The following is a 44,056-nucleotide window of genomic DNA, read 5'->3' as shown; positions in this document are numbered from 1 at the left end:
CCTTGATCTTCTCCACCACCTCCGGCGCGGTTGTCTGGGGATGCGACTTGTGGATCGGCGGCAGGTCCTTCAGCCCGTCGAAGCCCTGAGTCTGGAACCGGCGCTTCCACTCGTAGAAACTGGCCCGGTCCATCCCGCGCTGCCGGCAGGCTTCGGCGACATTGCCAAGCTCCCTGGCCAGTTCCAGCACGCTCATCCGCTGCTGCGCGACCTTGCTCGCGGCATCACGCGGCGGTCCCCTCTTCACTGTCGATGACTGTCCCATCGGCTGTTCCTCCTTCCCGAAAATAGCACGGAAAGAAGGTTAAGTGGACAGATAAGTCTTCATAATTTGGGATCTTGCTGCGATGCAACCGATCTGCGAAGGCTCATAAAGCGCTTGCAGACTCGATAAACGGAAAACGGTGTAAGCGACGTGAGGCAGGCCATCCCGCGGTGACATTGCTCTGCCATCGCGATGTAGCAGGGGCCGCAGGTCATGTCGCGCCGCAGTGCCACCGCCGACGGGCCAAGCGGTCCCCATTCCTCGGATGATACAAGCGCGGAATGGACGGCGACCGTTGGGACGCCAAGGCCCGAGGCGATATGGCTCGGTCCACTGTTGTTGCCGACGAACAGGACGCTTTCGGCCATGATCCGGGGAACTTCGGAGAGCTTCGACCGGCCGACCAGGTTGAAAACCCGATCCTGCCGCTGGACCTTGTCCAGAACGCGGGACGCTATCTCGCGCTCGTCGGGGCCGCCGATCAACGCGATGCGCATGTCATCCTGATCTGCCAGCAGATCGATCAGCCTCGCGAAAAAGGCCGTTGACCATTGCCGCAGAGGAGTGCCTGCGGCCGGGTGGATCACGACATAGTCGTTTGCAAACAGTTCGTTGAACTCAGTGCGCAATGCTTCGGATATCTCGGGCAGATGGTCGTGGGGCGTCGCGATGGTGCGTCGATCCGGGGTGAAAGCCGTTCCAAGGGTCTCGACAAGGTTCAAGAGGTCGGTCGTGACGTGATTGCGCTTGTTCGTCTGAAGGGGATCGCGTTCCCATTCCAGAGCGATGTCGAGCCAAGGGAACTCCAGCGAGGCGTCGTAACCTGCAGTCAGCGGCGCGCCGCTATGCTGCAGAATATGGCGGGTATCGCCCATCTTGCGCAGATCCACGGCCAGATCAAAGCGCCGGGCGGTCAGATCAGCCTCTAGCGCGGCGTAATCCGTCTTGGACAGCTTCTTGCGGCCAAGTCCCGAGCGGGCATCGAAGAATTCGAACGGGATCAGTTCGTCGATGGCACTCTCCATTCCCGCGATGCCCATGGCCGAACGGCCGACAAGCGCGGTCAGATGGGCGTGCGGGAACAGTTCCTTGATGCGACGGAAGGCCGGCAGTGCCGTGACCAGATCGCCGATATGATCGAGCTTGACGGCGAGGATGCGCTTGATTCCCTCGCGCGAGCCAAGAGGATGGCCTGCATAGACCTCGCGGATGGGTTCTTCCTCGGGCGCGAAGTCGTCGGCGTCGCTGCTGATCGCGGGATTGAGATAGGGGTCCCCGGCAAGGCACAGGTCGCCCCATGTCTCAAGAAAACCACTGCGGTCGAAATTGTCCTTGAGATTGGCGCGGCTGGCCAGTTCGTAATGGATCAGGTTCGTATGTGGCGTGTAGATGACGGCGAGACCCGCCCGGTGCAGCCGCAGGCAGAAGTCGATGTCATTGTTCACGACGCTATGAGCTTCGTCGAAACCGTCGACGGCCTCGAAAACCTCGCGGCGCAGCATCATGCAGGCCCCGGTGACGCAAAGCACGTTTCGCTGGCTCAGCGCGAGACCGAAGTAGCAGGGGTCGTCGGCCGCGGCAAAGCGGAAGGCGTGACGCGCGCTGCCGGGCGTGGTGCGGGACAGGAACATGCCCGCATGCTGCACCTTGCCGTCGGGATACAGAAGCTGCGGCCCGACCACGCCGACCTCAGGACGCTCGGCTTCGGCCATCATCACCGTGAGCCAGTCGGGTGTGAGGACTTCGACATCGTCATTGAGGAAGAGCAGATAGTCTCCGGTGGCTGCCGCCGCACCCAGATTGTTCAGTCGTGACCAGTTGAAGGGCTCATCGACCTCGACCACCAAGTCGGCATGGGTGCGGAACCATTTTTTCCATGCGCGCCCTTCGGCAGTGATCCGGCGGCGCCGGATATTGTCGACGACCACGATCTCGACCTCGGTGTCCTGGGTCTGTGCGCGGATGCTGTCTAGACAGCGCAGGATATGATCCTTGGCCCCGATCGAGGGGATGATGATCGAGACCTTGCCCCTGCGAATCGGCTGACGCTCGAGCCTGTGGAGAAAGGGGGCGGCGCCCGCCCGGACCTTTGCGACGTCTCCGATCGCGCGAAGATGGGACTGCAACGCACGGCGCTCGGCGGCAGGGCTTTCGCCGCGACCCGTGGCCTCCAGCATCAGACCCGGAACATGGCGGATTGCGCTCGAGGCAGTTCCGGTCAGGCGAAGCACATTGGCATAATCCCCGGTCCGTGCGATAGCGGCGGGGTCCATGCCGCTTTGCGAGAGCAGCGCGCGCGACGCAAGCCACGCCCGGCCCAGATAGTTCTGCGATAGAAGTAGGTCGGGTGACCAAGCCGGTTTGAAATAGGACGCGACCCTACCCGGCGTCAGAACATCCGCCCGGCGATCGTCGCCATAGAGCAACTGGTCCCCGGGCTCGGCGGCCAGCAAAGGCTCCAGCAACCCGTCCACTGCGAGCCGATCCCCCGCATTCAGTACCATGACGAAGCCCTCTCCGCCAAGCGCCGGCAGCGCGTCGATAAGGTCTATGCGCGCCGTCTGATCCGGCATCGCGGCCGTCACGTCGTCCAGCGCCTCAAGCACTTTCGTGCCGTTACCGTCAGGCACCAACCACACCCGCCAATGCGGCCAGACCTGCCGCGAGATGCTCTGAAGACTAGCCAACAGCCGCTTGGAGAGATCGCGTTTTCCGTCCGTCCGGATCAGGATGTCGCAGACAGGCGCAGGCCCTCGCGCCGCCATGATATCAAGCCCGGTCATCGCTTCGGCAAAGGGCATCTTCTGGCGCAGCCCGTCGTTTCCCGCATCCTTGGTGACATCGATGGTGAAACGCGATTCCAGCGTCTTGTCGTTCCGGTCGGTGATGACGATCCGAATTTCGGACCGTCCGTTCGTCAGCAGCCGTACCGGAACGGACAGGGCAAAGCCGGACAGCAGAGTCTCGGGGAAATCGAAGAAAATCTCGGCAAGTTCTTCGCGCCGGATCCCGATATAGGCAAGACCCAGCGAGGCACCGTCGAGAAACACCTCGATCTGGCTGACGCCTGCGCGGGCGACGGCCCAGCCGCTGAGCCGGAACGCGCCCGTCACCGGTTTGGTGGCATGACCTGCGGCAAGCTGGAACGTATCGAGGCCAAGCACGATGTCGTCATAATGCGAAACCCGCGCCGATGGCGGTACGATCACGGCGGCGATTTCGAACAGGCGCTCGGTCCCATCCTTGAGCGCGGCCGTCACGACAAGGCTTGCGGGACCTTCCGGGAATCCAGCCGCGTGATTCAAATCAAAGCTGAAGCCGGAATTGGTACCGCTGGGCAGGTTCGGATAGGCGCGGGCGACATCGGGCCGGGGCAAGCCTAGCCGCGCTTGCCCGATGATCGCGCCGCCATAATGCAAGGTCAGGCTGTCGAGCCCTGCCAGTGCCGCGCTCCAGCCCGAAATGCTGCAATTACCGGTTGTGTCGACATCGACGACATCCGGGAAGAACCAGCAATCTTCCGAGGCCGGGGGTTTCTTCTCGGGCTCGGGCCGGGGTGGCGCGATTGCGGCTGACGGTATCGGCGCGGACGGTGCGGGCGCCGTGCTGATCTGGCGCACGCGTTGGGGCGTCGTGACCACGCGGCGCAGCGATCCGTCCCGTGCCAGGATTTCGATCGTGATGACGCCTGATGTACCACGCCCGCGCTCGGGCAAGTTGGTCGCGACAAAAAAGCCCGCGCGATCGGCATGGGGATATTGTGGGAACATCTTTCCCACGTCGGGGCGAGACAGACCGGGCAATGTGCCCGCGATCTTTCGCCCTTCGCCAAAGAGTTGGATCGAGATGATGGGGGTCTGTGCCACCGCCCAGCCCGTGACATGCAAAAGGCCCGCGGCGTCGATTTCGCATTTCTCGATATGGGTGCGCATCGAGACATTGGGGCTTTCCGACCCGCCATCGGTGCCGCCCAGAGGATGGCGCTTGACGAAGACCTTGCCCGAGGTCGAGACCGCCATCAGGATCACCTGACATGGACCTTCCGGTAGGTCCCCTTGGGTCAGGACCGCTTCGAAGCCGGTATATTCGGCATGCGGCAGGTCGGGATAAAGCTGTGCGATATCAGGTCTGTAACGTCCAACCTTGGCGCGAGCGACCCTTGTGTTCCCGATGATGACCTCAATCGTGACAAAAGGGTCGGGGCCGATCGCCCATCCGGAAATGACGCCTGCCCGGATTTTGCGCGTGCCATCGGGGGCGGTCTCGATACGCGTCACCTGCGCGGTGTCGATCCATAGCTTCCCAGCAAATCCGGCATTCTCAGAGGTGGGCGTTTTGTTTGAGTGCGGCGTGTTCATGATATCGGATCTGTCACTATCGGAAGGGAAAAGGACGGGTTCGGAACGCGGCCTCGGATCAGGGGTTGATGTAGGAGAGCAGCGCGTCGACCTGCGGCTGGAAGACCGTCGGCCGCCGGGTCGCCACCGCGCAGAATTCTACCGAAGGGCCGGGCGAGGTCTGAACCTCTTCGAATCCTGCCGCCAGCATGCGCCGCGCCAGCGATGCCTGGGTGAACCCGGTCCGATGCGCCATATAGTGGTTGCCGTCGCGGATCGAGCGGCGGTGGCCATAGATCACGTCAAGCGCGGCGATCGGACCCGAGGGAGAATGATAGAGCGTCTTCTCTAGCTCTCCCTCGTCAAAGCTTCGCACCACCGCGGACAGGTCTGGAAGGCGCAGCAGCGCCGCCCCATCGGGATGCAGGATGCGGGCGATTTCGGCGAGAACGACGGGCACGTCATGATCGAAAAAATGCTCGACCACATGCGAGCAGAAAATCATTCCCGCTGCGCCATCCGCGATCACCTGCCGCAGATCCGTCAGATCTGCGACGATGTCGGGGTTGCAGTTCTTGTCGATATCGACCCGCACCTCGCTCCAGCCGGAAAAGGCCGAGCGATCTGGAAGTTGGCTGAACAGGCTGCGGGGGCCGGAGCCAAGATTATAGAGAATGCGGGGGGCTGACATTTATGGACTCGGGATCAGAAACAGGGATCAGGCCCAGCGGGGCTGCGTTGCAGCCTGCCAGCGCCCGGCGCGGCGGGGGCGGGGATCGCGATGCTCCAGCGCAAGGGCGCGATAGGGCAGGCTGTCCGGGGCGAAAAGCGGATGGTATTGCGGATCGTTCATTACGATCCCGCGCCAGATTGCCCGCAGATTGGCGAGTTCACGTTGCAGGCGGTGGCCGGCGGGGGTGCCCTTTTCGCGACCGCGGCTGACCGATTCGTAATGGCGGATGCGCGCATGGGGCGAAAAGACGATGCGATAGCCGGCCTCGCGAAGCCGCAGGCAGTAATCGACATCGTTGAAATTGACGGCAAAGCGCGTGGTATCAAACCCGCCCAGCTCTTCGAAAAGCCGACGACGCGTCAGAAGAAAGGCACCGGTCAGCGCCGCAGGCTCTGAGGCTGCGCAAAGCAGTTCGCCGTAACCCGGATCCCCCAGCATGCGGTCCTCGAAGGCATGGACCGCGCCATGCCAAGGGCCCAGCACGACGCCGCCATGTTGAATGATATCCGAGGCGCGCAGCATCAGCGGGCCTGCCGCGCCGACCTCCGGATCAGCCAGCCTGCCGCATAATTCCCGAAGCACGCCGGGCCAGGGAAAGGCGACATCATTGTTCATGAAACAAAGCTGCGCGTGCCGGGCATGTTCACAGGCCAGATTGTTCATCAGCGAGAAGTTGAAGCCGTCGCTGAATTCGAGGATTCGTGCGCCGCCATCCTCCAGCCGGTTCAACATCTCGAGGCTTTCGGCCTCGTCCGAGCCGTTGTCGACGATGATAATGTCCAGATCGAAACCCGGATTTGCCGCGATCAGGCTGGTCACAGCATCATGCAGCATCGGGCCCTGATTGCGCGTCGGGACAATGACGCTGACGGCGCGATCCCTGGCCGGGCGCTGCAGATGAAGCGCGGGGAAAACTGCGCCTGCACGGATTGGGGCGGGCGAGATCCTGCTGCCCTCCGGCAGGCGTCCCGGCTGGGAAAGCGCAGTCTCGAGGGTCCGGCCACGCGTTTTGCAAGAGGCTGCAAGCTCCGATTCTTCGCTCCAGCCGCCGGGATGGGGCAGATGCCAAAGCCCGGTCAATTCGGGCATTCCTCCGCCTGGGGCGAGCCAATCCAGAAGCAGAGCTACAAGCGAGCGTGCCCCGCTTTGCGCGACCGCCGCTTCGGGCAGAGCAAAGCACAATGCGGCATGGCCCTGTTCCAGCAATCGCTCGGTGTCGAAGGCGGGCATCAGCAGGGGCCAGAACACGCCATCCGTTTGCCGCAAGGCCAGATCGCAAAACGCGACTCTGGCCCCTTCCATCATCGGCAAAGCCGCCGCGAGCCGGTCGGCAAAGCTCGCCAGAGGCCGGACATCTTGATGACAACAAATCACCCAGCCGGTCGTGCCCAGCCGGAACCACGCCCCGTCCTCGCCGATCCGGCCATCCGGGATGGGCGCGGGGGCAGCCTGTTCCAGTTCGGGATAGATCGCGGAATAGGCCGAAAGGGGCATGCCCAGCCCCAGGAGCCGGTCGAGCGCTGTCTCGATCTTGCGGGCATGGCTGGGCGAGCCGCCTGATGCCGGGTTCCGCAAGCCCTCGCTCAGGCGGTTTGGCCAGGCGAGGATGTCCACGGGGCTGCCCTCGAGAACGATGCCGGTCGAGGTTTCGACATGCAGCCGATGCATCTGCCCATCGGCCAGATCGGGGGAAAGATGCAGGTCGAACGCCGCTGTCCGACCCAGCGGATCCTGGGGATTGCCTACATGTTCCCAGCGATTGATCTGGCAACGCCCGACAAGCCTTTCGCCTTCCATGGCGAAAATCTCATAGGCAGGCAGTTCGGTGACGCCGTTTTCGACCGTGCCGCTCAGCATGAGGCCGCGATGCCGCGAGATCCTTGCCACTCCCGGGCCGGCCGGGCTGGGCTGGAGCCGCAAATCCGAAACACGGCGCTCGGCGATGACATGGCCCTGATTGAGGACCTCGACACGGAGGAGATCGGTCTCCTGCAAGGCCGCCGGATTGAGGCTGAACTGAAACCCGTGATCGTCGATGGTCCCGTCGCGCGCCTCGTCCATCGAATCGTCCGGCAGATCGGCGAGCGTCGCGCCCAAGAGATGGTCATTCACGAAAAGCCCGACATGCCATTGCCGCGCAGGCTGGCTTTTCCGATAGACATGTCCGCGCAAGAGGCCGGGTGCAGTAAAGGCAAGATCAGACAGGAATGGCATAATGCCCTCTCGTTTCAGCCCTTTCGGCGAGAATGTCGAGAAGCGCCGTCCTGAAATCGATAAAATCGGCCAGATTGACACCCGCCCCGCAATGCATGCTCAGCAGGCAAGCAGGTTCTGTTCCGGACCAGACCCGAAGCAAGGCGGTGGTCGGATCGACGATGCCCCAAAGATCATGCCCGGGATCGAGCGTCAGGCCGCAGCGCTGCAGGGTGTCCTGCGGGACAAGCCGCAGATGGCGGCGCAACTGACCAGAGACCCCGTCCTGCAAGCCTCGCGGCAGGTTGCCCCGCATCGGCAGGATGAGAGGCCCGCGTGGCGGCAGGGGCAGGCTCGCCCGCGCCCTGCCGGGATGCGCGATCATGTCATTCACCGGCTCGGCGGTGAAATATTCCGATGCCGCCGCAAGCAGCCCTTCGCGCGCAGGTTTCACGGGATCAAGCGCGGCGAAGGCCTTGTATCGGCGGGAATATTCGGGAAAGCGCTGCAGCAGATGGCGATGGTTCACGGCCGCGAGACGCTGTTTCTCGCGCCCATAGGTGACCGAACCGACATGGCCCACGAAGCAATCCACCGCCGCCACATGCCGCCATCCGCGCAGGCCGGCGCGCAGGCAGAAATCGACCTCTTCATAATAGCCACTGTCGTATAGTCCCGAAAGCGGTCCGATGGCGCGCAGGCAGGGCTCTGAAATCAGCATGGCGAAACCATTGCCGCTGGGCAGGTCGATCGCGACGCCCCGGTTTACCCTATAGGCCGTCTCGGCGAGCCGCTCGCAGATCTGCGGCGGGGGAATACGGGCCGGGCGGCCGGGTCCGAGCAGGGAAACCGAGCCTGCATTGTTCGACAGGGGCGTCACCGTTCCGATCTCGGGATCTTTCAGGTGCTCGAGCATGCGCCGCAGGGTCTGCGCCGGCAGCCAGGTATCCGAATTCAGCAGCAGGACGGGGCCTCGACCGATCTGGCACAAACCGTGATTGACCGCACCGGTAAAGCCCAGCGATCCCGATGTCCGGGTGACCGTGACGCCCGGCCGATGGGCAAGTCCCGCCAGCAAGGCCTTGGTGCGGGGGTGTTCAGAGCCGTCATCGACCAGAACCAGCCGCGCCTCGGGAAAACATGCGAGGTTTTGCATCACCGATTGCAAACAGGCCTCGAGCACAGGGCCGCCATCCTTGAGCGGCAGGATGATCCAGAGGCCCGCCGATTCCTGATTGTCCGGCAGCCGCAACGCCTGTGGCTCTTTTGGGGCCTCGATCTCGATCCGCGTCACTCGCGATCCGCGGCGCAACTCGATCTGGCGCGCCTGGCTGGCGTCGCGTGCGATGTGGCAATCCAGCGCGATGACCCGGTTCCGTTCGGATTGGGCGAGCGGTTCGACCCTGTCCTGCGGCCCGGTTCCAGAAAGCGCGATATTCTCACCCCGTTCCTGGACCAGCGTAAGCCGGACAGTCGCCGGCCGGTCCTGGCGCAGGGTGAGGGGCAGGGATGAGGCGTCCAGCGCTGAGACGGCGCGTCGCCGCTCGGCCGCCGTGGCAAAGGGGCTGCGCAAAAGCGCGACGGCAACGGCATGGGTTTCGGATGCGGCGCTTCGGCCCGGGGCAAGCCCACAATAGAAGGCCATGGCTTGCGGGTCCGCCGGATCAAGGCGGCAGGCATGAGCGGCATCAGCAAGCGCCGCCTCTGAATGCCCGAGGCGATGCAGCAAGGCCGCGCGTTCGAGAAAAGCCGAAGCCGCGACGGAGTCATGCATCCTGGTCTGAAGGGAGATCAGCCGTTCCACGATGTCGAAAGCATCCTGTATTTCTGCTTTCGGAATCATTTGCCGTGGGACCGTGCTGCGCGAAATCGCTTTCGAAGAAACGATCGCCCGGCAAAACCGGGCGATCGAAATGTCAGATTTAAAGGTCGATATCGTTGTCGTCGTTGAAGTCGATGCGCTCGACCCCTGCGACCGTCACGAAAGTCCCGTCGGCGAAGGTGATGACAGTGGTGCCGCTGTTGGTTTCGATGCTGACATCATCGAAGTTCGCGTCGATGACCACGGTGTCGTCGCCCGCGCCGCCATAGACGGTATCACCGGCACCGGCATAGATCGTGTCATTGCCGCCGGCGCCATTGAGGACGTCATTGCCCTGGCCGCCGTCAAGAACGTCATTGCCGCCGCCGCCATAGAGCGTGTCGTCGCCCGCATCGCCGAACAGCGTGTCATGGCCCGTGTCGCCCTGCAGAACGTCATTGCCGCGCCCGCCGCTCAGCGTGTCATTGCCGTCGCCGCCATAAAGCATGTCGTCGTCGCCATTGCCGCTGAGAAGGTCGTCGCCCGCGCCGCCATAAAGCGTGTCGAACGCATCGCCGCCCGCAAGGGTGTCGTTGCCGTCTCCGCCCAAGAGCAAGTCGTTGCCGCGGCCGCCATTGATCTGGTCGTCGCCCGCGCCACCATCCAGCACGTCATGGCCGCCGCTGCCGAGCAGCACGTCATTGCCGTCGCCGGCATCGACGCTGTCGCCGCCTTGGCCGCCATTGACCTGATCGCTGCCGCTGCCGCTGGTCAGCGTATCCGAGCCCTTGCCGGCATGGGCCGAGTTGTCACCCTCGCCAAGCTCCAGAGCGTCGTTGCCGATCCCCGTGGTGACTTTGTCGCCGCCCGAGGTGCCCAGGACGGTGCGATCGTCGCTGCCCGGGATTTCGATCTGGATCGTCCCGTCATTGTTCTGGCGGACGACCAGAGTCGCATCGGGATTGACCGGATCATCCTGACCCAGAACCACGACGTTCAGTGCCCCTTCTTGGGGCAACTTGTCGAGGATGTTGTTGATCGTTGAGGTGCTGAGCCCGGTATCATCGAGCCCGTCGCGCACATCATCAAGGGAGTTGTATTCCGATAGAGGCATTAGGCCATTCTCTCCAATAATGAACAAGTGACGATGCCCGACCGTCGGCTCTGCGGAACAGTTAGACGCTTCGGGCGGATAAAATCGGTAAGTCGAACATGGTTAAGTCGATAACAGTCCAATTTTAATGAAACAAGCACTGTTTGGGGTCGTCGGCCCGCAAATTTGCTTTTAGGCAATGTTGTGCATCGATTTGATAATGCGCAATTCCTCTGCAAGAAAATTGTTCGCATCTGCAGCATTATCCAAGCATTGCTGCCTGCTTCGCGGGCCTGCGTTAACCTTTTCGGAAAATCCGGATACGGTCGTTCCGCTTGGGCATTCCCGTGCCCGCGTTGCCTCCTTGCATCTGCTCGAGGGTAATATTCAGACGCAACAAACGATCGTCATATTCGCGGCCATGCAGGCTCACCATCGTCCCGGCGGCCTGGACGCGACCGGCCTTTTCGAATTCCGCCTCGACGGCAAGGCGCGTGCTGCCATCCGGCTCGTCGATCCACATGCGCAATTCGCTCAGTGGACGAAAACCGCCCCGGCTGCCCAAAAAATCGCCTGGTTGGGCAATCTGGCCGGTTACCGGATCTTGCAAAACGATGCGCGGGCGCCCGGTGCGGGGACGGATCAACAGCCCGGCGACGGCATGTTCGGGCGAATCGGCCCCCGTGCTGGTGCCGAAACGCCCGGGCCGGTCACCGTGCCCCGCCAGATGCAGGATATAGTCGACCGCCGCATTCTGGTCCGCTTTCGGGTCCGGCCCACGCCGGGAAAGGTAGTTCAGCTCGATCCCCCCGCGCGGCTGTGCCCCGGCTGCGCCCGCGGTGATCTCGATCCCCATCACCGCCGGAGAACCGCAGCGGATCACGCAGAATTCTCCGGGCGACAGAAGCGCGCCACTGACATTGCCGGCCTCGAACATCAGGGTCACGGCATGGCGCGAGGCCGGGGGCACGACGGGTCGGATCACGGCATCTGCCGCGCCCTCGGCCGGGGCCACGAAGGTCAGCGTCAAAATACCTGGGGTCAGCTTGACGGTCTCATACATCGTCGGATTCCTTTCGCGACGGCAAATGCCTGCTCATTCCTCGCGCATCGCGCTTTGCAGCCGCCGCATGAGCGGCCCGACGAGATAGTTCAACGCGGTGCGTTCCCCCGTCGGAAGGATCACGGTCGCCGACATTCCCGCGACCAGACGGGCGCGCTGCGCTTCGGGCAGGGTGGTTTCGTCCAGCCGGACACGCGCCTCGTAATATTCGTCCCGCGTATAGGGATCGACGATGCGGTCGCGCGAGAGGCTCAGCAATTCGCCATCGGCAGGCGAGAGGTCCAGCGACTGAAAGGCCGGAAAGTTGATCATGGCCGCGGCGCCCGGCAGGATACCGTCGATGTCATTCGGAACGACGCGGGCTGCAAGGACATATTCGTCTTCGGAAGGTGCGATCTTCAGAATGGTCTCGCCACCGCGGATCACCGCGCCCACCGTGCCGAGGACGCTTTCCTGAACCGTGCCATCGACCGGAGCCCGGATATCCACGCGTTTCAACGAGTCGTTGGTGATGATGAGATCGCGCTCCAAGGCCCGGATCTCGCGGGAAACTTCCTCGAGCTGCTCGGCCGCGCGACGCCGATATTCCTGCTCGTGCTGAGCGACCTGCAGCTTGAAGCCCGCGATGGCCTGTCCGATGCGGGCGATCTCGATGTCGGATTGCGAAATCTTTTCCTCGAGTGACAGGCTCTGCTGTTCCAGCTGCGTGACACGCGCCTGACTCGTCAGGCCCTTCTTGAGCAGGGTATGCTGGTCCTCGAGATCCGACCGGACGAGTTCAGTCTCGCGCTCGGCAATGCCGCGGCGCACCTTGTTGGCCTCGATCTCGGCATCCGCCTGGGCCATATTGGTCTGAAGCAGATCGCGCGATTGCTCCAGTTCCTTGCGCTGGAGATCGAAATGGCGCTGCTCGTCTTCGGCGACATGGATGGCCGAGGGGTTGGACGCGAGCTGCGCCTGCAGCGCCTCGGAAAAGACAAGCTCGGGTGCCATCGAGATCTCGGCTTCGAGCCGTTCCTGCCGTGCCCGGTTGCCCAGCAATTGCCGCGAAAGCAGTTCCGCCGAGGCGGTGCTCTGGGTCGAATCGAGCCGCAGGAGCAGGTCGCCTTTTTTGACCTTCTCGCCGTTGCGGAAAAAGAATTCGCGCACGATGCCGCCTTCGAGATGTTGGATCTGGCGGGTCGTGTTTGCATTTTCCAGGACGGCCTGAGCGACCACCGCGCTGTCAAGACGCGCGACGGCGAGCCAGCCTCCGATCACGCCGAAGCAAAGAATGATCGTCAGACTTGCCGCCCGCATCGAACGGCGCAGCATCCGCTCACAGGTGGCAAGGGCGGGTGAATGCGGGTCGGTTTGTGTCGTCATGCCTGTTTCACCACGCGCGGCGGTGCCTGGTCCTCGTCCGGATTTGTCGGCAGCAAGGGGTTACCTGCGGCATTCAGCCGTCCCAGCATGTCGTCGCGGGTGCTGAAGGAATGCATGTATCCGTCCATGATAACAAGAATATAGTCGCAAAGGCTGAGCATGTTCGCCTTATGCGTGCTGAAGAAAATCGTCGAGCCCGAGCGTTTCAGATCGGCAAGGCTATAGGCGAGGTTCTTTTCCCCCTCGGCATCCAGCGCTGAATTCGGCTCGTCCAGGACAACCACCCGCGGCATGCCGTAAAAGGCGCGCGCCAGACCGATGCGCTGCCGCTGCCCGCCCGAAAGGGGCGCACCGCCGTCCAGCAGACGGAAATCCAGGCCGCGCCCGCGATTTTGCACAATCTCGAGCGCGCCCGCCATCCGCAGCGCCTCGGTGACCGCTCCGGTCAGCGCGGGGTCATATGCCGCAAAGCGCGTGACGTTCTGCCAGATCGTGCCGGGCAGCAGGTCGACGGCCTGCGGCAGATAGCCGGTCGCGGGACCATGCTGCGCCGCGGGCCAGACCGCCAAGGGAAAGCCATCGATCTTGACGCTGCCCGAGGAGGGTTGTGCCGCGCCGGCAAGCAATCGCAGGAGTGTCGATTTCCCCGCGCCACTGGGTCCGACGACACCGACGATCGACCCAGCCGGAACGGCAAAGCGGATGCCGGACAGCACCGCCTTGCCATCGCTTCCGGCAAGGGACAGGTTCTCGCAGGCGACATGGCCCTCCATGTCGGGAAGCGGCGTTTTGGGCTCGTCCGGCTCGTCGGCCAATACGATGTCGAGACGGGCGGCCGCCATGCGCAATTCGTGCAGCATCGACCAGTTGCGTGCCACCGAGATGACCGGGCCGACGCCACGCATCATCACGATGAAGGCCGCCATCCCCGCCGTGGCCGTGACCTCTTCGAGCAGGTAGAGTACGGCTCCCGTGCCGATCAGAATGACAAGCTGGCCCTGCTGCAGGACGCCTAGCGCGCTGTCCAGAATCCCCGCCCGCTCATGTCCCTTGAGCAGAACCTCGGAGGCCTGATCTTCGAGCCCCGCCCATTCGCGCCGCACACCCGGAAGGATATTCATGGCGCGGATGGTCTCGCGCTTTGCGGCGGTGGCCATGCCGAAGGCCAGCGCCTTGTCCTCATGTTCGCGGGACTGCGCGCGGACGGCCTTCCAGATCGACCGGGCCCTGGCGCTGAGCAGGGCGATGACGGCGATATAGGCAATGGCGACCAGCCCGAAAACCGGGTGCAGGACGAAAAGCACCGCGATGAACAGCGGCGAAAGCGTGGCGTCCATCAGCGATTCGACGAGCGGACCGGTCAGTCCCTGTCGCAGAGTGGCGATGTCGGTATAGGCCCGAAAGGCTTCCGGGCGGTTGCCGCGATGGACGGCGTCAAACACGCCCTGCCGCAATTCATGGTCGATCCCATGGCCCACCGCCTGCAGCGCATTGGCCCGAAAATGGTCCAGGACGCCCCAGATCAGCAACAGGAAGACGATGAGAGCCGTGATGAAGCCCAATGTCTCCCAGCTGTGGCTGGTATAGACGCGCTCGCTCACCTGCATCATGTAGAGAAAGGGCGTCAGCGCGAGCAAAGCGATGAAGATGCTGTGCAGCCAGATCCGCGCATAGCTGCCGCGGGCGTTCTGTAATACAGAAGAGATCGTAATCATAAGCGTCCCGGAATCAATACGGGGTCAGGGACCACAGTTGGAAGCCGGAAACAAGCATGTACAGCATTTTTGATCGCTGGGAGGAAGCGACCGAATCAGCGTTGCGCATATACGATCCATTCGCCTACAGGCCTGCACTTTACGAGCGCATCGTGCCGGTCTGCCTCTCCGAGAGCCTGCGCCTGGCCGAGCGCTGGCCGGTCCTGTGGCGGCGCGATGACCACGGAGACCCGGAACTGGTCGTGCTGCGCGGCCTCGTTCCCCGCGCCGAACTGCCCGGGGCCCGGACCCAGAGCCGGACTTCGCTACCCTTGCTGCTGCAGGCCTTTCCCTTTCGCTACCATGATACGGCGCGCGGCGATGAGATAGGCCTTGATCGCGCCTCGCCCATGCATGAGCGCGACGCCGGTTCCTACATCCTCGACGAGCGCGGCAATCTTTCCCCCGGCGCCGAACTCAAGATCCGCGCGCTCGAAGCCTGGGGGGCTGAAATCGAAACCCGCGCCCTGCTAACAAACACAGTTTTTCGCCATGGTCTGGTCGAGCCGGTGCTGCTGCCCGACGGAATGAACGAGAAATTCGCCCTGCCGGACCTGTTCGCGGTTCTGCCCGCCCCCGATGACACGCTGATCTTTGGCGCGCTGCCGCGAGAGCAATGGCTGCTTGTGGCGCGTTTTCTCGCCGCGCAGCGCCTGTCGCTCTATACCATGGCGCGGCTCATTGCCCAGGTGGGGGAAGTCGCATGAGACATTGGTTCGAGGACCTGCCCGGCGTGACCGGATTTCGCCCGGTCGAGCCGGCGCTGCTGGCGGCATGGCCTGACAGGGCGATGGAGGCCCGGCTGCAGCATCTGCGCTATTGCCCGGTGCTGCCTCAGGAGCTTTATCAGGTGGCGCGCCAGCTTCCGCTTGTCGTGGTGGCGCAGCCGACCGGCCCGATGCTCATGGCAGAGCTTGCCTCCGAAGGTCTGCGCCAGCCCGCTTTCGATGCCGAAGGTCGCTTCCTGCGCAGTTACCGGCCGCTGGTGAGCCGCCTATTGCCTTTCTGCGCCATGCCGGGCGGCGAGACCTTGCGCCTGACCGATGAGACGGCCCCCCCCGGACCAGAGCGCGCCGAGGATCTGCAACGCCAGATCGTCCAGATGCTGCGCGGTCAGGCGGCCGGTCTGTCACGCCTGTCCGAGGCGGCCTCGCTCCTCATCGACGAAGGGTTGTTGGCGGAGGCTCCGGGCAATGGGATGCGCGACGGCGACCCCGCGCGGGTGCGGGCCTGGCATCCTGCTCCGGCGGATCTCGATGCTGAAACCGCCGCCGCGGCGGCCAATCTTGCGGCCATGCCGGTTTCGTTCCTGGCGCTTCGGATGTTGGGGGCTATTGAATTCTCGGCGTTGCATCGCCGCGAAGCGCCCGTTCGGCGATCGGATGCCGACAGCCTGCGCGAGCTGCTTGGCCGCAACGAGGCCCTGCGGCGTCAGACCTTCCTGACGCGGGATGAGATGCTCGATTTTTCGGGTCTGGTTTCCCCGGCACCCGCCGAAGCGCAAGAGACCTTGACCGAAGATTAGGTCACGCCATCCCGGCCCCGGCAGGGCTGCTTCAGTCCTGCCGTTCCTGCCGCAGATGCTGGCGATATCGCGTCTGGCTGTTTTTCAGATGCGCCGCCATGGCAAGACGCGCGGCCTCGGGATCCGCGTTCTGGATCGCGGCCAGAATGGCGCCATGTTCCTGTTCCAGCATGCGCAGATACTCTGGCGCGGCGGGGACATCGCGCTCGCGGTTCAGCGCAAGGCGCGGGATCATCGCGCTGCCGATCAGCATCAGCATCTCGGGAAAGCGCGGGTTGTTGGTCGCCCGGGCAATCGAAAGGTGAAAGGCGAAATCCGCCTCGGCAGTCGGGCGGTTTTGACGCGCAAGCTCATTGAGGCGTTGGAAAGCGTCAAGGATGTCCTCTTCCTGCAGCGGAGAATGGCGCGTCGCCGCCAATGCGGCCGCGTCGCATTCAAGCGCCATGCGCAGTTCGAGGATCTCGATGATGGAAGAAACCCGGTCCGGATCGACATCCCGAAAGGCGGGCAAGGTCTCGTTCGGAGGCAGAACGAACACACCTGCGCCCTGCTTGGGCTCGACGATGCCATCCGCCCGCAAGGCCGCGATGGCCTCGCGCACCACGGTGCGGCTGACGCCGAAATCGCGGGTCAGGCGCGATTCCGAGGGCAGGCGGTCCCCGGCCTTGTATTCGCCCGACTGGATTTGGCGGCGCAAGGCGTCGCGCACCGTCACCACCAGGGTCGGCGCGGGTTGGTTGCTGCCTTCGTCCATGCTCATTCTGACTCTCATCGTTGTTTCGCCCGGGTCAAAGCCTCGGCGGCGCACATCAACTATCGTCTTTCTGATAGATTGGATAGGTCGTGAAGATCCCGCCCTGATAGACCATCACCGGATCGTCGGCAGGGGGGCGGGGGACGGTGGCGTCGATCTTGGCCCGAAACGTCTCGGCATTGTCCTGCGCCTGCCACAGATCGGCAATATGGCTGTTGTCCCACCATCCGGCATCGTTCTTGGACGCGCCCCAGATCACCGGGCAGCCCAGTGTACGAGCCTCGAACACCACGCGGATCAGGGACAGGAAATCATCATGCGAGAACCAGCTTCCCAGCATCCGGTGGTTTTCCGGCTCGGGCGTGCAGGAGCCGATGCGGACAAGAGCGGTTTCCTGCCCGAACTTGTCGAAATAGAGCCGGGCCACGGCCTCGCCGAAAATCTTGGATACGCCGTAGAGGCCGTCGGGACGGAAGGTGCAATCCGGACCCAGCCGTTCGCTTTGCAGATGATAGCCCACCGTATGGTTCGAGCTGGCAAAGATGATCCGGGGCTGCCCATGCAGGCGCGCGGCTTCGTAAAGATTGTAGAGGCCGATGATATTGCCCGCGAGGATCGGCTCGAAGGGACGTTCGACCGAGATCCCCCCAAGATGCAGGATGCCGTCGCAGCCTTGGACCATGGCGGTGACGGCCGCCATGTCGGCAAGATCGCACTGTACGACCTCGTCACCCGGCAGCGTGTCCGGCACGGGGACGATATCGGCCAGCCGCAGCGTCTCGGCGATCTCGCGCAGGCGCGGCGTCAAAGCGCGTCCCAGCCCGCCGGCGGCCCCGGTGATCAAAAGTCGCTTCAGCATTGCTTTCCTCCCGAAGAAATTCGCAGGCCACCGCGGCAAAAGCCTGTCCGGTGCCGTTTCCTCGGCAGGACATCCGTCTTGCCGTCAGATGGTCCATGCTGTAATCAACATGTAATATAAGGCGTGTCAACCTATATGACATAAACCAGTATGGAGGAATTGGATGCTGACTGTCGAGACCCGTCATGCGGTTCACCCCGAGCAGGCGAAATCCATGGATACCGAGGCGCTGCGCCGCCATTTCCTGGCCTCGGAGATGTTCCGCGAGGGCGAGATTCGCCTGATCTATACGCATTATGACCGCTTTGTCATGGGGGCCGCGGTCCCGGCGGGCGGCAATCTCGTGCTGGATCAGGTCGCAGAGACGAAAACCCCGTCTTTCCTTGATCGCCGCGAGATGGGCATCGTCAATGTCGGCGACACCGGGACGGTCGCCGCAGGCGGTGAAAGCTGGACGCTCGAACGCGGTGACGTGCTGTATCTGGGCATGGGCGCGGGCGCTGTGAGCTTCGGCGGCGAGGGGCGCTTCTACATCACCTCCTGCCCGGCGCATCATACCTATCCGAACAAGCTGATTCGCCTGTCCGACAGCAAGGAAGTGAAACTCGGCGCATCCGAGACCTCGAACAAGCGCACGATCAACCAGTTCATCCACCCGCTGGTCATGGAAAGCTGCCAGCTCGTGCTGGGCTATACCCGCCTCGAGGACGGCTCGGTCTGGAACACCATCCCAAGCCATATCCATGACCGCCGCATGGAGGCCTACCTTTATTTCGGCATGGAGCCGCAGGCCCGCGTCCTGCATCTGATGGGCGAGCCGCAAGAAACCCGCCACCTGTTCATCGGCAATGAAGAGGGCGCGATCTCGCCGCCTTGGTCGATCCATTCCGGCGCGGGCATCGGCTCCTATACCTTCATCTGGGCCATGGCCGGCGACAATGTCGATTACACCGATATGGACTTCATCCAGCCGGAGGATCTGCGTTGAGCCCGTTCTCGCTGGAAGGCCGCAAGGCCTTGGTGACCGGGGCCAATACCGGTCTGGGGCAGGCGATCGCCTTGGGTCTGGCGCAAGCCGGGGCCGAGGTCACCTGCGCCGCCCGTCGCAGCACCGAGGAAACCCTGTCGCAGATCGCTGCGGCAGGGGGCGTGGGGCGCGAATTGCTGATCGATTTTGCCGATCCGATGGCGGGGAAGGATATTTTCGCGGGGCAGGGCTATGACATCCTGATCAACAATGCCGGGATCATTCGCCGCGCCGATGCCGTCGAGTTCAGCGAAGCCGATTGGGATGACGTGATGGACGTCAACCTGAAGGCGCTGTTCTTCACCTGTCAGGCCTTCGCCAAGGAATTGATGGCGCAGGAAAAGCCCGGCAGCATCGTCAACATCGCCTCGCTCCTGAGCTTTCAGGGCGGAATCCGCGTGCCCTCTTATACCGCCAGCAAGCATGGCGTGGCGGGGCTGACAAAGCTCATGGCGAATGAATGGGCCGCGAAGGGCATCAACGTCAATGCCATCGCGCCGGGCTATATCGAGACCAACAATACCGAGGCCCTGCGCAATGATCCCGACCGCAGCCGGGCGATCCTCGATCGCATCCCGGCGGGCCGCTGGGGACGTCCCGAGGATATCGCGGGCACGGCGGTCTATCTCTGCTCGGCGGCGGCACGCTATGTTCATGGCGCGGTGCTGAATGTCGATGGTGGCTGGCTCGCGCGGTAAGTTCCCACGCAACTTATCACACAGCTTATATGATAAGTTGTTGACAGCTTGCAAAGGCCTGTCATATCCATGACAAGAACCTAATCAGAGGAATCTCTCATGACGCCTGAACAGCTCAAGATCGCCCTCGGCTCCGGCCTGCTCTCCTTCCCGGTCACGCATTTCGATGCCGAAGGGAAATTCGCCGGCGACAGCTATCGCGCCCATGTGGAGTGGCTGGCAGGCTATGACGCGCCGGTCCTGTTCGCTGCTGGCGGCACCGGGGAATTCTTCTCGCTCGCGCCCCGCGAGATTCCCGAGATCGTCTCGGCCGCGAAAGAGGTCTCGGGCAAGACCGCGATCGTCTCGGGCTGCGGCTACGGTACTGAAATGGCGGTCGAGATCGCGCAATCGGTCCAGAAGGTCGGTGCTGACGGCATCCTGCTCTTGCCGCATTACCTGATCGACGCGCCGCAAGAGGGTCTCTACGCCCATGTGAAGAAAATCTGCGACTCGGTCGATTTCGGCGTCATGGTCTATAACCGCGACAACGCCGTTCTGACCGCCGACACGCTGGCCCGCCTGTGCGATGCCTGCCCGAATCTCGTGGGCTTCAAGGACGGTACCGGCGATATCGGCCTCGTGCGCCAGATCACCGCGAAGATGGGCGACCGCCTGACCTATCTGGGCGGCATGCCGACCGCGGAACTCTTCGCGGAAGCCTATCTGGGCGCCGGCTTCACCACCTATTCCTCGGCGGTGTTCAACTTCGTTCCTGCCCTCGCGAACGAGTTCTACGCCTCGCTGCGCGCCGGTGAGCGTGCCAATTGCGAGCGCATCCTGAACGACTTCTTCTACCCGTTCATGGCGATCCGCAATCGCTCGAAGGGCTATGCGGTCTCGGCGATCAAGGCGGGTGTCCGCTTGCAAGGCTTCGATGCGGGACCGGTGCGTTCGCCGCTGAAAGATCTGGACGATGCCGAGATGAACATGATGGCCGCCCTGATCGAGCCCTATCAGCGCAAGAAAGCCGCCTGATGAAAATCGCCGCCATTCGCACGCATCTTCTGGAACACCGGCTGGAGGTTCCCTTCGAGAGCGCCTCGATGCGGTTCGACCGCCGGGCCCATGTTCTGGTCGAGATCGAATGCGATGACGGCACGGTGGGCTGGGGCGAATGCCTTGGCCCAGCACGCCCCAATGCCGCGGTGGTCGCCTCCTACGCGCCCTGGCTGATCGGCCAGGATCCGCGGGCCACCGAGCGGCATTGGGCGACCCTTTACAACGCGCTGCGCGACCAGGGTCAGCGCGGCCTGACCATCACCGCGCTGTCGGGAATCGACATGGCGCTGTGGGACATCAAGGGCAAGGCGCTTGGCGTCTCGGTCTCGACCCTGCTGGGCGGGCGCTGGCGCGATTCGGTGCGCGCCTATGCCACCGGCAGCTTCAAGCGTGACGGCGTCGACCGAGTTTCGGACAATGCGCAGGAAATGGCGCAGCGCCGCGCCGAGGGCTTCCACGCCTGCAAGATCAAGATCGGATTCGATCCCGCCGAGGATCTGCGCGTCATCCGCGCCGTGCGCGAGGCCATCGGCCCGGACATGCGCCTGATGATCGACGCGAACCACGGCTATACTGTCGCCGAGGCGATCAAGGTCGGCAAGGCCGCCGCCGAATATGACATCGACTGGTTCGAGGAACCGGTCATCCCCGAGCAGCTTTCGGCCTATGCCGAAGTTCGCGCCGGCCAGCCGATTCCGGTCGCGGGCGGCGAGACATGGCACACGCGCTGGGGCATGGCGGCTGCGCTGCAGGCCCGCGCGGTGGATATCCTGCAGCCTGACATTGCGGGCTGCGGCGGTCTCTCCGAGGCGATGAAGATCGCGACGATCGCCAGCCTGCATGGGGTACGCATCGTGCCGCATGTCTGGGGCACGGGCGTCCATATTGCCGCCGCCCTGCAATTCATGGCGGCCCAGACCCCGGACCCGGTCCGCGTGAACCCGGTCGAGCCGATCATGGAGTTCGACCGTACCCATAACCCCTTCCGTCAGGCGGTGCTGACCACACCCATCGAGGCGGTGAATGGAACGGTCGCCATTCCAAACGCTCCTGGGCTGGGGATCGAGGTCAATCGCGACGCTCTCGCCGAATACAGGATGACGGACGCATGATCGCCCGCAAGCTGACCGGCGCGCCGCCGCGCGTCCCTTTTCCAATTGGGGCCGTCGATACGCAGATGCACATGTATCTGCCCGGCTATCCGGCTCTGCCGGGCGGGCCGGGCCTGCCGCGCGATCCGCTGCCCGATGCCGAGGCCTATCGTCAGGTCATGGCCTGGATGGGGATCGACCGCGTCATCATCACGCAGGGCAATGCCCATCAGCGCGACAATGGCAATCTGATCGCCTGTCTCGATGAGATGGGCGATTGCGCGCGCGGCGTCGCGGTGATCGACGAGACGGCCTCGGATGCCGAGATCGAACGCCTTGCCGCAAAGGGTGTCGTCGGCGCGCGGATCATGGATCTGCCGGGCGGGGCCATGGGTCTCACGCATCTGGAGGCCGTCGATGCCCGCGCCCATGCCGCAGGCTGGATGATCGCCGTGCAGTTCGATGGCTCTGACATCCTGACCCATCTGCCGCGCCTGATGGCGCTGAAATCGCGCTGGGTCCTTGACCATCACGGCAAGTTCTTCCGCGGCGCCGAGGCGAACAGCCCCGAGATCGACGCCGTGCTGGCGCTGATCGACAAGGGGAATTGCTGGTTCAAATTCGCGGGCGTCTATGAAAGCAGCCAGCAAACCAGCCCTTACGCCGATATCGAAGGCCTTTCGCGCCGCATCGCCGCGCATGCGCCCGAGCGCATCGTCTGGGGCACGAACTGGCCGCATAACGGGGTCGCCCGGTCGGAGGATTACCCCGACGAGGTGGATCTCGCAGAATTGGTCCTTGATTGGTTGCCCGAGGGGGCGCGCGACCGCGTGCTGGTTACCAATCCAGAGGAACTTTATCGATTGCCGCCTGTCTGAGGCGGTAATGAACGCAGGTAAATAAAAACTCAGATCTGGGAGGACTGAATATGAACCTGACCCGTACACTACTCGTCTGTGGCACCATACTTGCAGGGGGGGCAGGGGCCGCCGCCGCCGCCGATTGCGAAGTGACGCTTCGCTCGGCCGACACCCATCCCAATGGCTATCCGACCGTCGAGGCCGTCCGCTGGATGGGCGAGCAGGTCAAGGAGAAGTCGCAGGGGCGGATCTGCGTCGAAGTGTTCCCGGCCTCGGAACTTGGCGAGGAAAAGGACACGATCGAGCAGACCCAGTTCGGCGTGATCGACATGGTCCGCGCGTCCTTCGGCCCGTTCAACAACCTCGTGCCGGAAACGCAGATCGTCTCGTTGCCCTATATCTTCCGTTCGCCCGACCATATGCACAAGGTCATGGACGGCGAGATCGGCACCAAGATCGCCGAAGGTTTCGCACAGCATGATCTGATCGTGCTTGGCTATTATGACGGCGGCGCGCGCAGCTTCTACAACAGCCAGAAGCCTGTGAAGTCGCTCGAGGACCTCAAGGGCATGAAGTTCCGCGTCATGCAGTCGGACATCTTCGTCGACATGATGTCCGCGCTTGGCGCCAACGCGACGCCGATGCCCTATGGCGAGGTCTATTCCTCGATCCAGACCGGCGTCATCGACGGCGCGGAAAACAACCAGCCGTCCTATGACACCTCGGGCCATGCCGAAGTCGCGAAATACTACACGCTGGACGAGCATCTGATCATGCCGGAAGTGCTGGCTGTCTCGAAAGTCACTTGGGAGAAGCTTTCGCCCGAGGATCAGGCCCTGCTGAAGGAAGTCGGCGCGGCCTCGGTTCCGGTCATGCGTGACCTGTGGAGCAAGAAAGTCGCCGAATCCGAAGCCGCGGTCGAGAAGGCCGGTGCCGAGATCATTCGCGACATCGACAAGCAACCCTTCATCGACGCGATGGAGCCGGTTTACGCGAAGTATGTCTCGACCCCCGAGGCCAAGGATCTGGTCGAGAAGATCAAAGCCACCGAATAAGACGACCCGGCGGCGCCTTCGGGCGCCGCCTTCAACTTCCAGGAGCGCGTGATGCGTGACTTTTTGATTGCTGCGGACCGCTTCACCAGCCGTCTGGGGACCGTCGCATTGTGGATGGCCGGCACGGGCCTGGTTCTGATGACCGTCATCGTCTTCGCGCAGGTCTTTGTGCGCTATATCCTGAACAGCAGCCTTTACTGGGCCGAGCCGGGCTCTGTTCTGATCATGGGCTGGTTCATTTTTCTGGGTGCCGCCGTCGGCATCCGCGAGGGTACGCACCTGTCCTTCGACGTGTTGCTGATGATCCTGCCCAAATGGCTGCAGGGCTGGATGCACACCATTTCCGACATCGCCATCGGCGCTTTCGGCATCGGGATGACCGCCTATGGCTGGAGCCTTGCGGCCAAGGCGTCGTCGAATGTCATTCCCGGCCTTGGCCTGTCCCGCGCCTTCGATTTCGCCCCCATCATCGGCGGCGGCATCTTGCTGGTGATCTTTACCGTCGAGCGTATCCTGCGCCGAATCGTCGGCCTGCAAACCTTGCGCTTCGGCGATCTGGTCGAGGAATAAGACCATGGAACTGTTCATTCTTTTTGGAAGCTTCACCTTCCTTTTGCTGATCGGCACACCGGTCGCCTTTTGCCTTGGCATCGCAAGCTTTGCGACCGTGATGTATCTGGGTCTGCCGCCGGTCGTGGTGTTCCAGCGCCTGAATTCGGGCGTCTCGGTCTATGCGCTGATGGCCATTCCCTTCTTCATCTATTCCGGCGACCTGATGGTGCGCGGCGACATTGCCCGCCGTCTTGTCGCGCTGGCCGGGGCGGTCGTCGGCCATCTGCGCGGTGGCCTTGGGCAGGTGAATATCGTGACCTCGGTCATGTTCGGCGGCATCTCGGGCTCGGCCACGGCGGATGCCTCGGCCATCGGCGGGCTGATGGTCCCGCAGATGAAGGCGCGTGGCTATGATGTCGATTACGGCGTCAACATCACCGTGACCTCGGCGATCATCGCGCTGATGATCCCGCCCTCGCATAACATGATCATCTATTCGATCGCCGCAGGTGGCCGCCTGTCGATCGCGGACCTTTTTACCGCGGGCATCATTCCCGGTCTGCTGCTGGCGCTGGCGCTGATGGTTGTGGCCTGGCTGGTGGCCCGCAAGAAAGGCTACCCGACCGAGCCGTTCCCGGGTTTTGCGATGCTCGGCCAACTGTTCATCGGCGCAATCCCCGGCCTGATCCTGATCGCCATCATCTTCGGCGGCGTGCGCTCGGGCGTCTTCACCGCCTCGGAAAGCTCGAATATCGCTGTGGTCTATGCGATCGTGATCACCGCGCTGGTCTATCGCACGCTGAGCTTCAGCGAATTCGTCCAGGCCACGCTGGGCGCCGTGCGCACCACCGCGATGGTGCTGATGGTGATCGGCTCGGCCGCCTGCTTCGGCTGGCTTCTGGCCTATCTGCGCGTGCCGACCCATATGATCGCCTTCCTGCAGGAGATCTCGGACAATCCGCTGGTGATCCTGCTTCTGATCAACATCACGCTGCTGATCCTTGGCACGTTCATGGATATGTCGCCGCTGATCGTGATCACGACCCCGATCTTCCTGCCCGTGGCGCAGGCCTTTGGCGTGGACCCGATCCATTTCGGCGTCATCATGATCCTGAACCTGGGCATCGGTCTGTGTACGCCACCGGTCGGATCGGTCCTGTTCGTGGGCTGTGCGGTCGGCAAGATCGGCATCGGACAGGTGATGAAGACGATCTGGCCGTTTTACGCCGCGGCATTCACGACGCTCATGCTGGTGACCTATATCCCGGCCCTGTCGCTGTGGCTGCCCTCGGTCTTTAAGTAAGATGAAGGCCCGCCACTCGGCGGGCCTTTTCAATTTCCGGCCAGTTTTTCGGCCTGTTCCTCTTCATCCAGACGCATGAAGCCGCCATGGCGGCTTTTCTCGATCCGCTGCATATGTTCGCGCGGCGACAGGCCAAGGGTGCGCTTGAACATGCGCGAGAAGTAATAGGGATCGGCATAGCCCAGTTCGGCGGCGGTGGCCGAGACGTTCAGGCCCGATTCCAGATGATGCATGGCCAGCTCCATGCGGCGATATTCCTGATATTTGCGCGGTGTGCGACCGACCCGGCGCTGAAACTCGCGCAGGAAGTAATCGCGGTTATAGGGCGCGGAATCGACCGCGCGGCTGGCGATCTCGGGGTCGATCGGATTGGCCGAGATCATCGTCGCGGCCTTCATCACGGCAAGGTCCAGCGCATGCGCGCCTTCGGGCTGATAGGTTGCGCTGTCGCGCCAGCCAATGAAGGCATCCTCGACAAAGGCAATCAAGAGCACCATGAACAAATGATGCTGGCCCAGCGTCACCGATTCCGGCGGTGCGCTTTGGCGGTAATGCCGCACCATCGGCTCCAGCAGCGACCAGCGCGTAAGGCGCAAATGCGGGCGCAACTCCATCTGGCCGATCAGGTCATGCAGCCCGTAGATGTTCAGGGTGAAATGCTGGGCCACGCCGCGATAGGTCGCGGGGCCTTCATTATGGCCGCGAAAGCGTTGGCCGCGCCGGATCAGCATGGCCTCTCCCGGCTCGAGGGTCAGGGCCTCGTCGTCGATTAGGTAATGACCGCGCCCTTCAAGGCAGATCACGAGATCGTCGACCGGGTTGACTTTGTCGATGGCCCAGGTCGTCGAATGCTCCATCCGGATGGCGGCGCGGGTCAGGGTCAAGGTCAGCGCGGATGGCGGAATCGCGGCCAGAATACCACCTTCGATTTCGTCCATCTTTTTTTCCTCCTTTGTCAATTCAACCCGGGTCTAGATTTCGGTTATTCCATTCCCTGACAAGCAGTCGCTTACCGAATTCTGACAGGGAGGAGATCGGAAGCCGGCATCGGGGTGCACCTGCGCCACCAAATGCTGAGGCCCGGTCTGGAGGTTTCACTTGCACGAATCCGCATCTTGCTTTGGCGCGCCGCGGCGTCCCGAAAGGGGTCGCGCATGAGACGCCAGCGTCTTTTGGGTCTGGCCTATCTGGCCCCCTATATCGTCGGGCTTCTGGTCTTTACCACGATCCCCTTCGTCGCATCCTTTTATCTGAGCTTTACGCGCTACGACCTGATGAGCGAGCCTCGCTGGACGGGTCTGGCCAATTACGAAAAACTTTTCACCCGCGACCGCACTTTCGACAAGTCGCTTTGGGTCACGTTGACCTATGTGTTCCTGACCGTGCCGGTGAAGCTGGCCTTCGCGCTCTTCATCGCGGCGATCCTGAACTACAAGCTGAAATTCATCAATTTCTTCCGCACGGCCTTCTATGTGCCCTCGATCCTGGGCGGCTCGATCGCGATTGCGGTGCTGTGGCGCTATATGTTCGCGTCCGAAGGGTTGGTGAATATGGCGCTCGGCATGGTGGGCTTAGCCCCGGTGGACTGGTTCGGCGACCCGACCAACGCGCTGTTCACCATCACGCTGCTGCGCTGCTGGCAGTTCGGTTCGGCGATGGTGATCTTCTTGGCGGCGCTGCAATCCATCGACAAGTCGCTTTATGAAGCCGCAGCCATCGACGGGGCGAGCAAGACGCGGGTGTTCTTCTCGATCACGCTGCCGCTGCTAACGCCAGTCATTTTCTTCAATCTGATCATGCAGATGGTGCAGGCGTTCCAAGAGTTCAACGGCCCCTACATCATCACCCAAGGCGGGCCGCTGAAATCGACCTATCTGCTGCCGCTCTACATCTACGATGAGGCATTCAAGAAGTTCAACATGGGCTATGCCTCGGCCATCGCTTGGGTGCTCTTCGGCATCATCATGGTCCTGACCCTGATCGCCTTCTGGTCGTCGAAAAAATGGGTCTATTACGCCGGCGACAAGAGGAGCTGACATGGACACAAATGCCGTGATGGACATGGACGTCTTCAATGATGCGCAGGCAGCGAAACGTGCCCGTCTGCGCCTGATCTCGGCCACGATCCGCTATATCTTGCTCTTCGTGGTCGGGCTCTTGATGCTCTATCCGCTGATCTGGCTGGTGGGAGCGAGCTTCAAGACCAATTCCGAGATCTTCTCGGGCGCGGGCTTCATCCCGCAAAACCCGACGCTCGACGGCTATATCAAAGGCTGGGAAACCTCGACGCCCTATACATTCGGGCGCTTCTTCTGGAATTCGTTCCTGATCATCCTGCCGAAAACCATCGGCACGGCGATCAGCTGCACGATGGCGGCCTATGCCTTTGCGCGATTTGATTTCCCGTTCAAGAAGATCCTGTTCACCACCGTCATCGCGACACTGCTGTTGCCGAACGTGGTGACCCGCATCCCGCAATATATCCTGTTCCGCGATCTGGGCTGGCTCGACAGCTTCCTGCCGCTTTGGGTTCCGTCGGCCTTGGCGGGGGACGCGTTCTTCGTCTTCATGCTGGTGCAATTCCTGCGCTCGCTGCCCTCCGACATGGAGGAGGCCGCGCGCGTGGACGGCGCCAACAGCCTGCAGACGCTCGTCTATATCGTGGTGCCGATGCTGGCCCCGGCGCTGATCTCGGTCTGCCTGTTCCAGTTCATGTGGACGATGAACGACTTCCTTGGGCCGCTGATCTATCTGTCCTCGGTGGACAAATATCCGGTCAGCCTCGCGCTCAAACTGTCGATTGATACAACCGAAGCCTTCGAGTGGAACCGCATCCTCGCCATGTCGGTCCTGACCATCGCGCCCGCACTGATCATCTTCTTCGCCGCGCAGCGATATTTCATCGAAGGTATTTCCTCTGGGGGGGTAAAAGGCTGATGGCACGCGTCCAGCTTCGCAATCTCGAAAAAGTCTATGGTGGCTCGGTCAAGGCCGTGCATGGCATCAACCTCGATATCGAGGATGGCGAGTTCATGGTCTTTGTCGGCCCCTCGGGCTGCGCGAAATCCACCACTTTGCGGATGATCGCGGGCCTTGAGGATATTACCGGCGGTGAGGTCATCATTGGCGACCAGCGCGTGAACGACCTGCCTCCGGGCAAGCGGTCGATCGCGATGGTGTTCCAGAATTACGCGCTTTACCCGCATATGAAGGTGCGGGGGAACTTGGCCTTTGGCTTGAAGATCGCCGGAAAGTCCAAGCCAGAGATTGAAACCGCCATTGCCGATGTGGCCCGCATCCTTGAGATCGAGCCGCTTCTGGACCGCTTGCCGAAGCAGCTTTCGGGCGGTCAGGCGCAGCGCGTCGCCCTTGGCCGCGCGCTGATCAAGAAGCCCAGCGTGTTCCTTTTTGACGAGCCGCTCTCGAACCTTGATGCGAAATTGCGGGCCTCGATGCGGGTGCGGATCACGGAACTGCATCGCCGCCTGAAAGGCGAGGGCCTGTCTTCGACGGTGATCTATGTCACCCATGACCAGACCGAGGCCATGACGATGGGCGACCGCATCTGCGTCATGCAGGCTGGGCGCATCATGCAAGTCGCGACGCCGAAGGAACTGTATAACCATCCGGCCAATCTGTTCGTCGCGGGCTTTATCGGCAGCCCCGAAATGAACCTGCTGGAAGGCAATCTGCAGGGCGGTCACTTCGTGATCGGCAGCCAACGACTGACCTTGGGCGATGAGGTCTTGTCGCGGCTTTCCACCCAACCGCGGGATGCGGTTCTGGGCATCCGCCCGCAGCATCTGGCGCTGGACCCTTCGGGCCTCAAAGCACGCCTGACCAATGCCGAATTCATGGGCCATGAGGTCTATCTTCATGCCGAGTTGGAGGGGCAGAAAATCATCGCCGTGGTCGGCACTGCCGAGTTCGAGCAACTGGGTCGGACCGAAACCATCGGCCTGAAGCCCTCGGCCGAGCATATCAATATCTTTGACAAGGCCGACGGCAGCAATGTCTCGCTGCATCGGCACAGGCTGGCCGCCTGAATCCATAGGCTGCAGAGGAGGGGAAACATGAAACTGAAACGCTTTGCCGGTATTCTCGCCGGAACCGCGCTGACCACGATGGTGATCGCGCAGACCGCTTCGGCAGCCGAGTTGCGCATGTCGTGGTGGGGAGGGGACAGCCGCCATGTCGCGACGCAGAAGGCGCTGGAAGCCTGCGGCGCGAAGCATGGCCACACCATCAAGGGCGAGTTCACCGGCTTTGACGGCTATCTGGAAAAGCTGACCACGCAGATGGCCGGCGGAACCGAGGCCGACATCATCCAGGTGAACTGGCCGTGGCTGCCGCTGTTCTCGCGCGATGGCACCGGCTTTGCCGATCTGCGCGCCGTCAGCGGGCTGGACCTGAGCCAATGGAGCGAGGATGACCTGAATTCCGGCTCCGTGGACGGCAAGTTGCAGGGGATCTCGGTTTCGACCACGGGCCGGGCTTTCTTCTTCAATGAAACCACGTTCCAGAAGGCTGGCGTCGCGATCCCGAGCTCGTGGTCCGAGCTTGAAGCCGCGACCAAGGTGCTGAAAGAGAAGCTGGGCGAGGATCACTATTCCTTCAACGCGGTGAAGGAAACCGCGCAGCTTCTGGTCACTCTGGCCGTGGTTCAGAAAACCGGCAAGGATCTGGTGGACCCCGCGACCAACCGCGTCGCATGGACCCCCGAGGAACTGACCGCCGGGATCAACTTCCTTGGTCATCTGGTCGAGATCGGCGCGATCCGCTCGCAAAAGCAGGAAGCCTCGGACGGCAACGTCAACCTCTTCGAGAAACCCGACTGGGCTGCCGGCAAGATCGCCGGTTCCTATGAATGGGATTCGACCTATTCAAAATATGCCGACCCGCTGCAGGAAGGTCAGGTCCTCAAGCCTGTGCCGATGCTGCATGTGGAGGGCGCGGTCACGGATGGCGTCTATCGCAAGCCGTCGATGCTGCTTTCGATCTCGAAGAATTCGAAGAACCCCGAGGCCGCTGCGCAGGTGTTGAACTGTCTTCTGAACGAACCCGAAGGGATCGACGCGCTGGGCACGTCGCGCGGGCTGCCTTCCTCGAAGGTCGCAGCCGAGCGTCTGGCGGGCGAGGGTGAACCCGAGGTTCGCGCCGCGAATGAAATCGTGGTCGCGGCCAAGGGGCCGGTCATCTCGCCCTTCAACGAGCATCCGGAAATCCGTGGCAACTTCATCGATACGCTCGAGGAATATGCCTATGGCCAGATCTCGGCCGAAGATGCCGCCCAGCAGATCATCGACGGCACGAACGACGTTCTGGCCGAGTTCGACTGACGACTCCGCCCGCCGCGCCTGATCGCGGGGCGGGCATATCGCAAAAGGCATGACCATGACACCGATCCCCCTCGCCGTGACGGCGCGGGCCGCTGCCCTGCGGCTTCCCGTCAAGGATGCGCTTTTCCATCTGCCGCACGCTCTGGAATGGCGGTTGACCGCGCGCGGAATGACCGAGCGACGGGGCTCGGCCGGTCAGGCCGTGCTGATATTGGATGATCTGAAACCCGCGACCACTTACCGGCTGGCGGTCGAGGGGATGGATGAAATCGACGTTGAAACCGCCCCTTGCGCAGGAGCAGTTCAACCAGAGGGTCTGATCGAGGACGCCGCGCATGGCGATCTGGGGGCCGCGCGCCATAACGCTGCGATCCTCTCAGGTGCCATTGCCAGGCTGCCGCTGGGCGGGGCGTTGATCCTGCCGCGCGGCAACTGGCTTAGCGCCCCGGTCGAACTGCGCTCGGACATGACCCTGCATCTTTCCGAAGGGGCGGTGTTGCGCGCGCCCTCGGACCGATCAGCCTGGCCGATCCTGCCTGCGCGGGATGCGGATGGCCGGATGCTGGGAAGCTGGGAGGGCCTGCCTGCAACCTGCTTTGCCGCCGGGCTTTTCGCCATAGCGGCCGAACGGCTGGTGATCGAGGGCAGGGGGGTGATCGACGCCTCTGGCGATCTTGGCGACTGGTGGTCTTGGCCCAAAGAAACCCGCGATGGCGCGCGCCGTCCGCGCGGATTGCACCTGATCGGCTGCAGCGATGTGACGCTGCTGGGCTTCACCATCCGCAATGCGCCAAGCTGGACGATCCACCCGCAGGGCTGCGACCGGCTGATGGCGGCGGGTCTGACCATCGAGGCCCCGCATGACAGCCCGAATACCGACGGCTTCAACCCGGAAATGTGCCGCGATGTCGAATTGCAGGGTATCCGCTTTTCCGTCGGTGACGATTGCATCGCGGTCAAGGCGGGCAAGCGCGGTCCGAACGGCGAGGCCGATCACCTTGACGAAACCCGTCATATCCGCGTGCGCCATTGCCTGATGGAACGGGGCCATGGCGGGCTGGTCATCGGTTCGGAAATGTCGGGCGGCGTCCATGATGTCGCCATCGAGGATTGCGAGATGATCGGCACCGATCGCGGACTGCGCATCAAGACCAGGCGCGGCAGGGGTGGCGCGGTCTCGGGCATCGCGATGCGTCGGGTGGCGATGCGGGGGGTGCAGACGGCGATCTCGGTCAATGCGCATTACCATTGCGATCCGGACGGCCATGCGAACTGGGTGCAGGACCGCGCTGCCGCGCCGGTCAATGACCGGACACCCCGGATCAGCGGCATCACCATCGAGGATGTCACGCTGGACGGGCTGGCCCATGCGGCGGGCGCGTTTCTTGGTCTGCCGGAATCGCCGATCGAGGATGTCCGCGTGCGGCGGCTGCGGATTTGCTCGCTTGATCCGGATGCCATGCCGACCGCGCCTGACATGGCTGACCGCGTCCGCGCGATGCGCCACGAAACGCTTCTGGCCGAACAGGCAGATATTGATTGCGACGACGCCGCGCTGCTGTCGCTCGCCCGGATTACACTTGAATGAGGTGCGCCATGCCACTCACCGATTATTTTGACGCCTTCTGCCGCGATTACCGTGCCTATAAGGGCGGGCCCTGGTGCTATGAGGATGGCTGCATCTATCGCGGTCTGGATCTGCTTTATGATGTCACCGCCGATCCGCGGTGGCGCGCGCATCTGCGACGGCTTGTCGATGCGCAGGTCGGCCCCGAGGGCGAATTGGCGGGGTATAACGCCGATGAATTCAATATCGACAATATTCTTGCCGGTCGGGTGCTGTTTTCTTTGTGGCGCGAGACGGGCGAGGCGCGTTACCTTGCGGCGGCAAGACGGCTCGCCGACCAGCTTGACCGGCATCCGCGCATCAGCCTGGGCAATTACTGGCACAAGCTGCGCTATCCGCATCAGGTCTGGCTCGACGGTCTTTACATGGGGCTGCCCTTCCAGATCGAATACGGGCTGGTCACGGGCGAGACCGAGCGGATCAAGGATGCCCTGACCCAGTTCCAGACAGCGCTGGATGTGACCGCGACCGCCTCGGGGCTTTACGTGCATGGCTATGACGAAAGCCGCGCGCAAAGCTGGTCGGATCCCGAGACCGGCAAGTCCCCTGCCGTCTGGGCGCGGGCGATGGGCTGGCTGGCCATGGCGCTGGTCGATGCGCTGGCTTTGCTGCGCGAGGATGGTGCGACGGCGGCGTTGCGCCAGCGGACCCGGCGGATGCTGCTTGCCGTCGCGGATCTGCAGGGATCGAGCGGTCTTTGGCCGCAGGTGCTGGACAATCCGGGGCTTGCGGGGAATTACGAGGAAAGCTCGGCCTCGGCCATGTTCGCCTATGCCTTCCTGCGCGCGGCGCGGCTGGGGCTGATTTCGGGATCCGAAGGCGAGCGACTTCGCGACAGTGGTCTGAAGGCGCTCGACGCCTTGCAGGCCCGGGTCGTCATGGAAGGTGGCCAGTCGCATTTCCAGGGCATCTGCCATGTCGCCGGTCTGGGTGGCTTTGACGGCATCTATCGCGACGGGACCCCGGAATATTACCTGACAGAGCCGGTGGTGCAGGACGATGCGAAGGGGGTCGGCCCGCTGATGATGGCCTGGGCGGAAAGCGAACGGGTCACCTCGCTGGCGGCGGAATAGATCCGGGCCTCGCAGGTGCTTGTCCTGCGCGGCGGCCCAAGCAATAAAGCCATCCATGAATGAGGAGATACCCATGTCGCGTCCCGCTTATCCCGTCGCCCATCCCGATCAGGGAGTCGCCCGTCAGGTTCTGGCCGAGAATGCGGAGCTGATGGTCGTGTCGTTCCGTTTCGACCAGGGCGCCTGTGGCGCGCTGCACAGCCATCCCCATACCCAATCCACCTATGTTGCCCGGGGCCGTTTCAGGTTCTTCCGCGGCGATGAGGTTCTAGACCTTGGCATCGGCGACAGCATCGTCATCCCTTCGGGGGTGACGCATGGTTGTGAATGTCTGGAACCGGGCGAATTGATCGACTGCTTCACCCCGCGTCGCGACGATTTTCTATAGCGCCCGGTCCCGCCGCGCTTTCGCTGCGGCCTTTCTGGGACCGGCCGAAAAGGACCAAAGGGCAAGCGGAATGACCGCTTGCCCTTTCGCATAGGCAAATACCGGCCATGCGCCCAGGGAAAAGCTTCCTGCATTCTTGGTGGCTGAATGACGAAAGTTTCGTGATTCTGATGTATTCCGTAGCGTAAATTCGCAATAAATGCCAAAGCTTGGAAACGTGGCCCTTGACCTCTTGATTGGATTGGTTTGCATCGGGCCCGAAGAAAAAACTCATCTGCTGGGAGGCAAAATGTCGATCTTCTCCACTCGGTTCCTGGCCGCGTCGGCGCTTGCGCTGATGGCCGCCGCGCCGCTGCACGCCAAGACTTTCGTGTATTGCTCGGAAGGCTCGCCGGAAGGTTTCGACCCCGCGCCCTATACCGCGGGCACGACTTTCGACGCCTCGGGCCATGCGATCTACAACCGGCTCGTTCAGTTCAAGCCCGGCACGACCGAAATCGAGCCGGCACTGGCGGAAAGCTGGGAGGTCTCGGAAGACGGCCTGACCTATACCTTCCACCTGCGCAAGGGCGTCAAGTTCCACTCGAACGACAAGTTCACCCCGTCGCGTGATTTCAACGCCGATGACGTGATCTTCACGTTCAACCGTCAGGCCAATGCCGACGATCCGTGGCACGCCTATATCTCGGGCATCACCTACGAGTATTACAGCTCGATGGAGATGGACAAACTGGTGAAGTCGATCGAGAAGGTCGATGACAATACGGTCAAGTTCACCCTGAACTCGCCGGAAGCGCCGTTCCTCGCCAACGTCGCCATGCCCTTCGTCTCGGTCGTCTCGAAAGAATACGCCGACACGCTGCAGGCTGCCGGCACGATGGAAGACCTGAACAACGCGCCGATCGGCACCGGCCCGTTCAAGTTCGTCGCTTACCAGAAGGACGCGGTCATCCGTTACCAGAAGAACGCCGATTACTGGGGCGAAGCGCCCAAGATCGACGATCTGGTCTTTGCGATCACCCCGGACGCCTCGGTGCGCCTGCAGAAGCTGAAGGCCGGCGAATGCCACCTGATGCCCTATCCGGCCCCGGCCGATCTGGCCGACATCAAGGCTGACCCGAACCTGAAGCTGGACGAGCAAGCCGGTCTGAACGTGGGCTATCTGGCCTACAACACCACCGTCGCGCCCTTCGACAAGCCGGAAGTCCGCAAGGCCCTCAACATGGCCATGGACAAGAAGGCTCTGATCGACGCCGTCTACCAAGGCAATGCCGAGGTCGCCAAGAACCCGATCCCGCCGACCATGTGGTCCTATAACGCCGCCATCGAGGACGACAAATACGATCCCGAAGCAGCGAAAAAGATGCTGGAAGATGCCGGCGTCAAGGATCTGACCATGGAAGTCTGGGCGATGCCGGTGCAGCGTCCCTACATGCCGAACGCGCGCCGCGCCGCCGAGATCATCCAGTCCGACTTCGCCAAGGTCGGCGTCAAGGTCGAGATCGTGTCCTATGAGTGGGGCGAATACCTGAAAAAGTCGATGGAAGCGGGCCGCAAGGGCGCCGTCATCCTGGGCTGGACCGGCGACAATGGCGATCCGGACAACTTCCTGTCGGTTCTGCTGTCCTGCGCCTCGGCCGAAGAGGGCGGTGCCAACCGTGCCTTCTGGTGCAATGACGAGTTCTCGGCGCTGCTGGCCAAGGCCAAGGCAAGCTCGGATCAGGCCGAGCGCACCAAGCTCTATGAAGAAGCTCAGGTGATCTTCAAGGATCAGGCGCCTTGGGCGACGCTGGCCCACTCGACGCAATACGTTCCGATGGCGAAAAACGTCACCGGCTTCGTTCAGTCGCCGCTGGGTGACTACACCTTCGAAACGGTTGATCTGGCCGAATAAGGCCAAGCCGGTTTTCAAGTGATGCGGCCGTGCAGGGGTTGCCCCCCTGCACGGCCCTTAGGTTAGGGTTCGATGCTTAAATTCATCCTCTCGAAGCTTCTCTACCTGATCCCGACGATGCTCGGGATCACGCTGGTGGCCTTCAGCTTCATCCGCCTTCTGCCCGGCGACCCGGTTCTGCTGATGGCCGGCGAACGTGGGGTTTCCCCCGAACGCTATGCCGAAATCTCGGCGCAGCTCGGCTATGACAAGCCGCTGTGGCAACAGTATTTCACCTATCTTGGCGATCTGATGCATGGCGATCTGGGCCATTCAATCGTCACCAAGAAGCCCGTTCTGGCCGAGTTCCTGGCGCTGTTCCCGGCGACGGTCGAGCTTGCCGTCGTGGCCATCATCATCGCCACCGTGATCGGCGTGCCGGTGGGCGTCATCGCCGCGATCAAGCGCGGCTCGTGGTTCGACCAGATTTCGATGACCGGGGCGCTGATCGGCTTCTCGATGCCGATCTTCTGGTGGGGTCTGCTGCTCATCATCTTCTTCTCGGGCATCCTGCAATGGACGCCTGTCTCGGGCCGCATCTCGCTGATGTATTTCTTCCCGCAGGTGACGGGCTTCATGCTGATCGACAGCCTGATCTCGGGGCAGAAGGGCGCGTTCGGCTCGGCGCTGGGACACCTGATCCTGCCTTCGGTCGTGCTGGCGACGATCCCGCTGGCCGTGATCGCGCGTCAGACGCGCTCGGCCATGCTTGAGGTCATGGGCGAGGATTACGTCCGCACCGCCAAGGCCAAAGGCCTGTCGCTGGGCCGCGTCATCGGCGTTCATGCGCTCCGCAACGCGATGATCCCCGTGATCACCACCATCGGCCTGCAGATCGGCGTCCTCATGGCGGGCGCGATCCTGACCGAGACGATCTTCTCCTGGCCGGGCATCGGCAAATGGATGATCGACTCGATCTCGCGCCGTGACTACCCGGTCGTGCAATCGGGCCTGCTTTTGATCGCGGGCATCGTGATGATCGTGAACCTGCTTGTGGACCTGACCTATGGTCTCATCAACCCGAGGATCCGCCACAAATGAGTGATACCTCCGTCAAGATTTCGGACTCTGCCATCCGTCGCCGGATGCTCAAGGAGTTCTGGTTCTACTTCAGCCAAAACCGCGGCGCGGTCGTCGGCTTTGCCGTCTTCCTGCTGCTGGTCGCGCTGGCGATCTTTGCGCCGCTGATCGCGCCGCATGACCCGGTGCACCAGTATCGCGACGCGCTGCTGGTCCCGCCCTTCTGGCAAGAGGGCGGCCGCCCCGAATTCCTCTTGGGTACCGATGCTGTCGGTCGCGACATGCTGTCCCGCCTGATCTACGGCGCGCAATATTCGCTGTTCATCGGCATCGTCGTCGTCGCGATTGCGCTTCTGGGCGGCATCATCCTTGGCCTGCTGGCCGGTTTCTTCGGCGGCTGGGTCGATAGCGTCATCATGCGCGTCATGGACGTGATCCTTGCCTTCCCGTCGCTGCTGCTGGCGCTGGTGCTGGTCGCAATCCTGGGCCCTGGCCTGACCAATGCGATGATCGCCATCGCCATCGTCTATCAGCCGCATTTCGCGCGCCTGACCCGCGCCGCGGTGATGGGCGAGAAGGCTCGCGAATATGTCACCGCGGCTCGTGTGGCCGGTGCGGGCAATATGCGCCTGATGTTCAAGACCATCCTGCCGAACTGCCTTGCACCACTGATCGTTCAGGCGACGCTGAGCTTCTCGTCGGCGGTTCTGGATTCGGCCGCGCTTGGCTTCCTCGGCATGGGTGCACAGCCCCCGGCGTCGGAATGGGGCACGATGCTGGCCGAGGCACGCGAGTTCATCCTGCGCGCATGGTGGGTCGTGACCTTCCCGGGCCTCGCCATCCTGATCTCGGTGCTGGCGATCAACCTGATGGGCGACGGTCTGCGCGACGCGCTTGACCCGAAACTGAAGCGGAGCTGAGGGCATGGCACTTCTTACCATTCGCAATCTCACCGTCCGCTTTGCGACCTCGACCGGCAGCTTCACCGCTGTCGACGGGATCGACCTGCATGTGGACAAGGGCGAGGTTCTGGCCGTGGTCGGGGAATCCGGCTCGGGCAAGTCGGTCTCGATGCTGGCGGCGATGGGACTTCTGCCCGACACCGCCATGGTCAGTGCCGATGAGATGACCTTCGACGGCAAGGACCTTCTGCGCATGTCGCCGAAGGAGCGCCGCAAGATCATCGGCCGCGAGATCACCATGATCTTCCAGGAGCCGATCGCCTCGCTGAATCCGTCCTTCACGACGGGCTACCAGATCGAGGAAGTCCTGCGCTACAACGCGGGCCTTTCCAAGAAAGCCGCTCGCGCCCGCGCGCTGGAGCTTTTCAAGCAGGTCGGCATCCCCGACCCGGAAGAAAAGCTGAAATCCTATCCGCACCAGATGTCGGGCGGCCAATGCCAGCGCGTGATGATCGCCATGGCGATCGCCACCGGCCCGCGCCTGCTGATCGCGGACGAGCCGACCACCGCGCTCGACGTGACCATCCAGAAGCAGATCCTCGACCTACTAATGGAGCTTCAGGAAAAGACCGGCATGGGCCTGATCCTGATCACGCACGATATGGGCGTGGTCGCGGAAACTGCCGACCGGGTGCAGGTGCAATACAAGGGCAAGAAGATGGAAGAGGCCGACGTGCTGTCCCTCTTTGAAGCCCCCAAGCACCCCTATACCCGCGCGCTGCTTTCGGCTTTGCCGGAAAACGCGACCGGCGACCGCCTGCCCACCGTGGCAAGCTTCTTTGAAGGCGAGGTGAAGTGATGAGCGTTGTCGTCGAAGGCAAGAACATCATCCGCGACTACCATGTCCCCGGCTCGCTGACGCGCGCGGCCAAGGTGGTGCGTGCGGTCAAGGGCATCAGTTTCTCGGTTGAGCGTGGCAAGACCTTAGCGATCGTCGGCGAATCCGGTTCCGGGAAATCGACCTTGGCGCGGATCATCGCGCTGATCGACCAATCATCGGGCGGCGAGCTGAAGATCGAGGGGAAACCCATCGACATCGCCAAAGAGAAGCCCACGCGCGAGATGCGCTCCAAGGTGCAGATGGTGTTCCAGAACCCCTACGGTTCGCTGAACCCGCGCCAGAAGATCGGCGATGTGCTGATGGAGCCGCTGGAACTGAACACCGACATCCCCGCCGCCGAGCGTCGCCGCCGCGCCGAGGAGATGCTGGTCAAGGTCGGCCTGCCCGCCGAGCATTTCAACCGCTACCCGCATATGTTCTCGGGCGGTCAGCGCCAGCGCATCGCCATTGCGCGGGCGCTGATGCTGAAGCCGACGCTGCTGGTGCTGGACGAGCCGGTCTCGGCGCTGGACCTTTCCGTGCAGGCGCAGGTCTTGAACCTGCTGCGCGACCTGCAGGAAGAGTTCAACCTGGCCTATGTCTTCATCAGCCATGATCTCTCGGTCGTTCGCTATATCGCGGATGACGTGCTGGTGATGAACAAGGGCGAGGCGGTCGAGCAGGGGAGCCGCGAAGAGCTTTTCGCCAATCCCAAGCATCCCTATACGCGCGAGCTTTTCGCCGCGACCCCGATCACGGATGTCGAGGCGATCCGCGAACGCGTCGCCCGCCGCAAGGCGCTGCGCGCCGCGGCAATCTGATCGAAAGGGCCTGGTTTCGACCGGGCCTTTTCATATCGGACCGGTAACCGTGCATGATGCCATACCGCTCTCGCCGTCGATGAAATCCTAAAATTAGGGCAGTCGCGGGCAGGTGGCGACCAGGCCTCTTGACACAAGGACGGCGCGGGAACAGGAATTCCTCACGTCTGATCGACGAAAGACCCTCGCGGACTAGGTTACACGTCAAGGCCGACGAAGTTCCTCCACTCAAAATTTAGGTGATACATGCGTCTCTTTTCCGTTGCGCTTCTCGCCTGGTTCTATGCTGTGCCCGTCCAGGCGCAAAATTTCGACTTTCCCCCTGATTTCAAGACCGAGGAAATCGTGACCAATGGCGCGACCATCCATATCCGCACCGGAGGGACGGGCCCAGCGGTCATGCTGGTGCATGGCTATGGCGAGACCGGCGACATGTGGGTGCCGATGGCCGAGGACCTTTCCCGCGATCACTTCGTGATCGTGCCGGACCTGCGCGGGCTGGGGCTGTCCTCAAAGCCGGCGGGCGGTTTCGACAAGAAGACGCAGGCGGGCGATCTGGCGGGGGTGCTTGACGCGCTTCATGTCGACCAGACTGAGATCGTCGCCCATGACATCGGCAATATGGTGGCCTATGCCTTTGCGGCGCAGCATCCCGACCGCGTCACTAAGCTTGCCTTGATCGACGCGCCTGTTCCGGGGGTTGGTCCGTGGGAGGAAATCCTCAAGAATCCGCTGCTGTGGCATTTCCGCTTTGGCGGACCGGATATGGAGCGGCTGGTGGCGGGACGTGAGCGCATTTACCTTGACAGGTTCTGGAACGAGTTCTCGGCGACGCCCGCGCGTTTCTCTGAGTCTGCGCGCGCACATTATGCCGCGCTTTATGCCATGCCAGGGGCGATGCATTCGGGCTTTGCCCAGTTTGCGGCCTTCGATCAGGATGCGCTCGACAATCAGGCCTTTCTCGCCAAGGGCAAGCTCAAGATGCCGGTCCTTGCTGTCGGGGGCGAGAAGTCATTCGGCCCGACAATGGCGGTCGTAATGCGCTTTGCCGCCGAGAGTGTCGAGCAGGCGATCATCCCCGATTCCGGTCACTGGATCATGGAGGAGAACCCCGAGGCCACCGTTAGGATCATCCGCAGCTTCCTACAATAGTACGGGGCGCGAGCTCAGTTTGCGACCGACATAGGGCCAATCGCCGGGACGTTCACTTCTTCGACGTCGTGATAGTCGTGATGCTGCCCGCGCCAGTCGCGGATGCGGTAGCTACCCGGACCGGTTTCCTCGACATGACCGCTGCCCAAGGGGGCCTTGCCATAGCCGCCCGGCAGGTCCAGCACATAGGTCGGCAGGCTGGTTCCCGACATGCGCCCGCGCAGCGCATCCATGATCGCCTGCCCCTCGGCAATCGTCGTGCGGAAATGGCTGGTCCCGCGCGCCAGATCGCAATGATGCAGGTAATAGGGCTTCACCCGGTTGCGCAGCAGCGCCCGGAACAGGTCGGCCAGCGTATCGGGATCCGCATTCACGCCTTTCAGCAGAACCGTCTGCGACAGCAGGGGGATGCCCGCGCCGGACAGACGGCGCAGGGCATTGCAGGCCTCGGTCGTAAGTTCCTGCGCGTGGTTGGTATGCAGCACCACCCAGACAGCCACGCGTTGCGTCTGCAAGGCCTCCAGCATGGCATCGTCGATGCGATGCGGTGCCACGACCGGGATACGTGTGTGAAAGCGGATCAGATCGACATGTGGGATCGCCTCGAGCCGCTCCATCAGCGCGGCGATGCGCCGCGCCGACAGCACCATCGGATCGCCGCCGGTCAGGATGACCTCATGAATGGCGGGGGTTCGGGCGATGTAATCCAGCGCCGCGGCAAGATCGGGCTCGGGCAGGGTGCCTTCCTCGCCCACCACTTCGCGACGGAAACAGAAGCGGCAATAGACTTCGCAGGTGCGGGTGATGTGCAGGATGACGCGATCCGGATAGCGATGGGTCAGGCCGGGGGCGGGGCTATAGGCCTCATCGCTGATCGGGTCAGCGAGTTCCTCGGGGCGGATGTTCAATTCGCGGGCATCGGGCACGAATTGCGCGGCGACCCCATCGGCTGGCGAATTGATCGCCTGCTGCATCGCGGGGGTGATGCGGATGCGGAAGTCGCGCGCGACCTGATCCAGCGCGGGCGCATCCCTCTCCGATGCCAGACCGGCCCCGATCAGGGCTTCGACATGGGTCAAGGGGCGGGCGGATTCGGTCACTTCGGTCCTGCGGGGCAATGGAAAGCGCAGGGCTATGCGCCTTTCCGTCCAAAATTGCAATGGCCATGCCTGACGTAATGTATACATTACAAAAGCCATGTTCCTCGGAGGAGACGATCTTGAGCACCCAACTATTCGACCTGTCCGGCCGCACGGCCCTGATAACCGGATCATCCCGCGGTCTGGGCCGTGCCATGGCCGAGGGGATGGCGGCGGCAGGGGCGCATGTCATCCTGAATGGCGTCAATGCCGCACGCCTCGATGAGGCGGTCGCCGAATTGCAGGGGAAGGGGCTCAATGTCTCGGCCCTGGCCTTCGACGTGACGGATGAGGCGGCGATCAAGGCCGCTTTCGCGCGCCTCGACGCGCAGGGTGTCGCGGTGGATATCCTCGTCAACAATGCGGGCATCCAGTTTCGCAAGCCGATGCTGGAACTCGAGACAGCCGACTGGCAGCGGGTGATTGACGCCAACCTGACCTCGGCCTTTGTCATCGGGCGCGAAGCGGCGCGCCGTATGGCGTCGCGGGGGCAGGGCAAGATCATCAATATCGGCTCGCTGACCTCGGAACTCGCCCGCGCGACCATCGCCCCCTATACGGTTGCGAAAGGTGGCATCAAGATGCTGACCAAGGCCATGGCCGCCGAATGGGGCGCTTTGGGCATCCAGGCCAATGCGATCGGCCCGGGCTATATGGTCACCGACATGAATGCGGCGCTGATCGCAAATCCCGATTTCGATGCATGGGTCAAAGCGCGGGTGCCGATGCGGCGCTGGGGCCAACCCGATGAATTGGCCGGCGTGGTCATCTTTCTTGCATCCCGCGCCTCGAATTATGTCTCGGGCCAGATCATCTATGCCGATGGCGGCATGGTGTCCGTGCTGTAAGCGCCAAGAAAAAGCGGAAACTCCGGGCTTTCGACAACGGGGCCTTGCCTGCCCGCCCGGTCATGGATTTGACTGGGCGAGATCGCCTGCCGGAGTGCATATGACGAAAAGGGCTCGCCTGATCCAAGACATCGAAGCGGCGCTGCGCCTTGGGGCCGCAGGCCGAAGTCTCGAGGCCGAGCGAGCGCTGGCCCGGATTGCGAGTGATCCGGATGCGGCCCTGCTGGGCGCGCCGACCATGCTTGGCCTGCCGCGCAAGCTGCATTCCGCGCTTCTGAAGCTTGCGAAGCAGACCCGGGACCTCGCTGCCGTCACCGGCCTGCGGGCGACAGCCATTCCGCCTGCGGAAATGCTTGCCGATCTGTTTCCCATCGATGCGGCCAGCCGCGCGGCGATGATCAGGGCATCGGGTCAGCCGGTCCCGCGCATTCTGCATCAGATCTGGATCGGTAAGCGCAGACCTGCCCCTTGCGCGGTTTGGAGCGATTGGGCGAGCCGGCATGGCTGGACCTACAAGCTTTGGGACGAACAGGCGCTTGAGGGAATCGGGCTCGCAGCCGATGCCGCCTGGCGCAGGATGCTGAGCCGGGCAGAGCTGGCCGGCGCGGTCGATGTGGCGCGCTATCATGTCCTGTTGCGCGAAGGGGGCCTATATCTGGATTGCGACTGGTACCCGATCCGGCCGGAACTGGGCCCGCATGCCTTCCTTCCGGAAACGGGCCTTTCGGCGATTGCCGAGGCCGGGCCGCGGCTGGTGGCGGGGGGCAGCTTCCTGCTGGCCAATGGGCTGATCTCGACGCCGCCCGACCACCCGGCACTCAGGCGCGTTCTGGAGGCGCTGCCCGAAATGATCGCCCGCATGCCCGAGGGTCCTGCCTGGTGGCTGACAGGGCCATTGCCGTTCACGCTTGCGCTGCGGGCCGGTCCGTTCACGGTCCTCGACAGCGCGATGGTCGCGGGACGGCTGGCGAGGGGTGGAGAGCTTTCCGCGGTGATCACTGCGGCCGAAAAACTCAGGGAAGGACCGGGGATCTTGTTGGAATGGAAGGACTGGTAACCCGGTCCGTGCTGCGCAGCAACGATTTCAAATGAAGAATTATGGTATCCGGAGGCGGCTATAAACGGAGATCAACTGACCTCACGCGCAATCTGCGTTCCTGAATTTCTCTCTAAATCCACAGTTTCGCGACATCGTTAAAGTCAGCGACGATGGGTGGGCTGGGTTGGTAGGTCGTGTTGACAAAATGGATCCATTTGGCCGGTGAATCCGTGATTCAAGCTTGTCTCTACATGGGAGGCAAGCTTGGCACGTAACCAGACATCCGAGGAAGAGGGGGCCTATGGGCAGGTCCTTACTCGTGCTGTCCGACATCCGAACGGGCGGAAGTCTGCAGATCATCACCTTGTTTTTGAATAGCATTTTCTGCAGTGAGGCATGAGTCGGTAATCCTCCCCATGGTTAAGGGGCTGCATAAGTAGAATTTTCTCGTAGCGTGAGCTGAGGAGATTCGAATGAGAAAGAGCCGTTTCACGGAACCGCAGATCATGGCTGTGCTTCGTCAGGC

Annotated in this window: 38 protein-coding genes; 25 read left to right on the top strand and 13 right to left on the bottom strand. The window is 62.7% G+C overall.

Translation table 11 applies throughout. The annotated features are described in order from the left end of the window. The 9 genes from ESZ60_RS17415 to ESZ60_RS17375 form a co-directional block, all read right to left on the bottom strand. Positions 1-265 (bottom strand): helix-turn-helix domain-containing protein (locus tag ESZ60_RS17415; RefSeq protein WP_134681992.1); only part of this gene is annotated, 265 nt, incomplete at its 3' end. Between the two features lie 59 nt (positions 266-324). Further along, positions 325-4,623 carry a glycosyltransferase family 9 protein gene (locus tag ESZ60_RS17410; protein ID WP_134681991.1) on the bottom strand — a complete coding sequence of 1,433 codons (4,299 nt, stop codon included), beginning with the start codon at positions 4,621-4,623 and terminating at the stop codon, positions 325-327. A gap of 58 nt (positions 4,624-4,681) precedes the next feature. Beyond that, on the bottom strand, positions 4,682-5,293 hold the full coding sequence (locus tag ESZ60_RS17405) for a class I SAM-dependent methyltransferase (RefSeq protein WP_134681990.1): 612 nt from the start codon (positions 5,291-5,293) through the stop codon (positions 4,682-4,684). A 27-nt stretch (positions 5,294-5,320) separates the two neighbouring features. After that, positions 5,321-7,549 (bottom strand): glycosyltransferase family 2 protein, encoded by a 2,229-nt coding sequence (locus tag ESZ60_RS17400; protein ID WP_134681989.1) that lies wholly within the window; start codon positions 7,547-7,549, stop codon positions 5,321-5,323. Further along, positions 7,533-9,332, bottom strand: a complete 1,800-nt coding sequence (locus tag ESZ60_RS17395) for a glycosyltransferase family 2 protein (RefSeq protein WP_167620210.1) — start codon at positions 9,330-9,332, stop codon at positions 7,533-7,535. The genes ESZ60_RS17400 and ESZ60_RS17395 overlap by 17 nt, the downstream gene beginning before the upstream one ends. A gap of 118 nt (positions 9,333-9,450) precedes the next feature. Then, positions 9,451-10,443, bottom strand: a complete 993-nt coding sequence (locus ESZ60_RS17390) for a calcium-binding protein (protein ID WP_134681987.1) — start codon at positions 10,441-10,443, stop codon at positions 9,451-9,453. 277 nt (positions 10,444-10,720) lie between these two features. Further along, positions 10,721-11,485 carry a hypothetical protein gene (locus tag ESZ60_RS17385; protein ID WP_134681986.1) on the bottom strand — a complete coding sequence of 255 codons (765 nt, stop codon included), beginning with the start codon at positions 11,483-11,485 and terminating at the stop codon, positions 10,721-10,723. 33 nt (positions 11,486-11,518) lie between these two features. Continuing rightward, positions 11,519-12,850, bottom strand: coding sequence for an HlyD family type I secretion periplasmic adaptor subunit (locus tag ESZ60_RS17380; protein WP_134681985.1), 1,332 nt, complete (start codon positions 12,848-12,850; stop codon positions 11,519-11,521). Continuing rightward, the gene (locus ESZ60_RS17375; RefSeq protein WP_134681984.1) at positions 12,847-14,565 is read right to left on the bottom strand and encodes a type I secretion system permease/ATPase; all 1,719 of its coding nucleotides are present in this window, start codon (positions 14,563-14,565) and stop codon (positions 12,847-12,849) included. The genes ESZ60_RS17380 and ESZ60_RS17375 overlap by 4 nt, the downstream gene beginning before the upstream one ends. A gap of 56 nt (positions 14,566-14,621) precedes the next feature. Here ESZ60_RS17375 and ESZ60_RS17370 point away from each other — a divergent pair, with 56 nt between their 5' ends. Continuing rightward, a complete protein-coding gene (locus tag ESZ60_RS17370; RefSeq protein ID WP_134681983.1) occupies positions 14,622-15,311 on the top strand; it encodes a SapC family protein in 690 nt (229 codons plus the stop codon). Then, positions 15,308-16,129 carry a SapC family protein gene (locus tag ESZ60_RS17365; protein WP_167620209.1) on the top strand — a complete coding sequence of 274 codons (822 nt, stop codon included), beginning with the start codon at positions 15,308-15,310 and terminating at the stop codon, positions 16,127-16,129. Before ESZ60_RS17370 ends, ESZ60_RS17365 begins: the two co-directional genes overlap by 4 nt. Positions 16,130-16,160: 31 nt before the next feature. On the opposite strand, the gene ESZ60_RS17360 is transcribed toward ESZ60_RS17365, so the two are convergent. Next, positions 16,161-16,889, bottom strand: coding sequence for a FadR/GntR family transcriptional regulator (locus ESZ60_RS17360; RefSeq protein WP_134681981.1), 729 nt, complete (start codon positions 16,887-16,889; stop codon positions 16,161-16,163). A gap of 49 nt (positions 16,890-16,938) precedes the next feature. Further along, positions 16,939-17,742 (bottom strand): NAD-dependent epimerase/dehydratase family protein, encoded by an 804-nt coding sequence (locus ESZ60_RS17355; RefSeq protein WP_209021344.1) that lies wholly within the window; start codon positions 17,740-17,742, stop codon positions 16,939-16,941. Positions 17,743-17,905: 163 nt separating this feature from the next. Between ESZ60_RS17355 and kduI the strand changes: the two genes are divergently transcribed. The 8 genes from kduI (at position 17,906) to ESZ60_RS17315 (ending at position 25,369) form a co-directional block, all read left to right on the top strand. Continuing rightward, the gene (kduI, locus tag ESZ60_RS17350) at positions 17,906-18,730 is read left to right on the top strand and encodes a 5-dehydro-4-deoxy-D-glucuronate isomerase (RefSeq protein WP_134681980.1); all 825 of its coding nucleotides are present in this window, start codon (positions 17,906-17,908) and stop codon (positions 18,728-18,730) included. After that, complete coding sequence (gene kduD / locus ESZ60_RS17345; RefSeq protein WP_134681979.1) at positions 18,727-19,467, top strand: 2-dehydro-3-deoxy-D-gluconate 5-dehydrogenase KduD; 741 nt, start codon at positions 18,727-18,729, stop codon at positions 19,465-19,467. Before kduI ends, kduD begins: the two co-directional genes overlap by 4 nt. A gap of 99 nt (positions 19,468-19,566) precedes the next feature. Continuing rightward, entirely contained in the window at positions 19,567-20,484 is a 918-nt protein-coding gene (kdgD, locus tag ESZ60_RS17340; protein WP_134681978.1) for a 5-dehydro-4-deoxyglucarate dehydratase, read from the top strand. Further along, positions 20,484-21,620: a mandelate racemase/muconate lactonizing enzyme family protein gene (locus tag ESZ60_RS17335; RefSeq protein ID WP_134681977.1), complete on the top strand. Its 1,137-nt coding sequence runs from the start codon at positions 20,484-20,486 to the stop codon at positions 21,618-21,620. The genes kdgD and ESZ60_RS17335 overlap by 1 nt, the downstream gene beginning before the upstream one ends. Further along, the gene (locus ESZ60_RS17330) at positions 21,617-22,477 is read left to right on the top strand and encodes an amidohydrolase family protein (RefSeq protein WP_209021343.1); all 861 of its coding nucleotides are present in this window, start codon (positions 21,617-21,619) and stop codon (positions 22,475-22,477) included. The genes ESZ60_RS17335 and ESZ60_RS17330 overlap by 4 nt, the downstream gene beginning before the upstream one ends. A gap of 56 nt (positions 22,478-22,533) precedes the next feature. Next, positions 22,534-23,514, top strand: coding sequence for a TRAP transporter substrate-binding protein (locus ESZ60_RS17325; protein ID WP_167620212.1), 981 nt, complete (start codon positions 22,534-22,536; stop codon positions 23,512-23,514). A 51-nt stretch (positions 23,515-23,565) separates the two neighbouring features. Continuing rightward, positions 23,566-24,084 carry a TRAP transporter small permease gene (locus ESZ60_RS17320; RefSeq protein WP_134681975.1) on the top strand — a complete coding sequence of 173 codons (519 nt, stop codon included), beginning with the start codon at positions 23,566-23,568 and terminating at the stop codon, positions 24,082-24,084. Positions 24,085-24,088: 4 nt separating this feature from the next. Then, positions 24,089-25,369, top strand: a complete 1,281-nt coding sequence (locus tag ESZ60_RS17315) for a TRAP transporter large permease (protein WP_134681974.1) — start codon at positions 24,089-24,091, stop codon at positions 25,367-25,369. 29 nt (positions 25,370-25,398) lie between these two features. Here ESZ60_RS17315 and ESZ60_RS17310 read toward each other — a convergent pair whose 3' ends face one another. Further along, on the bottom strand, positions 25,399-26,307 hold the full coding sequence (locus ESZ60_RS17310) for a helix-turn-helix domain-containing protein (protein ID WP_134681973.1): 909 nt from the start codon (positions 26,305-26,307) through the stop codon (positions 25,399-25,401). Between the two features lie 216 nt (positions 26,308-26,523). Here ESZ60_RS17310 and ESZ60_RS17305 point away from each other — a divergent pair, with 216 nt between their 5' ends. The 13 genes from ESZ60_RS17305 (at position 26,524) to ESZ60_RS17245 (ending at position 40,504) form a co-directional block, all read left to right on the top strand. Next, the gene (locus ESZ60_RS17305; protein WP_134681972.1) at positions 26,524-27,405 is read left to right on the top strand and encodes a carbohydrate ABC transporter permease; all 882 of its coding nucleotides are present in this window, start codon (positions 26,524-26,526) and stop codon (positions 27,403-27,405) included. Between the two features lies 1 nt (position 27,406). After that, the gene (locus tag ESZ60_RS17300) at positions 27,407-28,306 is read left to right on the top strand and encodes a carbohydrate ABC transporter permease (protein ID WP_245155754.1); all 900 of its coding nucleotides are present in this window, start codon (positions 27,407-27,409) and stop codon (positions 28,304-28,306) included. Continuing rightward, positions 28,306-29,415, top strand: a complete 1,110-nt coding sequence (locus ESZ60_RS17295) for an ABC transporter ATP-binding protein (protein WP_134681971.1) — start codon at positions 28,306-28,308, stop codon at positions 29,413-29,415. Before ESZ60_RS17300 ends, ESZ60_RS17295 begins: the two co-directional genes overlap by 1 nt. Positions 29,416-29,442: 27 nt before the next feature. Then, positions 29,443-30,708, top strand: coding sequence for an ABC transporter substrate-binding protein (locus ESZ60_RS17290; RefSeq protein ID WP_134681970.1), 1,266 nt, complete (start codon positions 29,443-29,445; stop codon positions 30,706-30,708). A gap of 55 nt (positions 30,709-30,763) precedes the next feature. After that, on the top strand, positions 30,764-32,296 hold the full coding sequence (pglA, locus tag ESZ60_RS17285) for a polygalacturonase PglA (protein WP_209021342.1): 1,533 nt from the start codon (positions 30,764-30,766) through the stop codon (positions 32,294-32,296). Positions 32,297-32,304: 8 nt separating this feature from the next. Then, on the top strand, positions 32,305-33,408 hold the full coding sequence (locus ESZ60_RS17280) for a glycoside hydrolase family 88/105 protein (protein ID WP_134681968.1): 1,104 nt from the start codon (positions 32,305-32,307) through the stop codon (positions 33,406-33,408). Positions 33,409-33,481: 73 nt separating this feature from the next. Beyond that, positions 33,482-33,796, top strand: a complete 315-nt coding sequence (locus tag ESZ60_RS17275) for a cupin domain-containing protein (RefSeq protein ID WP_209021341.1) — start codon at positions 33,482-33,484, stop codon at positions 33,794-33,796. A 289-nt stretch (positions 33,797-34,085) separates the two neighbouring features. Next, positions 34,086-35,690, top strand: a complete 1,605-nt coding sequence (locus tag ESZ60_RS17270; protein ID WP_134681966.1) for an ABC transporter substrate-binding protein — start codon at positions 34,086-34,088, stop codon at positions 35,688-35,690. A gap of 72 nt (positions 35,691-35,762) precedes the next feature. Further along, a complete protein-coding gene (locus tag ESZ60_RS17265) occupies positions 35,763-36,770 on the top strand; it encodes an ABC transporter permease subunit (protein ID WP_134681965.1) in 1,008 nt (335 codons plus the stop codon). Then, complete coding sequence (locus ESZ60_RS17260; protein ID WP_134681964.1) at positions 36,767-37,669, top strand: ABC transporter permease subunit; 903 nt, start codon at positions 36,767-36,769, stop codon at positions 37,667-37,669. Before ESZ60_RS17265 ends, ESZ60_RS17260 begins: the two co-directional genes overlap by 4 nt. A 4-nt stretch (positions 37,670-37,673) precedes the next feature. Then, a complete protein-coding gene (locus ESZ60_RS17255; protein WP_134681963.1) occupies positions 37,674-38,510 on the top strand; it encodes an ABC transporter ATP-binding protein in 837 nt (278 codons plus the stop codon). Beyond that, positions 38,510-39,352 (top strand): ATP-binding cassette domain-containing protein, encoded by an 843-nt coding sequence (locus ESZ60_RS17250; protein WP_134681962.1) that lies wholly within the window; start codon positions 38,510-38,512, stop codon positions 39,350-39,352. Before ESZ60_RS17255 ends, ESZ60_RS17250 begins: the two co-directional genes overlap by 1 nt. 246 nt (positions 39,353-39,598) lie before the next feature. Then, positions 39,599-40,504 carry an alpha/beta fold hydrolase gene (locus tag ESZ60_RS17245; RefSeq protein WP_134681961.1) on the top strand — a complete coding sequence of 302 codons (906 nt, stop codon included), beginning with the start codon at positions 39,599-39,601 and terminating at the stop codon, positions 40,502-40,504. 14 nt (positions 40,505-40,518) lie between these two features. On the opposite strand, the gene ESZ60_RS17240 is transcribed toward ESZ60_RS17245, so the two are convergent. Further along, positions 40,519-41,604 (bottom strand): lysine-2,3-aminomutase-like protein, encoded by a 1,086-nt coding sequence (locus tag ESZ60_RS17240; RefSeq protein ID WP_425331328.1) that lies wholly within the window; start codon positions 41,602-41,604, stop codon positions 40,519-40,521. 119 nt (positions 41,605-41,723) lie between these two features. Here ESZ60_RS17240 and ESZ60_RS17235 point away from each other — a divergent pair, with 119 nt between their 5' ends. Then, positions 41,724-42,491, top strand: a complete 768-nt coding sequence (locus ESZ60_RS17235; protein WP_134681959.1) for an SDR family oxidoreductase — start codon at positions 41,724-41,726, stop codon at positions 42,489-42,491. A gap of 100 nt (positions 42,492-42,591) precedes the next feature. Then, the gene (locus ESZ60_RS17230; protein ID WP_167620208.1) at positions 42,592-43,548 is read left to right on the top strand and encodes a glycosyltransferase family 32 protein; all 957 of its coding nucleotides are present in this window, start codon (positions 42,592-42,594) and stop codon (positions 43,546-43,548) included. Positions 43,549-44,056: the final 508 nt, after the last annotated feature.

This window comes from Paracoccus ravus (assembly GCF_004522175.1).
Taxonomy (GTDB): domain Bacteria; phylum Pseudomonadota; class Alphaproteobacteria; order Rhodobacterales; family Rhodobacteraceae; genus Paracoccus; species Paracoccus ravus.
This window is presented reverse-complemented; position numbering and strand designations above follow the sequence as displayed.

What these genes read in the sequence shown, in the direction of transcription:
- kdgD (WP_134681978.1), top strand. Translation starts at nt 19,567, where the DNA reads ATGACGCCTGAACAGCTCAAGATCGCCCTCGGCTCCGGCCTGCTCTCC.
- ESZ60_RS17385 (WP_134681986.1), bottom strand. Translation starts at nt 11,485, where the DNA reads ATGTATGAGACCGTCAAGCTGACCCCAGGTATTTTGACGCTGACCTTC.
- ESZ60_RS17265 (WP_134681965.1), top strand. Translation starts at nt 35,763, where the DNA reads ATGCTTAAATTCATCCTCTCGAAGCTTCTCTACCTGATCCCGACGATG.
- ESZ60_RS17260 (WP_134681964.1), top strand. Translation starts at nt 36,767, where the DNA reads ATGAGTGATACCTCCGTCAAGATTTCGGACTCTGCCATCCGTCGCCGG.
- ESZ60_RS17370 (WP_134681983.1), top strand. Translation starts at nt 14,622, where the DNA reads ATGTACAGCATTTTTGATCGCTGGGAGGAAGCGACCGAATCAGCGTTG.
- ESZ60_RS17375 (WP_134681984.1), bottom strand. Translation starts at nt 14,565, where the DNA reads ATGATTACGATCTCTTCTGTATTACAGAACGCCCGCGGCAGCTATGCG.
- ESZ60_RS17310 (WP_134681973.1), bottom strand. Translation starts at nt 26,307, where the DNA reads ATGGACGAAATCGAAGGTGGTATTCTGGCCGCGATTCCGCCATCCGCG.
- ESZ60_RS17255 (WP_134681963.1), top strand. Translation starts at nt 37,674, where the DNA reads ATGGCACTTCTTACCATTCGCAATCTCACCGTCCGCTTTGCGACCTCG.
- ESZ60_RS17380 (WP_134681985.1), bottom strand. Translation starts at nt 12,850, where the DNA reads ATGACGACACAAACCGACCCGCATTCACCCGCCCTTGCCACCTGTGAG.
- ESZ60_RS17410 (WP_134681991.1), bottom strand. Translation starts at nt 4,623, where the DNA reads ATGAACACGCCGCACTCAAACAAAACGCCCACCTCTGAGAATGCCGGA.
- ESZ60_RS17360 (WP_134681981.1), bottom strand. Translation starts at nt 16,889, where the DNA reads ATGAGCATGGACGAAGGCAGCAACCAACCCGCGCCGACCCTGGTGGTG.
- ESZ60_RS17330 (WP_209021343.1), top strand. Translation starts at nt 21,617, where the DNA reads ATGATCGCCCGCAAGCTGACCGGCGCGCCGCCGCGCGTCCCTTTTCCA.
- ESZ60_RS17245 (WP_134681961.1), top strand. Translation starts at nt 39,599, where the DNA reads ATGCGTCTCTTTTCCGTTGCGCTTCTCGCCTGGTTCTATGCTGTGCCC.
- ESZ60_RS17230 (WP_167620208.1), top strand. Translation starts at nt 42,592, where the DNA reads ATGACGAAAAGGGCTCGCCTGATCCAAGACATCGAAGCGGCGCTGCGC.
- ESZ60_RS17275 (WP_209021341.1), top strand. Translation starts at nt 33,482, where the DNA reads ATGTCGCGTCCCGCTTATCCCGTCGCCCATCCCGATCAGGGAGTCGCC.
- ESZ60_RS17250 (WP_134681962.1), top strand. Translation starts at nt 38,510, where the DNA reads ATGAGCGTTGTCGTCGAAGGCAAGAACATCATCCGCGACTACCATGTC.
- ESZ60_RS17320 (WP_134681975.1), top strand. Translation starts at nt 23,566, where the DNA reads ATGCGTGACTTTTTGATTGCTGCGGACCGCTTCACCAGCCGTCTGGGG.
- ESZ60_RS17405 (WP_134681990.1), bottom strand. Translation starts at nt 5,293, where the DNA reads ATGTCAGCCCCCCGCATTCTCTATAATCTTGGCTCCGGCCCCCGCAGC.
- ESZ60_RS17300 (WP_245155754.1), top strand. Translation starts at nt 27,407, where the DNA reads ATGGACACAAATGCCGTGATGGACATGGACGTCTTCAATGATGCGCAG.
- ESZ60_RS17315 (WP_134681974.1), top strand. Translation starts at nt 24,089, where the DNA reads ATGGAACTGTTCATTCTTTTTGGAAGCTTCACCTTCCTTTTGCTGATC.
- ESZ60_RS17295 (WP_134681971.1), top strand. Translation starts at nt 28,306, where the DNA reads ATGGCACGCGTCCAGCTTCGCAATCTCGAAAAAGTCTATGGTGGCTCG.
- ESZ60_RS17365 (WP_167620209.1), top strand. Translation starts at nt 15,308, where the DNA reads ATGAGACATTGGTTCGAGGACCTGCCCGGCGTGACCGGATTTCGCCCG.
- ESZ60_RS17305 (WP_134681972.1), top strand. Translation starts at nt 26,524, where the DNA reads ATGAGACGCCAGCGTCTTTTGGGTCTGGCCTATCTGGCCCCCTATATC.
- ESZ60_RS17280 (WP_134681968.1), top strand. Translation starts at nt 32,305, where the DNA reads ATGCCACTCACCGATTATTTTGACGCCTTCTGCCGCGATTACCGTGCC.
- pglA (WP_209021342.1), top strand. Translation starts at nt 30,764, where the DNA reads ATGACACCGATCCCCCTCGCCGTGACGGCGCGGGCCGCTGCCCTGCGG.
- ESZ60_RS17335 (WP_134681977.1), top strand. Translation starts at nt 20,484, where the DNA reads ATGAAAATCGCCGCCATTCGCACGCATCTTCTGGAACACCGGCTGGAG.
- kduI (WP_134681980.1), top strand. Translation starts at nt 17,906, where the DNA reads ATGCTGACTGTCGAGACCCGTCATGCGGTTCACCCCGAGCAGGCGAAA.
- ESZ60_RS17270 (WP_134681966.1), top strand. Translation starts at nt 34,086, where the DNA reads ATGTCGATCTTCTCCACTCGGTTCCTGGCCGCGTCGGCGCTTGCGCTG.
- ESZ60_RS17290 (WP_134681970.1), top strand. Translation starts at nt 29,443, where the DNA reads ATGAAACTGAAACGCTTTGCCGGTATTCTCGCCGGAACCGCGCTGACC.
- ESZ60_RS17390 (WP_134681987.1), bottom strand. Translation starts at nt 10,443, where the DNA reads ATGCCTCTATCGGAATACAACTCCCTTGATGATGTGCGCGACGGGCTC.
- ESZ60_RS17400 (WP_134681989.1), bottom strand. Translation starts at nt 7,549, where the DNA reads ATGCCATTCCTGTCTGATCTTGCCTTTACTGCACCCGGCCTCTTGCGC.
- ESZ60_RS17355 (WP_209021344.1), bottom strand. Translation starts at nt 17,742, where the DNA reads ATGCTGAAGCGACTTTTGATCACCGGGGCCGCCGGCGGGCTGGGACGC.